The sequence below is a fragment of the Acidobacteriota bacterium genome, assembly GCA_016712445.1.
Classification (GTDB): domain Bacteria; phylum Pseudomonadota; class Alphaproteobacteria; order Caulobacterales; family Hyphomonadaceae; genus Hyphomonas.
Window position 1 is genome coordinate 1 of record JADJRB010000008.1, and the last position, 53,341, is coordinate 53,341.

The following is a 53,341-nucleotide window of genomic DNA, read 5'->3' on the forward strand; positions in this document are numbered from 1 at the left end:
CGGCGTTCCGTGCAAGTTCCTCGAAATCGAGCGGCGCGTCCGCTTTGGCGGCGGGGGCCGGGGCTGGCTCGTCGTCGTCCTCGTCCTCGTCGCCGTTCCCCTCGATCGCGTCGTCACCATCGAAGCCCGGCTCGTCGTCGGGGTCGCGGACGTAGGCGTTGCCGGCGAGCGCCGCGGCGTCGGCCAGCTTCTTCTTTTCGCCGTCGAAGTCGAACACCTCCTGGGCGTCCAGCTTGAGGTGAGCGCGCCCCGCGTCGAACGCGCGCAGAAACTCCGTACGCTTCGTGAGTTCCATGCGCTCGATGCGCAACAAGGCTTTCCAGGCGGCGGCGTTGGCGCCAGCGTCGTGCAGCTCCTTCCAGGCGGCCGCGTGCTCCATGTTCGTGTCGACCTGGATCTGTCGCCTTTCTCGAATAGCCGCGAGCAGGCGTGACAGGAGCGATACAGCAATGCCGTCGATCTGCTCTTCGGGCTTCGATGGTGCTTTCTTCGGTCGTGCCATGTGACTGTCCTGTGAGGTGGGGCCGTTGATTACGCCGAAGCCTGTGCGTCGGCGGCGCCGTTAGGCTTTGCTCGGGTGGTGCCGGCGTCCTTGCGTCGCTGCCGCCGCGGAGCGGGCGGCGCCGGTGGCGTCACGTCCGCGATCAGCGCCGCCAGGGCCGCGTCGATCTCCGCCACTCGCTTGACCAGCACCGCCCGCTCCTGGCGTACGGCACGTAGCACCGTCAGGACATCGACCGGCGGGGTGCTCTGCGGTGGTTGGGCTGTCGTCTCGTCCATCGATCTTTCCTTCTGCTGCCATTGCGACGATCTGCGCCGCGATCGCCTGGGCCGTGCCCTCTCGCATCGACAGCTCGCCGTTCTTCCACCGCGCGACTGTCGAGCGGTTGATGCCGGCCGCTTTGATCGCGTCGTCCATGCGGACGCCGTGCTCTGCGGCCAGGGCGAGAAGCTGTTCGTCGTACGAGACAATCATCACCGGCGAATGTATATGCGATCGACGTGTCGCGCAATCGCGACACCGCCACTTGACGCGAAAGCGCAACAGGACCATGATTATTCCCGTGGCCGCCGCGTGTCGTCTCTCCTCCCTGGTCGACGACAGGCAGCGCGGCAGCTGCCGGCGCTAACGTCCCGTAGCGCCGCACTTGGACCCGGAGCGCGCAATCGCGCCCCCCGCGACAGCGGCTCCGGGTCCGCTTTTTCAAGGAGATCACATGGAGAAAAGCGCAACCTTCGAGGTGACATACACCGGCGAAGAGGTACGGCGGATCATCGAGCAGCACGCGCTGTTGGAGGCGCGCGCATACATCCGCAACCCGATTTCGGTCGAGCCGCCCAGGTTTTCGGCGGCGTACTTCATCTCGCCGATCACCATGATCGTCACCGGCGCAGCGGTCGAGCAGACGGACGGGGACGAGGACGATGACGCGGTCGACCTGCTGTCCATCCTGCCTGCCGGCCCGGAGGACCCCATGACCCGCATGGATCACCCCATGACGCCGCTGCACGACACGTACATCGTGCCCGACGTGCCGGAAGGGCTGGACGGCGAGCCCGAGGTGCGTTTCTGATGGCGTGTCGCTTGCGCGTGGTGGAGGCGGTTGCCAATGCCAATGACGGTCATGGAAGCGGTCAGGCGGGCTCGGGAGAAAAGCCTCTCGACGATCGCCGAGGGCAAGCCGCGGCAGGTCTACGTCGTGTTCCGGGACCAGACGCGGGGCACGGTGCTGGTGGGGGTGTTCTACCTGCCGCGGCGACCGTCCCGCCTTTCACGTCTGTGGCGCCTGCGTCCAGCGAGTCCGGCGCGACGATTCCTCCGCGGTGCCGGCGCTCGATCGCTGTACCTGCAGCTGATCGCCAGCGAGGACCGGTTCAAGCAGCGCCGCCCCGTGATCTACGCCATCGCGTGGCTGGCGTGCGTCCTGTTGTGCGTCTCGTTGTTGGCGCTCGGGACTTACCTGGCGCCGTCATCGTGACCGGAGACGAGGGGGCGATGCGCGCGCTGCTGCAGATCACGAGCGCCTCCGCCTTCGTCTCGATGCTCCATGACGTCGTCGTCACCGCGGAGGAGCAGAGAGACCACGATCGTCGCCACGCCAAGTTCGTGGCCGACGCCACCGCCGAGCGGGATCGTCTCGTCGCGGCACAGCAAGAAAGGGAGCACATGACCGAAGCAACGCAGGAAATCATCGAGCCGTCGTCCGCGCCGCAGACCGCGCTCGTCGTCATCGAGACGCTGACGCCCGCGAAGGCGTTTGAGCCGGGCGGGCTGGAAAAGCTGCTCACTCGCCTCGAGGAGGAGGTGCTGGCGATCCCGGTCGACATCAGCACCGACCGCGGCCGGAAGGCCTGCGCGTCCCTGTCCCGCAAGGTGGCCAGCGCCTGCATCCGTCTCGACGAACTCGGCAAGAAGCTGAACGAGAGCAAGCGGAAGGAAATTGGCATCGTCGATGCCGAGCGGCGGACGATGCGCGCGCGGCTGGAGTCGCTGCGCGACCGGGTGCGCAAGCCGCTCGACGACTTCCTGGCGGCGGAGGCGAAGCGCGTCGACGCGCACGAAGGCGCCCTGGCGCTGATCGAGGGGCTGACCGTGTTCAGCGAGCAGCCGACAGCGGCCCAGGTCAAGGAGCGGATCGTTTCGCTGCGCCTCCTACCGCAGCGGGACTGGCAGGAATTTGCGGCCCGGGCCGAGCAGGCGATACAGCGCGCGTCGCTGTGCCTGAGCGACGAGTTGGGCCGGGCGGACGCTCGCGAGGCCGACGCTGCCGAGTTGGCCCGGCTGCGCGCCGAGGCGCTCGAGCGGGAGCGGCAGCAGGCGGAACAGGCGGCGGCCGAAGCGCAGCGAGTGCGCGAGGAGCAGATCGCGGAGCGTGCCCGGCAGCAGGCCGAGGAGGCGGCTGCGTTCGCCATTGCCGAGGCGGAGCGGGTGGCTGCCGAGGCGGAGCGCCGCGCCCGCGAAGCCGAGGAGGAGCTGGAAGCCGATCGCGCCCGCGCCCGCGAGATGGTCCGTCTTGCCGAGGAGGAGGCGAGCCGGCCGGCTCCGGCCGAGACGGCTGTTGCGCTGCCGATGACGTCCGGTTCGTACCCGGATCCGGTAGGCGCCTCCCTGGTATCGTTGTCGGTCGCCTTCACGCCGGCGGTGATGAAGCCCACGCCCGCTCTCGACGAGAAGCGCCTCGCCGCCGCCGCCGCCATCGTCAGGCTTTCAGGGGTCGACGGAATCACCGGCATCGACCTGCGTTCAGCGTGCTGCCTGATTGACGCGATCGAAGCCGGGCGGGTGCCGCATGTCCGGAGTCCACTACGATGACTGAGGCACCGGGCCCGGGCCTGTACCGCGACGTGCCCTACGAGACTTACGCGGCCTGGCCTGGCGTCCGCGCGTCGGCGCTGATCTACATGGAAAAGTCGCCGGCGCACGTCCGGCGGGCGGAGCGAGACATCGCCGCCAAGACCGAGGCGCTGATCGTCGGCAACGCCCTGCATACCGCCGTCCTGGAGCCGGACCTGTTCGACGCTCGCTACATCATCGTGCCCGACGACGCGCCGGCGAAACCGGGGAAGAACCTGCGGAACGCCAAGAAGCCGAGCGCAGACACCGTGGCGCGGATCGAGTGGTGGGATGCGTTCGAGGAGCGGGCGGGGAGTCGCGCCGTCCTGTCGGTGGCGGGAGCCGCCGCCGTGAAGGACATGGCGATCGCCGCGCGGGCGCACCCGTGGGTTGCTGCGGTGCTCGCGGCGCCTGGGGTCAACGAGCTGTCTATCGTCTGGATCGACGAGGAGACGCAGCTCACCTGCAAGGCGCGGATAGACCGCCTCGCCAGCATCGACGGCCGCACCGTCATCGTCGACCTGAAAACGTGCGAGGACGCGAGCCAAGATGCGTTCGCGCGCTCCGTCCTGAACTACGGCTACCACTGGCGGATGGCGTGGTATCGCGCCGGGCTGGCAGCGCTCGTTCCGGCCGAGCGGGACTGCACCCTGGTGGCGATCGAGAAGGACCGACCAGCTCCGGAGTTCGTGGCCATCTGGCCGCTGGCGGACGGCGCATTGAAGCAGGGGCACGAGGAGATGGCCAAGTTCCTGCGGCGCTATGCCGAGTGCAAGCGCACCGGGCGATGGACCGGCTACGGCGACGGCGGCGCCCTGGATCTGCCCAGGCACGCACAGCGGAAGGAATTTCGGGAATGATGATCAGGAACCTAGAGCCGCGCCTGCACGAGCGCGGGAAGATCAAGATCGGCATGAGGGGGGCCGTCCGCCGGTCGGCCAAGGGAAACGATTACCAGCTGCCGCAGAAGCTGGATCACTTCGTCGTGACGACGATGGACAAAGGCGATGACGGCAACTTCACGCCGGATCCGTACGCCGCCCAACTGTTCGGGGCCAAGCCGCGGTCGCTGCCGGTGATGCTGCGCTTCGACGATCCGGAGCGCAACTTCATGTCCTCCTATGCGTGCTACGTTGGCACGAAGCTGTGGTGCCGCGGCGACGGCCGCGAGGCGATGCGTGCGAACGGCACCAGCGGCAGCACCATTCCCGTGCCGTGCACCTGCGAGCGCATCCAGCCGAATTGGGGCGCGGAGGAGCGCAAGCAGCGCCGGCAGGGCTTCGACCCGTGCAAGTTCAACGGCAACCTGAGTGTCGTGCTGCGCGGGATGCCTGGAGTGGGCGGCATCTGGTCGTTCCGCACCACCTCCTACAACTCCGTCGTCTCGCTCATGTCGGCGCTCGCGGAGTTCAAGCTCATCACGGGCGGCCCGCTGGCCGGCATCCCGCTCGACCTGGTGCTCTACGACAAGAAGGTCGACTCGCCCGACGGCAGCGGCCAGCAGACGATCCACTACGTCACGCTCGAATTTCCGAGCACCACCGAAGATCTCGAGGCGCTCGGCGTGGCCCGGCTGCGGCGGCAGCTGGATCACGGCATCAACATCAAGATGCTGCAGGCCGAGTGCGCCAAGCTGCTGCTGCCGTCGCCGGACTCGTCGGTGTTCGACGGGGAGACGGACGAGGACATCGCCACCGAGTTCTACCCGGAGTCCGAAGTGGTCGACCCGGAGACGGGAGAGGTCACGGCGGCAGCCGCGGCGACGACAGACAAGGAGAAGGCGCCTGCCGATCCGGCGTTCGGCGCCATCCAGGCAGCGACCGCGACCGCGACCGCGGCGGCGCCTGCTGCCGCAACCAGCAACGACGTTGGCGAGCCGAGCGAGAAGCGGCCCGCCGATGGGACGGGGGGCGAAGGTGCCTCCGAGGCCGAAGGTGAGTCCGCCGTAAAGGATCAGCCCCCCGTCGCCGCCCAGGTCGAGCCGGAGCCGGCCAAGGTCGAGCCGGAGCCGGCGCAGGAAGCGGCTCCGCCAGGGCACTGGCGCCTCGGCGAGATGGTGAAGAGCAAGGGCCACCCGATCGGGCTCTACAATCCCGACACTGTAGAGACGCGGTATTTCGCCACCGGGGCCGCCTGGTGCGCGGCCATCTGTGAGATCGGCGGCACGACCGAGGACGCGCAGCGGGTCTGGACCACGAACCACAACGTCTTCGGCGTGATCGAGCAGCACCGCCCCGAAGACGCCGCGCACCTGAAAGCGACGAAGGCTTTCTTTTCCAGCATCGGCGTGCGGGTCTGACATCGGCGTGCGGGTCTGACATCCGGCCGGCGGCGCCCCCGCCGGCCACCTTACGGAGATTGACCATGAATGATTGGCCGGCCGGGGACGGCAACCCCAATGACTACGTTGCCGAATTGTGCGGCGACGATCTGTGGACGAAGCAGAAAGAGCAGATCGCCCGCGCGAAAAGATGGCAGGACAACAGGTTCCGCCAGTGGTGGATGCGGCACGAGGTCGAGCTGCAGGTGTGGGTCGTGCTGCCGGTTGGCTTTGTCCTGCTGGTCGCCGCTGCCTTTGCGCTCGCCGCCGTCGTCCGTGAAATCCGGTTCGCCGTCGGGTTCTGACGCAGCCACCCCTCTAAGGAGATCACAATGCCCCGCCGCCTGGAACAGTATCGCGTCAACCAGATCATCGAAGTCGGCCCAGGCACGTTCCTGGGCCAGCCGTCTGCCGAGGAGGCGTACCTCCTGGCGGTCGAGGTCGATTACCTGCGAAAGCGATGCACCGCCCTCGCCGCCGAGCGCGACGTCCTGAGCAATGCCTTTGAGGAAACGGCCGCCGCTCTCGGCGTGGACCCGGACAACGAGATCGTGCTGGAAGCCATCGACGACCTGAAACGCCGTGCGCGCGAGCCGCGCGGCCTGCTGCGGCAGAAGCAATGGGTCGAGAACCGCCTCGATGATCTTCTGAGGGCGGTCCGCCGCAGCCCGAGGAAGCACGGGGAATGGCTGCGGGAAATCACCGAGCACCAGCGGTGGCTCTCGTCATACGGCTCCGATGAGGCGGACAGCGCCGCGGACAGCGCCGCGGACACGGTCACGCCGAATAAGCAGAAGCAGTTGGTCGAGGAGGTGATTGCGCAAGTCATTTTCGAGGGCCGGCCGCATTTGCCATCGAACGATCTTACCGCCAACATCGTCGACGCGCTCACCGGCGCCGGCTACCGCATCGTGCCGCGTGAGGTGGGGTCCCCCGAGTTACAGTCCGGCCCGGGCAAGGAGCCGCTGCTGCGCCTGCTGTTCTCCGCAACGCGCCTGGACCGCGGCGAGCACGGCTACATCCCAGTGACAATCGCCAAGGCGGTGACGTGCTACCCGAGCACGCCTGCGTCCGAGCTGCTGGCGCTGATCGACCTGATGCTCAGCGGCCTGGAAAACGTGCACTGGCACGGCGCCGACACCAGCGGTCCCGCCGGCAGCGTGGAGGCGGAGTGATGGGCATCGACCTGGACGAGATGGAGCGGCGGGCGAGAGCCGCAGAGGCTGAGTACGATAAGCAGGCTGCAATCATCGGCGCCGCGTACGCTCAACGCGGTTGGATACGGCCAAGCTCTGTGCTTGCCCTCGTCGCCCGCGTGCGGGAGTTACAAGGGATGTACGAACACATTGTGAGTACCGCCGAATCAATCGGGAATGCGCGTGTCGCCGCCGAGCGGAAGCGGTGCGTGGCGATAGTCGAGTCGCTGAGCGAGAAACTGCACGATTGCAGCGCGCGATATCTTGTAGGCCGCATCTGTGAAGAAATCGAGCGAGGCGACGCATGATCGAGGCAGCGCGATCGGACCTTCACGAATGAGCGCCACCACCGGGATCCAGTGGTGCGACGCGACCTGGAACCCCATCCGCGGCTGCACGCGCGTCTCCGAGGGCTGCCGCCACTGCTACGCCGAGGCGATGGCGGCGCGCTTCAACAGGCCCGGCCAGTGGGGCCACGGCATTGCAGAGATGCGCGACGGCAAGCCACGCTGGACCGGCCGCGTCGATGTCGTCAAGGAGGCGCTGACCCTGCCGCTGCGGTGGAAGAAGCCGGGGAAGCGCATCTTTGTCAACTCGATCAGCGACCTGTTCCACGAAGCGGTGCCGGACGAGGCGATCGATCGCGTCTTCGCCGTCATGGCGCTGGCCCCGCAGCACACGTTCATCGTCCTCACGAAGCGGCCGGCGCGGATGCGAGCGTGGTTGACGTTCGACCGCATCGCGGCGGTTCACCGGGAAGCCGAAGACGCCATGACGCACCGCGAGGAGATCGAGCCCAACTGGCCTCTGCCCAACGTCCAGATGGGCGTGAGCGTCGAGGACCAGCCGACGGCCGACGAGCGCATCCCCGACTTGCTGGCGACGCCGGCGGCGGTGCGGATCGTGTCGGCCGAGCCGCTGCTCGGGCCGGTGGACTTCCTGCCGTGGCTGCACGGCATCGACCAGATCATCGTCGGCGGCGAGAGCGGGCCGGGCGCGCGGCCGATGCACCCGCAGTGGGTGCGCGACATCCGCGACCAGGTCAAGGCGGCCGGCCGGGCACTGTTCTTCAAGCAGTGGGGGCATGGAAGCCAGTTGGTCTGCTCGCCTCCACGGGCCGCCGCGCTTACGTGATGAACGATGGTTGCTTTCTGTCCACCGAGGACTTCGCCCGAGGGCTTCGCGATGAGGCGATGCCGTGGTGCATGGCCCGCGTCGGCACGAAGCACGCCGGCCGGGAGCTCGACGGCGCGGAATGGAACGAAATGCCGAGGATCGCAGCATGAACGTCGACGACGCAGCGCGGGCGACTCGGCGGCACACGACGGCCGAAGTCTGGCAGCGCACGCCGAACATGACGCCGGCCGAAGCAAGAGCCGCCGGCATGAGCGCCCCCAGGGAGCGGCCGGCTCCGTTCAAGCAGGACATGGTTTCCGCCATCCGGGCCGGCCGGAAGACGCAGACCCGGCGGGCGATCAAGCTGCGGGAGTTCGGCCCGAGCGATACGCCCGGTTACGACTGGCACTTCCGCGACAAGCAATTGCGCTGGCACGATTACGAGCGCGACCGGATTGCCGAAAGGTGCCCATACGGAAAGCCCGGCGACAGGCTGTGGGTCAGGGAAGCCTGGCGGGCGCCGTCGCTATTCGACCACCTGCCGCCGCGCGACATCCCGCCGGCGACGTACAGCCGCTATCGGCACGCCCGCTTCATGCCCAGGTGGGCGAGCCGGATCGACCTCGAGGTGACGGAGGTCCGCGCGCAGCGGCTGCAAGAGATCAGCGAAGAGGACGCGATCGCCGAGGGGGCGAGGTTTGGCCCCGATGAACGCCACCGAGACCACGATCCCAGGTGGATCATGGGTCGCTGCCGGGATTGCGCGCACTGGAACACGAACTTGCTGCCAAATGGCGGGCGCCACCGATCGTGTCCGTATCACTATTCCACCCAGTTAGACCCCCAACCGTCGTACGGGGACGCGGGCCAGGGGTGCTCAACATCGTTTGTGCTGGCAAACGGAAGCGATGAATCGTCACGCTTTCAGTTTGCGCATCTATGGGAGTCCATCAACGGCGCCGGCGCCTGGGAGGCGAACCCGTGGGTGTGGGCGATCAGCTTCGAACAACAGGAGGGAAGACGTGACGATAGATAATTTCAGCCTCGATAAGGCGATGAAGGCTGCTCTTTGGGAGGAAGCAAAAGGCAAGTTACGTGCGCTTGCCGCCGTTCAAGGGTGCTATTCGGCTCGGCTGCAGAAACATACGGAAGAAAGGTGGTTTGCGCTGAACTCGGCTATCGATGAGTTCATCGCTTCGGTGGAAGACCGCGCGCTGCACGAATAGGAAGGCTGGCGGCGCCGCGAGCCACCGACCGCGGCGCCGCCCCTCTCAGCCTCGGGGCCAGGGATCCGAGGCGAACAGCGCCATCTCCTCCGCCCGCCGGATGACCAGCCCGCGCACCGGCTTCTTGTCCTGGTGGATCCACCAAGAGAACCCCCGCCAGGCCGCAACCCAATCCCGCCGGCGAAGCGGCGCACCGACGGTGGCGCCCCCGAGCACGTCCTCGGTCTTGTTGTTGTAGCAGAGCGACACCAGCGCATCGAACATGGCCTGCGTCAGCGGCAGATGCAGAGCGTTGATGGACGCCTCGCGGTCGGCCACGTCTTCCGCGAACCACTGGTCGGCCTGCTCCTGGGTGCAGGTGTCGCCCTCCTTGACCCCCTTCGTGCGGCCCCAGGCGATCGTCCAGATGCCGCGAGCCCGCTCACTCTCGGTAGCCGCGTAGGCCTCGAGGCGGCACTTCTCGCGGCCCTGGATCAGCGCACGGCCGCGCCGGCCGAGCTTCACAGACCGCGCTCCCCGTTGATTATCTCCCAATTGAGGAGGTCTTCCTCGGTCGGCACGGTGCCCGGCGTGCCGCTGCCGGCGGCGAGGCAGTCGTCGAGGGTTCGCGGGACACCGCGCCGCGGCGGGTGCGCGCCGGCGTGCGTGAGCGGCGGGAGCGGTCCATCTGGCGCCGCGGGGCTCAGGTTCACCGGCCCCGCATCATTCTCCTTGGTCATCAACCAGTCCTCCGATGTGGCGACGGAGCGGCCTACAGCGGCCCGCCGACTTGCTCCCCCTTGGGAAATGCGGATCGGAACTCGGGCGCGTCCGGAGCATCGGAGTTGATGCGGGCGAGCAAGGCGTCCTCGATCTCTTTCAGCACGGCGAAGTCGGCATCGGTCGGCTCGCGCCCGCTCGTTGCCAGATCGCGGACGGTGGCGCCGTGGCGCTGCCAGACGTCGAGGGCGCCAAGCCCCAGGTCGAGCAGGCCGAGCAGCGCGGTTGCCAAGGTCAGCGGCATGTTCTGGTTCTCCTTGCTCACTTCGAGGCCCCCCGGACAAGCTCACCGCGGAGTGCGGCCAGCGCGGATCGCACGACGGTGAGCTGCTGGTCGGCCACGGCCGGCGGGATGCCGGGATCCATGATGATCACCTGCGCCGCATCGAGGGCGGCCCGGGTGCTGCCGGCGACGCGGCGTAGGGCCGTCACGACGCTCGGGTCGGAACAGTCGAGGACGAACGTCTCGGTGCAGCGCGGCCGCGCCTCATAGGTCGCGATCGACTGCAGGGCGGAGCCGTAGTCCGACCGGAGCACGAAGAGCTGCTGCTTGGGCGAGAGCGCCGGCGTGTCCGTCGTGGCGCACGCCGCCAGCCCGCTCAGGGCGATGACGAGAGCCAGGACCAGCGACACCACCCCCTTTCCGCGGTCCGATGGGGTTGCGGTGCCGGCCGGCTGGTCGGCAATGCCGGCCGCCTGCTTCAGCTCGGCGATCTCGGCAGCGTGCTTGTCCTGCAGCGTCCCGCTGGCGCCCTTGATGCCGATGCCCAAGGCGCCGGCGACCACCAGCAGGCCGCCGACCAGGACACCGATGATGGTGAGCTCGCTGGCCGCCAGGCCGAACGCGGTGAAGGTATCGGGGATGGCAAGTGCGGCGGTGATCAGCAGCCCGCCGATACTGCCGACGCCGAGTCCGTTCCAGGACGTCGGGTCCGAAAGCATTTTCGCGATCATGGAGTTGCCCTTTCTGTGAACCGCCGGGACCACGCCCACATGGCGCATCTACCGCACCACATGACCGCCCCGGCCACTCTCTTCACGGCCCCGCATTTCTGGCAGCGGCGACCGTTCTCGACGGTCGGCTTAGAGGATGTCGTCGTCGTCTTCGTCGTTTCGGCGCCGCTCGTATTCATCGATCCGCCGTCTCCCTCGAACCTGCAGCCACTCCATAAGCGCGGCGATGGCTATGCCCAAGGCGGCTGTGATGGCCCCCCTCACGATCTCCGGCGAGTCGACGTGGGAGATGAGGCGGGTGACGGTGTCCGGCATCCCGGTCAGGTTCGAAACCGCGATGATGAAAATGCCGTAAGCGGACACCTTGACCCAAGGCGCCTGGGCGGCCCTGGTCTTGTCGACGGAGTGTTGAAGATCAGACAATCGGCGATCTATGAGCCGATGGAACCGCGAGTTGTCTTTCACGCGCATTTCGACGGACTGTCTCAGGTCGTCGATCGTGCCCAATAGGGCAGCTCTGCACTCGTTTATCATTTCACTGACCTTGCACAGCGTTCTTTTCTGGCAGGCTTCCCAACCCGGGCACTCGTCGGGGATCATTGGCGTACCCCATACTTGGTATATTTCTATTGTGTCTACCCGAAGCGTGCCGCATTAGCAAATGACCATACCCGTAGAGTAGCAGCTATCCTGGCCAGACGATGCCGTCACGAACGGCGCGTAATTCCTCGCTGGTGGTGCAGGTGGCAATCTGCGCCTTGGCGATGAGGCGCGTCCGGTTGATCGGGCCGGCGATGGCGCCCCAGCCGCGGGCCGTGGCAAGGAGATACGGCGCCGCTTCGGGTAGCGTCGTCACGCCGGGCGCTATGCCGACCAGCGACGCGAGCAGCGGATACTCCGCCTCGGTCGGAGACGGGTCGGCCGAGAGCGTCAGCAGCAGCGCCTCGTAGAGCTGCCCGAGCATGATGTCATTGAGCGCGTGATGCTCGGTTGCGACCTTCGCCGCCCGCGTGTTTGCCTCGGCATCGACCTGCGCGCAAAAGCCCGCGATCCAGTCACCGCCGGCCGGCAGCAGCCACGCGGCCCCATCCCACGTCGCGTCATCGACCAGCGGGCGAGACGGGACTTCGGTTGCGCCCTCTGGAGCATCCGCGAAATAGCCGTAGTACCGGCCGGCAATTGTGTAGTGTTTCATCGCCCGCCTCTACGTCAGAAGGATACCGCGACCGGTCAGGCCTGTGATTTGATGAAGCGCCGGGGTTCCGTTAGTTGCCAGAATAGCCTTGAATTTGATCGTATTTTCTATGGTCCAATCCATTGGAGCGCCGATCGAAAGTAGCCCGCGAACAGCGCCCCCGACCGTCAAAGACCCGTATCTCGTGCCGAAGCCACTTACTGATGCGGACCCATCAAGAAGCGTCACCGTCACGCCCGCTGTGACGTTCGCCGTTGTGGACGACGTTCGATCAATCCGCACTCCGAGCAAAAACACGTACAGGTTTGCGTGTGTTGCAACAACCGTTTGCGCCGAGCCCATGTACCAGTTCGCAAGTAGGTTCCTGGATATGCCAAGCTGCGGGCTTTGGTTCGAACCGGTGTTGTTGAGGTACGCAGCCGCAAACGTAAGATCAATTGCATCCCCATCCACAGCCAGCGTGTTCGCCGGGATGACAATGCGGCCGACCGTCTTCTCGACGCCATCGCCGTTGGTCGTGGCCAGCAAACCAGTGGCAGAAGCAGACCAGCGCCTCGGCGACACCTTTCCTGGTGAAATGAACATCACGCGAGCCCTATCCAGAAATCGTCGCCGGACGTGTAGTGCCCGGTCTTCACTCCCGCCTGCACGTAGATCAGCCCGCCGGGCGAAATCGTGTGCGACCCTCCGTCGGCCACCGCGAGCTGCAGGTACTCGAAGCACTCTGCGACGGTCAGTTCCTGGAACCACCAGCGGACGGTCACCAGCGATCCCGTCCACGTCATCGATGGCCCGCCGATCCCAAGCATGAGAGGCCGCGGAATACGTGAAATGCGGACCGGATCGGTCCAGGTGTTCTGTGCCGTGATGCGTACCCGCTTTGCCAAAGTCGCGCCCTCCTTTTGGATGCTACGCCGAGTTTGCAGAAAACGCCCCGGTGAGCACAGCCATCAAAGCTGCGTTCCGGTTCGCGCTAAAGCTGCCGCCCTGATCGTTGATCGTGTGATGCGCCCATCGCCAGTTGCGCTCCTCGAAAAGCGAGATCAGGTCGGCATGATACGCCGGCAGTTCCTTTGCGTGCCATATCGATCCAGCCTCGCCAATGAAGACGTCTATAGGAGTGCCAGCGGTTGCCTGGTCGGCTTGCCACGCGGTCATCTTGGCGAGGTTCGCCGTCATCTGCACAAGAGTCGGCCGTACCGGCTGGATGTTGACGTGAACTGTCCTCGTGCCCGTTCCGGTGGCCGCCTTGTCCATGACGCCGCTCAGGACGATGTTCGGCGCGGCCCCCGTGCGCGACACGCTTACCAGCTTGGTGTCGAGCGGGATGTTCGTGGCTATCGGCTGGCCTGGGGTGGAGCCGCCGGTTGCCGCCGAGTCGAACTCGACAAGCCACATCCCGTCGTCGGCTTCGGGCACGTCGGCCGTGATCCATGTGATTGCCGTGCTTCCGCCGGTGACCGTCGCGCGCCCGCGCCACCCGCCGGAGACGTTGTACGTGTCCGGATCGTAGCAGTGCCAGGAGATCAGCCGGTTCACGTCGACCAAGTTGAACCAGTTGGCGTTGTCCTGCAGGCCTGACTGCGCCGGCCCCATGTCGATGTTCGTGCCGCTGACGTTCCTGCCGCCACGGAACGGCATCTCGTAGATGATCGCATCGCGAGTGTTCACCGAGCGGATCGCCGCTTGCATCAGCAGGACGCTTGCTCTCCAGCTCCGCGGGTCCCGTGCGCCGATCGCGAAATCCACGTCGCGCTGCGGGGGCAAGTCGGGGCAGTCCCACCCTTAGCCACCCACGCTGCGTGAAGGCCGTTCAGGTAAGCCTGCGTCGGCTGCGTCGCCGCCGTGACGAGCTCGGGGTAAGCAATGCCGTGTTGGCCGGCCGCGGAGCCTCTTCCGAGAGCAGCCCCATCATTCGACTGGCATGGCTGGTTCGGCTCGTTTTGTAGATCGAACCCATATTTTCGGTCCGTCCGGCCGATGCACCAGAGCGCCAGCTGCCGCCAATATTCGGCCTGCCCTACGGCGAACCCAAAGTACCAACTCAATGGATAGTCGGCGTGCGATGTTCCGCCAGCGCTGTTGAACGAGACCTCAGTCGGCGGCGTGGTGGTGTTGTCGTAAGTAATAATTTCTGTCGGGAACCCAGGGCAGTGATGTGGATCCCAAACTACGGTTACGCTCGGATCCAGCGAGTCAACCCAAGCCGTTATTCCTGGGAGCGCGTCACCGAAGTTCCCGGTCTTTCCGACGACCGGCGTGTTGTATGCCGTCTTCCGTCCAGACCCGTCCCTGTTGCGCGTCCACAGGACCGGGAAGTTCCGCCGATAGATGTTGACCCCAAGCTCGGCCATCCTGGCGCCGGTCAGGATCGCGCCTGTAGCGTTGACGCCGCGGGACATGGGGATGACCCCTACGGCAGGCGTAGGCTCGACCCGGTTGGTTGCGCTCGACACGACCCACGACGACACATTCCGCGCCGGGTGCACAGCCGGATATGACCCCCCCGGCACCTGCACGCCTTCCTTGGTGTTGGTGTTCACGTCTTCGTCTGGATAGGCGGTCGGGGTCGCCACCCACCGGAACAAGTTGACCGCATCCTGCGGGAGCGCCGCGCGGAAGGCTGCCGGCGTGGCGTAGACATCCGCCGGGCCGATGATCGTCGGCGCTGTAGCGTCCGGATACCAGACCTCGCGGATAGCCTGCAGAAACTTGAACCCGTTCTGAGCGACCGGCGCGAAGATTGACCCCTCGCCGTATTCATCGAGCGCGGTGCACAGGATTTCTCTCTGCGCGTTCGGGATCCCCTTGGCGACAAAGAACGCCTTCGCGGCGTTCATGTGATCTTTCAGACGATCGTAATCCCACCCGACGATGGTCCACGAAGTCATCCGCTTGGCTTGCTGCCATCGGTGATGATCGAACCCACCGCAAATGTATAGCTGCGGCCGAATGCCGTGAGCGATGTTCTCCTGGTCATCCCAGGCCGTATCCATCGCCGCTTGCGTCTTCGCTGCGTCCTCTACGTTGGCGACGCGGTTCACACCCAACAGCCCGTAGTAGGAGCACCGATCGAAGCCGAGGCCGGACCAGAAATCCGAGTTGCCGTTCGCGCGATCCTGTGGGGTGGCGCCCGGCAGTCCATCGGTGGACTTTCCGCCGGCCGTTTGCCCGGCGCCCCAGGACATGCCGTTGGTCACGCCGCCGACGATCGCTAGACGGTTCGCGCGCGCCAGGAGCGTCTGGACGAACAGGTCGTTGTCGTCCGTCTTGTTCCCGGCGTAGTCATCATCCCCCAACGGCGCCGTGATCTGGACGTAGAACCCGGTGTTGGCGTTGAAGAAGCTGTACCGCGCCTTTGGCGTCGGGCCGGGAGTGTAGAGGTACGCCGGATGCGTGAAGTACGGGACTTGCCGCCGAAACATTTCGAGGAAGTTGCACGCGGCGAAGCACTTCGCGCGGGTCGTGCCCGGCGGTGTCGTCACATAATATGCGGTGTTCCACGATCCGCCCGCCTTCGGCCCGTACAGCCGCTGGCCTACGCCGGCGGCGACGGTGGTGTCGAGGTAGTAGTCATTATCTTGCGATCCAGCCACCGTGCCCGGCGGGCCGTTCCCTGTATAGATTTCAATATCACTGTTCAGTTGATTTCGCGGAAGCGCCACATCGTCGTTTTGGCAGACGTAGTTTATCTCGAATTTTATTTTGCCAACAAAGCCAACAGCCTCCAACGCCGGGAGCAACCCGTTGTCTACGCAATCGCGCGCATAGTTCTTGTTGATGTCTTTGTTGAACCCGGTCTTCCGGATCCTCTCGATCCACTCGACCAAGAGATAGTCGACGCCGTGCTCGGCCAGCCACTTGATGTGCCACTTCCAGAACTCTTGGCGCTCATAACTTGCGTACCCGAGCTCCGGCCGCCGCTCAAACGTGTGCCCGATGGCCGCACCACGGCCGCGCCACGGCGGGAACAGCCACACGCCGATGAGCGGGCAGTCTGCGGGCTTGGTCGGCAGGGTGCCGGGAGGCGGAACCACGCCAGCGGTCAGCCCGGCTGGCTTGGCGCCGTAATACCAGCCGCGCGCGGCGATCGCCGTCACGCTGTCACCCTGGTCACAGGTGACCGTGACATCCAGCGAGAGGAACGACCCGTAAGCGGTCGACGTGACTTCAAAGAAGAACGTGCGATCCTCGTCCGGCGGGATGTCCTCGAACACGGTATTCGCCGCGCTCGCGGCCAGCCCGGTCGATAGGTTCGCGAACGACAGGCCGATGCCCGTTGCCTTGATCCCGCCGGAATTGCGGACGCGGATGCCCCATATCGTCGTAGTGCCGACGCGCAGCAGTGCCCGCGCCGGGCAGCACCAATCGACGATCAGCACCACCGGCCCCTCGGGCTGCGCCTGCAGCTTGATGAACTCGACGACGCCGGACGCGCCGGACGCGCAGCTCGGGAAGACGGTGATCGGATACCGGGACGAGGCGGCGACGCCGGTCGCGGACGTGGTGCAGTTCGCCGAACTGTTCAGCGTGATCTGCGCCGCTCCCGCGTTGTAGGAGGCGACCGTTGTGCCCGCCGGGAAGCCGGGGCACAGGAACGCATGGTTCGCCGAGACGCTATCGGTTCCGGCGCCGAGCGACACCGCGGTCAACGTCTTGTTTCCGGCGGTCGTGGTCACGGTCATCTGGCGCCCGTGGGGGATCAGCCGGGATGTGCCTTTGATCACGAGGTTCCGCCCGAAGAACTCACCGTTTGCCTCGGCATCGATCGCCGGGTCTTCCGGCGCTTCTGTATCAGCCTGCGAGCGCGGGATGTTGTAGACCGGCCCGAGCCAGACGTTATAGGTCCGCATCACGTTGCTGCCGTCGGTGCGGATGCGGAACCAGTACCGGCCCGTCTGGTCAGGGCGAAAGCACACGCCCGCCCAGGAGCCGCCGCTGGCCGACAGCCGGATGGTCAGCCACTGGCCCGGGACCGGATCCGGTGACCCGCGGATCGCTGATCTTGAACGTCGGCTGCAGTGGCGCGACGCTGGTGACGGACACGCCGGCGGCGCTCTTGGTCCCGCCGGTAAGCGTCACAGCAGCATCGAGCGTTCCCGTGAGGTCGTATGTCACAGGCATATCAGGTCGGAACTCCGGAAATCGAGATAATGAGCCCCGCCAGCGCGGTCGCTCCCGTCACCGTCATTGTCACCACCCCATATGCCGCCAGGGTCTGAGGGATGGTGGTCGACAGCATGATGACGCCGGATGTCGTGGTCAGCGCCGCGGAGATGACGTTGCCCGCGGAGTTCCGTATGTCGGTGCCGCCGCGCTTGAACGAGATGGTACAGGTCCCCGATACGGTGCGGGCGTAGATCTTGGTCAGCGTCACTGGCACGTCAGGGCCGACGACGATCGGAAGGTCGGTGACGTTGAAGGTGACGTCGAGGATCGACGGGAGCGCGATGCTGTTGACCACCGAGCCGCCGGCGCCACCGGAAGCGTTCTGCAGCGCCACTTCCGTATCGGCCACCCGCACCAAGCTGCCGAACGTCTTCGATGTGACCTGCAGCGGTCCGCCGGCCGGCGGCGTGACGGTCACCCCCGTTCCAGCCGCAACGATGGCGGCATCGGCAAAGCCCACGCGGCCTGCCGCGTAGATCCTGATCTCGTCTACCTCGGTCGTCATGGCGGCCACTACCGCCGACGGAACGGTCAGGGTGAAGGCCCCCTAAACGTGCAGCGTCTTACCGATGTCGGATGCCGCCAGGCGCGGCTCGCCGTCGCAAGACCTGCCCGCCGGCAACCCTCGCCGCGCCGCCGCCTGCTCCGTCGGCGCTGGTGATCAGCACCCGCTTGCCGCCGGCGTCGGAGCCGAGGCGACACGCGGTAAATGCCTTGGTCGCCGTGACCGAGGTCGCCGTCGAGCACCCGATGACGATGTTGTCGCTCTGCGTCAGGGTGATTGTGCCGCTGGTGACCCGGAACAGCACCTCTTGCCCGGGCCCCGACATGAGGTGCAGCGTATCGATCGTTGCCGTGCCGCTGATTTCGACGTACGAAAAGCTGTCTGTGAGCGTGACGACCGTCTGCGCGACGAGCGCCGGCGGCGTCATCAAGAAGTTGGCCTTGCCAGCGTTGGCCGATACAGCCGCGGCCGACCCCTCTACAGTGAAGTGCCCGTCGATCTGCAGCGCGCCCTCGCCGACGCAATCGGCGTAGCCCCGCTCCCCCCAGGAGAAATAGTTCTCGATTTCGAGGCTCGACGCTCGGCCGACAGCGGTCGACACGCCAGGCTTGGATCTGATCAGAACGTCGGTGAAGGACAGCGGGTTGGAGACAGACGGCGCCGTGGCGAAAGTGATCGTGCCGCCGAAGCGATTGCCGAGCCCCTGTATCGTGTAGAGGTTGGTGGCGACCAGCGCCTCCGCGCCTACCTTGCCCAGGTAGACGTCCAGGTCTGCGGCCGTGCGTGCGAGGAAGCCGAAGGACCAAACTGTTCGGCCTGCCGTGATCGGCCCCTTGTCCTGCTGCAGGTTGCCAGCGTTGCCGTGGTAGCCCGCGTAGGCGATCGACTCGTTCTGCTGCCCGACGACCAGGCCGAAGCGCGCCTGCTCACACCAACCGCCGCCAAGGTCGGACCCTCGCATGGCCTCGTTCTCGACGAGACATGCAATGGTGGTGTACCGGGTTTGTGTGCCAGTTGCCGTGACGCCGCTGGCGTGCCGCCCGTTTTGCGCCGATCCGTTCCACGCCACTCCCTGCACGCCGCGGAACCACCGGCCAACGTAGCGAGAGCCTGGATAGTCACCAACGCCCGCCACATAGCCCTTGATGTCCACGTTGTAGATCGTCGGCGAAGCCCAATCGCCGACCGTCTGGATGCCGTAGCAGAACGCCGTCGGGTGAGCGTTGTTGATGGCGTCGCCCATCTGCATCGAGACGTTTGCGATCTCCCACTTTTGCGACTGCGCGCCAGCTGAGAACCCTCCGACATTCTGGATGCCTTGGGCGAACGCCATGATCGCGCAGTCTTTGATCTTGGGGCCGAGCAACAGCGGCGTAGCCGAGGCTTCCGATAGCCCCTGTATGGCGAGCCCGTCGTAAAGCGCCTGGACACTTCCCGCAAACGGCCTTGCCGACAGCCCGTCGGCGGAGTTCGCGAACAGGATGCCCGTGATCATCGGATATTTGTAGGACTTGCCGGCCCATCGAACCATCGGTGGCGGCGCAACGCCGACCTGGATCTGGACGCTGGCGGACGATCGGGGGGTGAACGTCGTGACCGCCCCGTTGCCGCCGCCAGCGAGCGAGGCAAACGCTGTGAGCCCGGTGACGGTGCCGATCACCGCGGACTGGATCGCGGTGAACACCGTGCCGCCGAATGTCGTCCACGGCAGCCACACGACCGCCTGGCCGGCCGGGACGTACCAGACGGTGTTGGAGCCCGTGTTGGCCGTCGAGACGAACACCTGCGTCGCGCCGGCCGGAACCGCTGTCCCCTCGATCGGTTGGGCGGAGGAGACGAAGCCGCCCGGGACCGGCAGGTATTCGACCACCTGCGCGCCCCAATCCGGCGACGTGCCCTTGATCTGCAGCCACAGGGTTTCGCCGGCCGCCGCCCGCAGGTCTCGCGCATGGTGAACGTGATGCGGCGCGGGATGGTGAACGTCGTCTTGCTGGTCACGCCCATCAAGCCGTCGGCGCGGATCGTCACGACACCCGTCGAGTCGACCGCCTGCGCCAGGGCGATGCCGTCGACCATCGAGCCGTGGCGCGCCGCGCTGCCGTCGTCGGTGACGTAGGCCGGCAGGTAGGGTCTCGCCTCGGTCGCGTAGGGTCCGTCGCCGCTCAGGACGCCGCCCACATCCGAGATCCGGAGGGTGGTCCAGCGGTAGAGGCCTGCCCGCAGGTGAACGTGTCGGCCAGCGTCCAGGGCGGCCTGGATGGCGGCTGTGCTGTCTGCGGCGCCGGTGGCATCGGCGTTGTAGGGGGCAACGGTGGGATCGGTCCCGTAGCCGCTGCCAGGCGCCCCAGGCGCCCCTTGGATCCGCATCCGCGCGGCACCCCAACCGGCTGCCTCCTTGACGAACAGATCGCCGTTCTGCTCGTCGATGTAGGTGTCGCCAGTCGCGCCCAACGTGGATGAAGGCGCGCCGTCTCCGGAGTAGATGCGCGCGGCACCGCCGGTCGTGCTCGCGCCCGTGCCCGTGTCCGACACGATCCAGTTGAGGACCAGTCCGCTCCCGCTGTTCTCGACGTAGAAGGTCGCGGTGGCGCCGTTCTCCAGGCTGTAGGAGGCGCCACCGGCGATCGTGGCGAGCGGCACGGCAAGCGGTGGGTCAAGAGGGACCGCCGTCACGAGCGGCGTGAAGGCGCTTACGTCGGTCCAGACCTCGCCAGCCGACGGCGCGGCGTTCACATACTGGCTATCGGCTCTCGCCGCGGTGTTCAGGAAGATGGCGGGGGACAGGCTCGTCGCCGTCCCGTTGGCCCCCAGGTCGCGCGGGGAGTTGGTGCTCGAGGTATAGAGCTTGGCCAGCGTCGGGGCGTCATCCAGGTTGGTGAAGCTGTCGTCGAGCCAGAACTGTCCAAGCGCGCCGCGCCAGCCGTTCGCGCCCTTGCCGAAACGGTTGCCGACGGTAAGAAACGACCGGCCGGTTGGGTTGGTCCCGTCGGTGTTGCCCCAGGCGACCGTGTAAGAACCAGGCAAGGTGTTGGTCGGCGTGCGTGCGACGCCGTTGATCCGAAATCTGGCGGTCCCGGCCACGCCGTCGAAGCTGAAAGCGATGTGGTTCCACGTCGACGCGACCAGACCGGACGTCGTGATCGGGATGGCGACCCGGCCGACCTCAACGCCGGCTTGGTTGGTCGCGAAGAAACCAAGCTCGCCGCCATTTGCCGACCGCAGCCCGAACTCTATCCGTGCGCGCGTCGCGATGGCCGCGTCCGCCTCGCCCGAATAGGTCGAAAGGATGTACTGCGGAAGGGCTGTCGATAGCTCGGTCGGGTAGACCCACACCGAAATGGTGAGCGCCTGGACGCCTGTTTTCGGCAGCGTCGTCGGCCAGGCCGCCGGCGCGATCGCCGCGTTTGCATAGGTGCCGCCGAACACCACCGGGAGAAACTGCGGCGTGACGGTGCGTACGGCGCCCGAGTTGTTGATGACGGTCCAGACGGCCGCCCCCGTGGGTCCGGGGATCGTCACGTCGCCATCGCCCGACTGAAGTACCGTGACGCGCCGAGACAGCAGAGTGGCCTCGCGCTGGAAAGCGAAGTCCGGCGCGACCGCGGTGATGTAGAGGCCGCGGAAGTAGCCGAGGCGGGCCGCGGTGATCGTGCGCTCGGTGGTGTCGGTCAGCGCGTCGATGTGCGCGTTCGTCATCGCCGCCGGGTTAACCTGGGCGCCCTCTTCGACGCCATCCAGCTTCTCCTGGCTGGCTGCGGACATGAACCCGGCGGCTCCGCCGACGCCGGCTGCAGATGCGGTGGCGGCGTCGTGCGTGTGGCTGGTGGCGGCCTTGCCAGCCAGCGCAGTGACGGTGTCGCTTGGGAGGTTGGAGATGGGCGTCAGGCGGTCGGGGTGCACCGCCGCCCGGGTGGCGCTGTCCGGCACGTCGTCCAGGTCGGCAGGGTTGACTTCCGCCCCGACAGCAATGCCGTTCAGCTTCTCCTGGCTGGCTGGCGTGATGAACCCGGCGGCCCCGCCAGCGCCGTCGACCGACGCAACGGCGTTGGCGTGTGCGTCCCCGCCGGCGCCGACGTGATCCGCCTCGGAAACAGCGTCATCCGGGATGTCGTCGAGCTTGTCTCTCTGCGTCGGACTGAGAAAGACGCGGTCTGTCGTCTCGACGACCTGGTCGGCGATGACCGTCACGCCTTGCTCGACCCAGCCGCCCGTCGACCGGCGGAACTGCGCGTTCGAGTTTGCCGTCCCCCAATCCCTGACGTTGATGATCCACCCGGCGACCGATGTCGTGAACACCCACGCGCCGGCGGTTCGATCGACGATGTCGTTGTCGTGGCCAGCCCACGCGCCCGTGCTGCCCACGCCCGCGATGTATCGGTCCCCGTTGGTCGGAGACCCGGGCGGCGTCGTGAGGATGTTGATGGCGGGGTCTTTGAAGTTGGCGCCTGCGTCGAGCGCGGCGGCATAGGTCGCTTCGATCTGCGCCTTCACTGTGGCGCCCGGGACGCCCGCCGCGGTGCCGGCGACGACAGCGTCCGTCAGCTCGATCGCGCCGGCAACTCCACCAGACCGCTCGGCTTCGATGATGTAGTTCCCCGTGCCGCCCGACGCGGCTCCGGCTGCGGACGGGGGCTGAACGAGCCGGCGGGTAGTCTTTGGGACGGTCATGTGGGCCTCAGTAGAGAGCGGTCACGGAAACCAGCCCGGCAACGAGCTGGCTGGACACGGCGGTTTTCAGGCGGATTTGCGTGAGCGCCGCGCCTGGGTCGACGGACGCGGCGATGATCATGCCGAACGAGAACCCGGCGTTGTCCCTGCCGGTGAGGCCGGTCAGCACGAACGACGTGTCTCCGTTCAGCTTTTCGAGCATGAGGGTGCCCGAGAAGATCGCGCTTGAATTGCCGCCGGCGTCGACGATGAACGCGCTCTGCAGCCGGTTGACGGAGTTCCCGGGCACAGAAGAGCATCCGGTGTACCCCGTCTCCTTCCACACCGGGGTATCCGCGGTGCCGGTGCCGAGCTGCAGAAGCAGCTGCTCCGCGCCGTTCATCCGCAGGTTCCGCAGCAGGATGCGCAGGGCTCGCACGTTCGGCGAAATCCCATGCCACGCCCACTCGCCGGCATTCGACGATCCAAAGTTCGGCGTGGCGCCGATCGCCCGCACCGGCCCCTGCCACGTCGGATCGGCCACGCCGTTCGAGGTCAGCGCCAAGCCAGCCGAGGGCGCATCTGGCGTCAGCGCCCCCCACCCGCTTGCTCCGCGGGCCATCAACGCGCCGCGGCCGACGCCCGTGCCAACCAGCGTTGCAACCGGGATGGTATCTTCGGCCAGCTTCGCGCCCAGGTCGATCTCGTCGACAAGCGCTGCCGCCGGCACAACCGCAGTGCCAAACAGCCTTGTATCGTTCAGGGCCTCGTCGTCGAGCATGGCCCCGATGATGGTCTTCAAGCCGATTGCGGCGTCGCCGACGCTTGCCAACATGCAGCCGCTGATCGTCTGCCCTGCGGGCCACTCGTTCGTGCCGCCGGCGGTCGTCACGGAATCGCTCAGGACAATCTGCCGGCCGGCACCGTGCGTCGGGTCTGCGCCGATGGTGTAGTGCACCCCCGCGACCAGCCGGATCGGCCCGATCGAGACGATGACGCCAGCTCCATTGGGCGCCGCCTGTGCCGGCAGCAGGTAGCCCTGCTGTGCGTTCACGAGCGTGATGTTGATCGCCGTGATCGTCGACGGGCCAAGAGATCCCACCTGGGCTTGCAGCGTGGAAACCGTTGACGCCAAGTCGTCGATCGCCGCCGACGATAGGGAGAACCCGGTTTGCCCCACCACAACCGAGCGCCCGGCGGTCAAGGACGCCGCCTGTAGCGTGCCGGAGAAGCCGTCTGCCAGCGCCGCGGGCACCTGCAGCGCAATATCGAGGCGATCCGACAGGTCCTGGACGTGTTCGTAGAGCCGATCGAGCTCTTCATTGAAGCGCGACGCGAACGTCGGCTCGTGTCGACGGCGGTCCTCGGTCCGCACGACCGCCTTGCGACGGACGAGGCAGACCTTCGCTCCGCCGCCTGGCGGAGAAGAGAACACCACCTCCCCGCCGCCGGTCAGGCCAAGGCCGGACACGGTATACTGACCGACCGATACCACCGATCCGTTGACGTAGACGGTGATTTCGGAAGCGGCGCGGAGGAGGAAGGGAAACGGAAACGCTGTCCTGGCGCCGTCGCCAGAATGATATTTCCTGGTCGCTCCGAGCGGTGTGGTCATGTGGCTCGCCTATACCCAGGATGGCGACATGCCGATGATGTGCCATCTCATACCATCGAACACCAAATCTATGAACTGGTATTGCGCCTCCAGCGGGAACGATGCCTCTCCGTCGATCGTGCCGGGGCCAGAAACGACCACGGCATTCCCCGACGGGTCGATCTTCTTCACGCCGATCAGCGTGTTGGCCGGCGATGCCGCTGGCAGAGTGACCGATGACTGTGCGGTGAGGGCTGACGCGAGAATGAAGCCGTTCGCGTCCGCAAGAGACGCCGCGTAGTTCCCTGACACCTTGATGAGGTTCCGCCCCACCAACGGAGCGAAGATGATCCCGGTCTGAAACACCGGAGTGTTCGGGCTGGAAATAATGCAAATTACGGCCTGGTCGATGTAGACCGGCTGCACAAGCTTTCCCTGTGAATCAAGCCGCTGCGGGTTTGGCAGCGCATCACCGCCGAACTCCGATGAAAAGAGCGGGGCCAGATTGTCCGTTCTGTCGCCCGCTTGGTCTACGGTGTATGCCCATAGCTGCCCCGAAGACAGCGCCCGGTTTGGCAGCGTAAATCCTTGCAGTGATGCGCGCATATCAGCCTCTTATCCCAAGCATGGCAACCGGCGCCCGGCTTTCGTTTTCCGATCGCCGATCGGGCGCGATCTCGTAAGCCTTCTCGCGGAGTTGCCGCGGCGTCGTCTTGATTACCCGGTCTTCGCGGCCAAGCGTCGCGTTTTTCAGTGCTTCGCGGATTTGCTCGCGCGAGATGATGACGTTCTTGCTCGCCGCCTCTTCCAAGATCCGGTCGATCGCCACGCCGGCCATGTCCTCGTTGGCGAGGTTCGCCTTCCACGCGCGCACGATGCGGCCGAGATAGATGTCGGTCCTGCGGCGCAGCTTCTCTTTGTCCTTGTTCAGCAGCGCGATTCGGTCCTGCGCTTCGGACAGCCGCAACGGCGTCCCGCCCATCGCCATCGTGGCCAGGTCTTTCGTGGTGAGCTCTGACGTCTCGATGTCGGCGGCGTCGCGCCTGTACGGCGACGAGAACACGCCGGTCTGCAGGGCATCGTAGACCCGCAGCGGGCCGCCGATGCCCGGGCTCAGGTTGCGAATCTGGTCGGTGATGTCCGCCTGCATCTCGCCGAGACGGATGGCGTTCTGGATCTTCTGGAACCACGGACCCTTCAGGTCGCGGAGGTTCTTCGGCATGAAGTCGCCTTCGCCTACCCGGCGCGAGAGATCGTCGCCGGTGAAGGTCGGCAGGCCCCGCGCCATCGTCGACCAGAACGACGCGGTGAGCGACCCACTCGCCTGCGCCATCAACCCTTGCCGCTTCAACTCGTCCAGCGGGGACCAGCCGGTCAGCGCCTCGATCAGCGCGGCCAGCAGGTCGGCGCCAGGGAAGCCGAGGAGGCCGGCCAACAGGAACAGGGCCAGCAGGTGTCGCGCGAGCGGCATCGGGCTGCGGCGCGTGTGGCCGACCAGGCCGGCCGTGAACGCGATCTGCTGGAACATGAAGTTCTTGAACTGCGCCGGCAGCGCCAGGACGATCTGCCGCAGGATCGCCGGCTTGTTGGCCGGGCCGTAGTGGTGCTGCGTCCTGACGATCATCTCCCGTCCGGCCCTGAACGCGGCCCCTTCGGACGAACCGGCGGCGATCGCCCGCTCGTAGGCTCCGAGGAACGCGACGGCCCGGTTGAACCCCTCGGCGCCGTTGAAGGCCCACATCGAGACGGCCCGCCACGAAGACTCCTTGCGGAAGAAGTTTGGGGTCACCTCGGAATACTTCCACTGGCTCACGACGTCCGCGCGCTGCAGCAGCCGGTAGTACCGGTTCGGCCGGCCCGCCATCTTGGACCGAGTCGCGCCGATTGCCCTGGAAATGCCGGCCGTCGTCCACCTCTCGCCCAGGAGGGGATAGGTGTTGATGGCCGTCTGCGACAGGTTGGCGATGGCGCTGTAGAGGTTGAACACCATGCCGAGCGACAGGTGCGCCATGTCGCTGGTGAACGAGCCCATGAGCGCCCGCGTCGGGAAACTGCCGCGGCTGGATGCCGCCCGGTAGAAGCGGAACCCGACGTAGCTGCCGAGGATGCCGGCGATCATCGGGTTGCCGGCAATGCCGACGGTGCCGAGCGCGGTGAGCGCGCCGGCGGAGAGCCCCAGGCGCCACGCCTTCGCCCACGGCCGATCGAACAGACCCGAGTCGATCTGCTTCTCGATCGGCTGCTTCTGGCCGTTCACGTCGCGCAGGAACGCCTGCACCGCGTCCTGCAGCACCTGCGTCTGCAGGTTGGCGGAGCGGTTCGGCGACAGGCCCATCCGCTCCATCGTCGTCACGGCCTCGTATTTGAGCTTGTCGAGGATGACGTAGCGGACCGCCTGCGAGATGTGCGACCGGAGCACCGAGTCGAGGTCGCGCGAGTACCCTTGGATACCCTTCCGGTGCAGCGCGAACGCAGCGATCCGCCGGCGGAACGGCCGCCGCGCGACGCCCTTGACCGCGTCCAGCAGCTCTTGACCTTCAAGGCCCGTGATTTTTCCGACATCCCCAAGGAACCGAAAATACCCGGCGTCCGTGAGTGCCGTCGCTTCTGGCGACGGATACGAGAACTCGACGTACTGCACTCTCAATTGCGCGTCCGGCTCGTCCTTCAGGAGAGCCTTGGCTCCCTTGACCGCCGCGTCCTGCGACGGGAAGAACCCGTTCTTGCCGGCGACCAGCTGGCGCGTCGGCTCGGCTCCGTCCTCGCCAGGAACGATGCGGTACACCGCCCATGTGCCGAAGAAGCGGTGCGGCATGTAGCCCTCGATCCGCCGGACGCTGGTCGCCGCCAGCTTCGCCTCGATCGTGTCGAGTTCCTTCATCACCTCGAGGAGGCGATCGTCCATCTTCTCGCGCCGGCCGCGCCACTCGTCTTCGATCTTGTCGATGCGGTCGCCGATCTTCTCTGGATTGCCTTTGCCGTCGCGCAGCTGCTGGCGGAGCTTGGCGCGCTGGTTATACATCCGGTTGTAGTCTTCGGCTTTCCGGTTGGTCAGCTCGGCTGCTCGCCTGACCAACGCGAACTTCCTCGCTCTCAGTTGCGGCAGCATCGACCGGTTGTGGAAATCGACCAGCCGGCCGACGCGGGTGAGCAGCTTCCTGGTGTCGCCGTAGGCCTTGATGGTGGCCGCGTCGGCGCCGGCTTCCGCCATCTCCTCGCGGGTGAGGATGCGGGTTTCGGCGTCTCCCAGGAACAGCAGGTCCCCGAGCATGGTGAACTGGTCCTTGGAGAGCACCGCCTTGATCGCGTCCAGGTCCTTGTTCAGCCGGTTGGAGAACTCGCTCATCCGGAGTTCGAGCGAAACCGCGAGCCGCTGCAGCGCCGCCAGCTCCGGCCAGGGGGAGAACGCCGCCTGCGGCGTGTATGCCCACGCCTTGAAGAAGGCCATGTCGCGGGCATTCTGCTTCTCGATGATGGTGATGTTGCTCGGGACGCCGTTGCGCCGGAACAGGCCGGACATCCCCTCGCGCATCTGCCGGCCCAGGGTCCGCGCCGTGCCCGGGTGCTCGGCGAAACGGTCGACCTCTTCGGCTAGGCCAGCGAACGCCCTTCGAGCGCCCGGGCTGTCCTCCGGCCGCATCACCGACAGGCGGTCCTGCGCTTCCTTGATCGCCTGCAGCACGTCCGGCGTCTTCGGCTCGATCGCCTTGGCCGCGCGCAAGAAGTTCACCCACTCCTCGCGCGGAGCGAAAGGTGACGGCGGGTCGATCAGATGGCTTGGCGGCGACATCCTTGAAGTCCTTCCTCATCTTGGCGGTGGCCTTGGCGATCGCCTTGTTGAACGCCTCCGGCAGCTCGCGCGGCCAGCTGGTGACGTACTCGATGACGCCCAACTGCGCCAGCGCACGGTTGGTCGCCTCTCCGTAGAGGATGTTCGCGTCAACGCGGCTCACCTCGGCCCGGCCGATCGCGTCGTCGAGCGCCCGGAACATGGCGACGTTCGTCTCGGTGATGATCGAGCGAACCGCGTACGTGCTGCGCAAGAGGAGGCGGGCGGCCGACACCTTGCCGTCGGCGGCGTGCGCCACGATCCATTCGAGGCCGGGGGACCGTGCAAGCGCGGAGACGTCCGTGATGCTCAGAGCAGCGCCGGACGGGTGGTTGTGGTGCACGACGATGCGCTCGTCTGCGTCGCCCAGGCGCTCTATCAGCCCGATGCTGAACGCGACGAACGACTTCTCGCCCGTGGTCCCCGCCTCGATCGTCTCCCCGGTCCTGCCGTCGATCGCCACCAGCGCCTCGTTCCCGGTGGTCTTTTCGCGGGCCAGCAGGAACCGCCGGCTGTCGGCGTGCACGTTGGCCGTCCTCCGCGACGCGGCGAACTTGTCGTCGATGAAGGTGATGTTGCCTTCCTGCCGGCCGCCCCGCGCCGCCGGCGCCGGGCCCTCGGCCAGGCCTGCTGCAGAACCGCCGGACACTTCGACCACCGGCCGGAACTTGGTGATCGCCTCGATCACCTTTGCCGCGTCGGCGCCCGTGGGAACGAACCACCGGTTCTCATAGTTGATGCGCTCTGAGAACGCCCCGTCCTTGGCGGCGGCTTGGCCTTCGTTCCAGCTCTGAATGCCCTGGATCTCAATCCGGTCCTCGCCAGCGACCCGCCGCCGGACGAGCTTCCATCCGTTGGAGAGCGTCGCGCGCGCCCCCCCATCAAGGATCTGGCTCGCTATGTCGGCTGGCGTGAAGTTAGGGCGGTCCGCTTCTGCGCCGAGACGCTTCATCGTGTCGGCGACAAGGTCCGGCGGAACGACGCGGCCGAGAAGCCGTTCGCCGCCGTCGGTCTGGACGCGCATGATCCGCGGGGTGCCGGACAGCCTGTCCCATATCGGCAGGACGGCGCCGGTGATCAGGTGCAGATCGCGATCAACGAACTCCGGCGTTTTCTCGACGGCCTCGTCCCACAGACGCTTCGCCTCGTCCCTGTCTTCGACCTTCCGCCACTTCCCTTGATTTATGAGCCGGTCGAGTTGTGGCGCCGGCACAAGCTCCGAACCAAGCCTGTCGATCTGCCGGTAGCGCCGTTCGATGTTTCCTTCCGCCGTCGTCTTGTCCGGCGTCGCCGCGATGGCAAAAACCTTGCCGCCAGTGTTGACCGCGTAGAACAGCGGCTTGCGATCTCGGCTGAGTTCGACCTTTGAAAACTTTGCCGGCTTCGTCCGCGTCGACAGCGTCAGCTTCACGTATTTGGTTTCGGCCTCGCTTTTCGGGTCCGTGTAGACAATCCGCTCGCTGTCTTTCCGGACCTTGTCGGCCTTGACCGTTTCAATGCCAACATCAAGCGATCCGTCCGCCGTCTTCGCCTCAATGAGGTTGTCCAGTCGCCTGAGAACGCGCTGAACACCTTGGCCTGCATGTCGATCTTCAACGACAGAATGCGGTTTAGGAACTGCGTAATCTGCGGCAGATTGGCAGTTAGGTTTCCTTGGTCGTTCCTGAGTTTCAGCCCGGTCTGCTTCTCAAACTCGTCAATCTCTACGCCGTCTATGCGGTGGGTTTCGAGGTCCCGGAAGAACTGGACGAGCGCATCGGCGGCTTCCGTGCTTTCCAGGTTGTCGGCAGCAGAAAAGATGCCTTGGTCGCCGGTCTGCCTTTGCCCTTTCGTCAGAGCCCCAAGTTGCGACAGCCGCCGAGCGATCGAGGAGATGAACCGCTTCTGCCCCTGCAGGTCCGTGGTGACCAACTTGAAGATCGGCGCCGACTCCTGGTTGGTCCTGTGCGTGCGCCCGAACCCCTGGATTGCCTTGTCGGCCCTCCATCCAGCCTGCACAAGGTAGTGCACGCGCCGCGCGCCCCTGCTCGGTGATGCGTTGTCGGCGTGATAGCTGGCCCCGGTGCCGCCGGCGTCCGAGAAAACCAGAATGCGCTTCTTGCCGTCCTGAAAATCCTTGGACTCGGTGAGGTTCGCCGAGCCCGGCCGGATGTCTTCCATGCGCCGAAGCACGTTCGTTTTCTGGTCGCGCTTCATCACGAAGCGTCGCTTTCTGCCGGTGACCTCGGCGACGGCCTCGATGCCGAAGTGATCCAGCAGCATTTCGAGCGGGCCTTGCGGGACCTTGATCGACGCCACCCTATCGATCAGCGCTTCTTTCATCCGGACCGCCTTGGCGTTCTGGACCGGGTTGCCCTTGCTGTCGACCACCGGCGCCATCACAACGCCGCCGCCCTCCGTCGCGCGCTGCTCGTACTGCTGCGTCGGGAACGACCGCTCGATCATCTGGATGAGCTGGTCGCGCGGCGTGATGTCGAGGTCCTCGAAGTCCTCCTCCGACTCGGCCTTGGCCGCCGCTCGCTCCTGGCTCGCCTCGTTCGTGTTGACGAGCTGCAGGACGGCCTGCCTCCCCTCGGCAACATCGATCTCGACTGCTTTCAGGACGCTCGGCATTTGCATCGCTGTCACGACCTGATTGAAGAAACGCTGGTGCGCCCCCCAAAACGCCGAGAACGCGGCCATCTTGGCTTTGCCGTCGATCTTGCCGTCAGACGACTTTGCGGTGATCGCCAACGCCTCGTTGATGTTGTTCAGGACGGCCTGCCAAGCCTCCGCCAGCGTGTCGTAGATTTCGCGTTGCTGCGGCGACAGTTCGTGGAGCAGTCGCTGCTGTTCCACTCCGTCGTAGGACAGCCCGCGCGCCATGTACGAGCCGAGCGCCTTCATGTCGCGGGCAACCAGCTCCATCGCCGCGATGCCGCCGTTCGATACCTCGTTGATGAAGACGTCCCGATCTGCGAACGCCGTGCCCGTCCCCCACAGGCCGAGGCGCTCCGCGTAGGCAAGGTTCCAGACTTCGGTGGCGCCGGTGGCAGACACGTAGACGATGCGAGCGTTGGGCAGCTTCCGCTGCAGCTCGATGCCGGCAAGTGCCTTCGACGACGGGTCCTTCTGCCCGCGCGGCCCGCCGGTGGCGACGGCGTTGCCCATGTTGTGACTCTCGTCGAAGGCAATTACGCCGTCGAAGTCTTTTCCGACCCAACTGACGATCTGGTCAATGCGGCTGGACGGCTTCTGCAACTCGCCGATCGCCGAAATGTTGAAGCCCGGCACCTTGGTGACCGGCCCACGCTTCTCGTCGCCGAAGCGTACGGGGTAGACAAGAGCGCCACGAACCTTCTCGGCTTTCCCGGCGATCGTGCCGGGGAGCTTTTGCCAGGTGTTCGGGTCGAGCGCAGTCACCTTCTGCCCGCGAATGAACTGCCCGCGCGCGATCTTCTGCTGGTCTGCCAGGCCCTGCTTCAGGGTGTCGTAGCTGGTGAACAGGACGCCCATGCCGGACTGCAGCTCCGACTCCAGCTTCGTCCCGCCCTGATCGAACACCAGATCCGGGTTCTGCCCGAGGCCACTCCAATCCCGCTTGGCGTCCTTGATGAGGCGGCGCTTCTCGCTGACCCAAACCGCCTTCTTCCGGCCCGCGCCCCAATTGTCGAGGATGATGCCGGCGATCTCCCGGCCCTTGCCGACGCCGGTGCCGTCTCCGATGAAGAACCCGCGTCGCTGCGGCGTCTCTTTCTCAGCCGCCGGCAGCATTTCCTCGTGCGCTTGCCCGGCGTAGACCACAGCCTCCATCTGCGGAAGCGACAGGCCGCCAGTCTCGATGATGTCGCGCGGAATGTTCGGGCGGTACGTCGCCGGCGGCGGCGGAACGGACGCCATCGCCGCGGACTGCACGAGCGGGCCAGGGTGTGCCTTCGCGCCGGCGATCTTCAGCCGCTGCGGGGCGTAGCTTTCGTAGATGCTCTCGGTGAGTTCGCCAGCGTCGGGCGTAACCTCGGGGGTTACGCTCTCTACGTCAACTCGCTCGCCGCCGGCCGGTAGTGCGGGTTTATCGCGCCCAGCCGGCTCGCCAGCGCCTGCAATGCCCGTTGCGCCGCTTCCCGCGGGCTGGGGGCGCGCTGGATCTCGCTCACCAGTTCCTGCGCTTGCTCGGACATCGCCGCCGGCCCGTTCGGGTTCCTGACGAGCCACAGCATCACGCGCTTCGGATCCCACGACAGGAGCTGTCCTACCGCCAGCTCCAGATCTCCCCCGGCCTCCTCCTCCAGCGCCCACGACGCCAGCTGCAGGACGAACAGGTCGAGGTCCGGGTCTGTCGGCCGCCTGGCCCTCACCAGCTGCCGCCGCGCCGCCACGTTGATCGGGTGCTCGTTCGCCCTCCTGAACGCGGCCGGGCTGCTGAACGCGGGCATCTCTGACTCCTGCCAGTGTATCGATCAGGTCCTGGACCGTCTCGACTTCGGCGAGAACGATCGAATGTGGTGTCGGGGGTGGGCTCTTGTCGATGACGAGGACCCTCGTGCCGAACGTCGTCCCGAATTTCTTGTAGACATCGCCGCCGACGCCGACGTTGGCGCGGACCGTGTACTCCGCGGCGATCGTTGCCCACCAATCGCGAAAGCGCGGGGCGCCCATCGTCATGCCCTTGCCGACGATGGCAACGAGACGGCCCCCCGGCTGCAGGCGATCAAGTGCCGCCTGGATGTGGTTCGCGCCCACAGACAGGTCCTTCTTGTCGCCCATTCTCCCGGCCGTCTGCGAGAACGGGGGGTTCATCACCACCACCGTCGGCGCGACGCTCTCCGGCAGCACGTTGTCCAGCTGCTCGGCGTTCTCGGTGAACACCTTGGTCGGCTGGATCGCTTGGATCAGGTCTGCCCGCCGCTGCGACAGCTCGTTGACGTAGACCGCTTTCGGGTCGGCATTCATCGCCATCACGGCGATGTTGCCGGTGCCCGCGCTCGGTTCGAGCACGACGTCCCGCGGGCCGATGTTGGCTACCTGGGCAACAGCGTAGGCGTAGGCTGGTGGCGTCGAGAACTGCTGGAACCTGATCTGCTCCTCCGAGCGAACAGGCTGGCCGGGCACGAGGCCCTCGAGGTCGGACAGCGCCTTCGCGCGCACTCTCGCCGCCTCTCCGGTCGCCGCCGGCGTGAAGAATGCCCCGGAGGCGCGAATGTGCAGGTTGAGGCCCAACTCCAGCGAGTCGTACAGGTCCTTCCGGTCGTAGGCGCCGCCGGCAAGCGTCCCGCCGGTGGCTTGGTCGGCCATTCTCTGCAGCGACCTGGCGTCGATCTTCTGTCCGAGCCGCAGCGACTCGGCGACGCTGGCCGCCAAGGCAAGCATCTGCTGCGACTTGGTATCCGCCGGTGCCGGCGCGGCCCCGATCGCCGCCACGTCGACCTTGGCGACATCCTCGGAGGGCGTCATCCCCGTGGCGTCGAGGCCGGGATAGTCGCGGGCGAAACTGTAGAGGCTCTTGAGGAAGGGGCGGACGTTGTCGCCCAGGTCGTCGATCATCTTCGCGGCCCACTCCGCAAACGCCCGTGTGCCGCGTTCGATGTGGTAGCCGGCGATGATGGCGCCGTCGGTGAGGATTTCCGGATCGATGCCGCTGTTGAGCTGCGTTCCGTCGAGCTTCTTGCGCAGCCGCGCCTTCGCCGCCGCGTAGGCGTCCTCGGTGAAGATGCGGTTTTGCTCGCCTGAGCCGGTGGCGCGGGGCTTCTCTGCCTCGGGCGCGGCCTGGTCCGCGGCGGGCTGCTGCGTCTCGGGCGCCGGCGACGCCCGGTCGGTAATCTCGGGGAACTTCTCAAGAAGCGCCCTGCTCGCCGGACTGGTGCTGATCGCGCTGTTGATGCCGGTGTGCTGCACGAGCATCCGGACCATTTCGGTCGCGTGACCGAGGCGGCGGTGCTTCGATGCGACGTCGATATCGCCGAGAGTTTCCCCCATCACCCGCGCCGAGCCGACCGTCGATGTCCCCTTGGTGAACATGAAACGGCGGACGCCACCATCGCCGCGGGACTCGTGCATCGAGAGTACGCGCCCATGAACGACAGTCGGCTCGGCGTCAACGGCTTTCGGTGGTGAGATATCGGACGCGGCGGCCGGCGGCTTTTCCACCACGGCAGCACGCTTCCCCTTGGCGGCCGGCTCGGCGATCGGCCGGAGAATGCTTGGCGCGTTGCTGGCGTCGAGCGAGAACGGCGCCTCTTCGATGAACGCCTTGCCGGTGAACAGCGCCTTCGTGCCTTTGAGCGACGTCGGCAGCTTCACGCCGGTGATCCGCTCGAATACCCAACGGGTGATCTTGTTGTCGGGGTGCAGCGCCTCGTTGTAGCGACCGGAGCGGGCGGCGCTTATCGCCATGTGCGCAGACCTGACCGGCAGATTGCCGCCGACGGGATCGCGGAGAGGAATGCCGCGGCGCTCGCCCTCCTCCGCCATCGCCTCGGCCACGTCGGTGATCTGCTTTCCCCAGGTCGACAGCTTGCCCTCGCGGACGAACTGCTTCGTCGCCTCCAATGAGTTCTGCACGCCGGAGATGCCGATGCGCCGGCCCTGGTCGTCCGTCGCCGGCCCGAGGAGGCGAGCATCGTTGACCAGCCCGGCGTACTCGGTGTTTCGCCGGCGGGGCTCCGCGCTGTCGCGGGCGGCGATCGTCTCCCACTCTTCGTCGGTGAGGTCCTTGGCGTCCTTGTCGATCGGGATGCCCTTGTAGGTTCCGGACCGCTCCCACTCGGGCGTCATCGCGTCGATCGCCGCCTGGGAGAGCTGCTCGCCTTCGGGCGCGGTCATATCGACCGGCTGCGGAGGCTCAGGAACGGCGGGCAGCTCCGGCGGCACCGACGTGGCGGCCTGGGGCGTCTCGCTCACGGGCGGCGGCGCGCCGGTCGCGGCGGGGGCTTCCGGCGGCGAACCGTCCGGTGCCGGCAGTGCGAGCTGCGCCTTCGCCCAATACTCGTCCGCCTTGGCAACCTCGGCTGCGGGCGCGGTCCCTTTCAGGATCCGCCGCATCATCCCCGGGCCGCGGTTGTAGGCCTTCATCGCGTGCTCGACCACGCCGTCGAACTGGCCAAGCAGCAGCTTGTAGTAGCTCAGGCCGGTGTGCGTGTTGACCTTCGGCGTGTCGTTGCGCCGCATCGGGTCGACACCGACGTCCTTCGCCGCCGCGGCGTGGACCTGCAGCGGGCCCCACGCTCGGCCGCCGTCGCCCGGAGGGGCGTCGAGGTTGCCGCCGCTCTCGTTGGACAGCAGCGCGCGCGCCTGCTCGACCGGCACGCCGACCTCATTCGCCACCTCGGCGATCAGGCTCTCGGCCTCGGGCGGCATCGAAACGCCAGGGCCGGCCGCCGCGGCGCGCTTCGGCTTTTTCGGCGTGATGTTCGTCAGGGGCTTCGTCGTATCGCCGTTCGCCAGCCACTCTTTCAGCGCCGCCGGCGTCAGCGTCGTCCTCCCGCCGATCCTGCTGGCACCAGACCCATCCGAGAACGAGTCCATGTAGGCCCGCTGCGCCTCGAACCGGTTCGGGAACCCAACCATGATCTTGTGTTCGTCGAACTTCCCCGTCTCCGGGTCGATCTGGTCGATGACGAACACGCGCTTGCTGTCGACCTGCGAGCCGAGGAACACGTCGATCTTGTCGCCGTCCGCTCCCTTGGCCGTCTTCACGTAGCCGTAGTGGACCGGCATCGTCACCGACCACGGGCGGCCGTCCGGCCCGATCCCCGTGCGCTCGGCCCCGGCGGGCGTTTCGATGGCCACGTCGAGGCCGGCCACCTTGACGTGGCCCATTCTGTAATTCCCGGCCGCCTTCTGCGCCGGCGTCGGATCCGAGTTCGCCTGAGCGGCGGCGGCGTCGACGTGCGCGGCCGTGGTCGCCTGGACCGGAGCTGCTATGGAGCCGTCGCCGACGAGCATCTCCGCGCCGTACCTGCCGAGGATGATGTCCGTCTCGCTGCCGTCCGCCTCTCGGATGCGGGCGATCTGCGCCGGTTCGTTCTCGCCAAGCATCTCCTCCGCGACGTGCAGCAGCTGGCCGCTCACCATCTCGCCGTCGGGATACCGGGCGGTGACCGACTGGCCGATCGCCACGCCCATCGACTGCGCCAGGGCGGCGGCGCGCGCCGCTTCCTCGGCCTGGCCGGTCGCCACCAGGTCTTCGCCGGTCGCGAGGAAGTGCTCGAGGTCGCCGCGGCTTCCCGTCGACGGAGGGGTTGCCGGAGGCGGTGGCGGGGCGGCGGCGGGCGGTGGCGGGGCGGCGGCGGGCGGTGGCGGGGCGGCGCTCCATCCCGCCGGCGCCGGCAACTGCGGCACGCCCTGCCCTGGGGTAGCGTACGGGTCGAACCCGTCCGGCATCGGGGTGTACTCGGCATCGCCGACCCACAACCCGTCTGGCCGCCGCTGGCCGCCGGCGTCGCGCGCGCCAAGCGTCGTTTCGACGATGCCGCCCGGGATTTCGCCCAACGCTTCCGCCAGCACCGCTGGCGCGCTGATCTCGTCGCCGGCCGCGACGGAACCCGCCACTTCGCCGGCGGCGCCCATGCCCGGCTGCATGACGCCAGCCTCTACGGCGCCGCGCGCCAGACGGCCGCGCGCGGTCCTGGCCCCGGCCGTGAACTTGCCGGCGATGCCTCCCGACAGAGCGTCGATGATGGCGATCGGGACCGACCGGGCCGAAGCATGCTCCATCCATCGCTGTCTGGCCGCGGGATCGGCAAGCGCCGCCTCGATCGCCGCCGGGTCTGCAGTATCGATTCCCGCCTCTTGCATGGAGGAGACGATGTCGCCGCCGTACTCGTTGATGTACGAGCCAAGCCCGGCGCCGACCATGCGGCCGATCGGCCCGAAGAACGCGAGCGGAGCGAACGGCAGCTGGCCGCCGGCGCTCTCGGCCAGGATGCTGCCGATCACCTCGTTGGGCTGGTCGGCGACGGCCGCAAACGCATCTCCCAACGTCTTGGCGCCGTAGAACCGCTCCGCTTCCGGGCTGCGGGGGAGTCCGGACACTTTCCCGGCGAGTTCGGTCGACCTGCCGACCGCCGCGCCAATGCGCTCTTGATACGCCCAACGCATCTCGTCCCGCTGCTCCGGCGTCGACCGAGCATACTGGCGGGCAAGCGTCGCGGTTCGCGTTCCGGGACCGCGAGAGTCGGGGGTGAGGGTTCCGGCGTCGACCGCGTCGAACGCTGCCAGCGCTTCCGCATCGGCGATCGCCGTCCGGATGTTGTTGCCCTGCTGCATCGAGCGGAAGCCGCGCTCGGCGTCCGTGAAGCGGCGATCGAGGTACGTCGCCGGCCGCGGCGGTTGCTCTCCGCCCGGCGGCAGCGGCGGGGCGATGTCCATGCCGAAATCGCCAATGTCGGCGAACTCCGCAGGCACCGGTGGCGGGGCGTACTCCCGCGCCTGCTGCTCGTGCAGCCGCTGCGCGTAGGCGGTGGCGTTGTCCGGCGTGTCGAAGATGCCGAGGTGGCGTCCGGTGCGGCGGAAGATGTCGATCGCTTCCTGGTCGCCGACGACTCGGCCGTCATCCGAGACGGTCGGAATCAGCACCTCGCCGCGATCGGTGCCGATGCTCATCGAGCGCACCGTCGACACCGAGCCGTCGCCGTTGATGACCGTTGGCCGGGCGTGCAGGTCGATGTTCCCCGGCTCGATCTGGCCAGGGTCGACAACTGGCGCCGGCGTCGGCGCGGCGGCCGGGCGCTCTACCAAAGCGGGGGCGGGGGCGGGCGGAGTAGCCGTGTTGAGCGGCACACCTCCGAATCGTGACCGTTTGGGGGCGGGCGCCTCTTGCGATACCGCGGGCGCGGCCGGGGCGGTAGACCCGAAGAAGCTCTTCTTGAACGCGGGGTCCAGCGGCACCCCACCAAAGCGGCTCTCGGCCATTACGGCTTCCTGAAATAGTCGTTGGCTTCTGGGTCGAAGTAGATCGTGCCGGGCGGCAGCGCGTCGTACTGGCTCTGGTCCGTGATCGAGGGCGGCTCACCGGACGGCGGCCCGCCTGCTGGTCGCTGCATTGCGGGCGCCGCCGGCGCCGCGCCACCGCCGCGCCACCCCCGCACGATCTCGTCGGCGCGGTCCTTCACGTAGTTTCCCGACGGCGGGCGCAGCAGCGAGCGCGCCTCGTTCGTGGCGATCTGCGTCGCGGCCTTCATCTCGTCGGCGGGGCTCATGGTCTTTCGGCCGGCGGAATAGTCCAGCGCGCCCTGCTCGTCGCCCGGGTGCACCGCGAGCCACGCGGCCCGCTTCTGCTCGAACACCGATTGCCTGCCGCCACCATTCGGCCCCGCACCCGCTGCGCTGCCGCGCGGCGGCGGCACGAACGCAGGCACCTGCCCGGGAACCACCTGCCCGCTGCGCTGGTCGAAGCTGCCGACCATCGGCCGACCCTGTTCGTCCAACGTCTGGATCGGCTTGAAGCTAGGAGCCGGAGCGCGAGGCGGTTCCACGTAGCCCGCAGCCACCCCAGGCCGGAACTCTCCGGTTCGCCGGTTGAGGAGCCCGACCATCGGCCGGCCCTGTTCGTCGGCAGTCTCGACTTCCTGCCAGTCGTTTTGAACCCCGCCGGCCCGCGGCGGCACGAACCTGGGAACCGTCCCCTGCTGCACCTGGCCGGTCTGGCTGTTGAAGCTGCCCACCGTCGGGTTGCCGTTCGCGTCGGCCGTCGGCGCCTGCGTCCATGTGGATGTCGAGGGGCGGTACTTCTGGATGTCGGTGACGTGCATCTGCGGCGTCCCTCGAGAGTTGGCGTCGTAGAACGCCAGGACCTCGTTGCCGGCGCTCATCACCTGTTGGGTCGTCCAGTTCGGTTTCTCGCGCGGCGCGCCGGTGGCCCCGAGCGCGGACACGAACCGCTGCTGCGGCGAGCCGGCGGCGCCCATGAAGCTCTGGATGAACTTGTAGGCCTGCTCGTGATCGTTGCCGTAGATCTTGTCGGCCAGGTCGGTGCCCCGCGCAAACGCCTGCGCCTGTTCGGCGTTGTCGACGATCTCTGGCGGCAGCGCGAAGCCGGCCTTCTGCGAGTAGAGCTCGTAGCCGGCGATGTCGCCCGTGCCGAGCGCGCGGATCGCCAACTCGGCGTAGCGGTCGGCCTGCGCAGACTGCTGCTGCTGCATCGCCGCCGCCAGCCGGCCGCCGCCCGGCGCCTTCGCCAGCTCGCCCACGTAGTCAGGCTGTCGCCGGCCGACTGACGACAGCACACCCTGAGACGGTGCGGCCGCAGGGGCATTCGGCGCCTGGGAAGGGGCGGCCAGCGGCGCGGGCGACGGCATTGCCCCGCCCTGGCTCGGCTGCGCAGCCGGGGCAGACGGCATCTGCGGCGGCGCGCCGGCGTTCGTGATCGCCGCCCGCAGCGCCGTGTCGGCGTTCTTCTCGGCGGCGTTCTGGTTTTCCTGCTGCAGGATCTGTGCGCTGAACAGGGCGCTTCGATCCATCTCGCGTGCGACGGGGAAATATCCTTCGAGCGCCGGGTTCCCTGTGATGAACTGCAGCGGAGGCATGATCTTGTCCCCTCGGGCGTCAGATGGTTCGGACGGTGTAGTCCGCGTAGCGGCCGCTCTGGCGCATGTAGTCTTTCAGGCCCCCCGACGCCGCGCCACCGACGGCCCCGAGCGCCTGGCCCCACAACTGCGCGTTCGCGACAGTCTTCTGCGCGTCGACGCCGCCGATGTCGGCATACGTCTGGCCTTGCGCCAGGTCCATGCCCGCCACCTTGTCGCCGGCGTTGTAGTACTGCCCGGTCAGCGCGCCGGCGGCGACGTCGGATCGGCGCGCGTTCTCACTGGTGTATCGGGCAATGGCGTCGCCGCGGACCCGAGACAGGACGCCCGACTGTGCGCGGCCGGACCCGCGCAGGCCGGACATGCCGAGCATGTTGACCGCCTGCCGTGACTGGTCCCGCAGCGCGATCTTCTGCTCGGCGGTGAGCTGGTTCGGGTCCGACCCGGCCAGCTGCTGCATCCGTGCCCGGGCCGGTGCAGTCTCGACCTGCATCTGCTCAAATCGCTGTTGCGCGATCCGCTGCTGTTCCTGCTGCTGGCGTAACGCCTTCTTCTGCGTTTTCGCCGCCGCGGAGTTCGCCTGCGACCCCATGAACGCCCCGAGTAGTCCGGTGGCGGCGGGGATGGCGGCCATTGCCAGCATCGGGAGCATGTCAGCGTCCGATCATGCCGAGAGGGCGGCGGGGCGGCGGTTGCATTCCAGGCGGCATGGGCGGGGCGCCCATCGACATTTCACCGGACTGGCCAATCGGAGACGGCTGCTGCATTCCCGGCGGCGCGCCGGCCGGCTGTCCACCTGCGCTCGCTGTCTGCGGGGCGTCGTTGGCGATCAGGTACTGCAGCACCGGCGCCAGGGACGGCGCCACCTTGAGGAGGATCGCGGCGATCCGCGGCGTGATCGCCACGTCGAGTTCGTCAATCTCCTCCGGGCTGAGCATCTGCAGCCCCTGCGTCACTTCGTCGAGCATTGGCTTCCTCCAAGATTTTGATCAGCTTGATCGCATCGTCGGTGACGGCGCGAGCCTTGGTGACCACGGCATGAGCCTTCTGCAGCTCCAGCCACTGCCAGAAGCATAGCAGGGTCAGGGCGTTGATGTAGGCGATCATCGCTCCGACCCGCCGACGTAGCGTTGGCTGTACTCGCTCTCGGCGACGAACAGCCCGATCAGCCAGCACAGCGGCTCGAACACCCACCGCACCACCTTGCCGCGCCAGCACGGCCGCGCCCGAAGTCCCACCTGGAACGCCAACTCCTCGGCACGCCAGCGTGCGATCGGCAGCGCCGCCTTCGTGGCGAGCGGCGACCGCCGCATCAACCGGACATACGGGACCGCCCAGGCGTGATAGCCGCGAGCCGTGATGTGGCTGATGTGCTGGCGGGAGTACTCGGTGTCGATCGCGAGCGTCTGAGCGTCCAGAAGCCCCTGCGCGTGCAGTTCGCTGCAGATGACCCGCCCGACCTTGGCGATGCCGCCGAGCGCGCCGCCGATCGCGCCCAGCCCGCCTACAGCGCCCAAAACGGCGTTCTGCAGCAGCCCGCCCTTGTCTTCCTTCTGTTCCTTGACCGGCTCCAGCTTGGGAGCCAGAGGAGCCAGCGGGGCGGGGGATCGCTCCAACCCGGCGGTCGGCGCAACGGCATTGCCGGTGACGGGGTCGACGTCGCCCCCAACCGCGTTCGGGTATCGGCCGACGCTGTAAAGTGCGTCGCCGGCTCGCTTTTGCTCGAACGTGTCTTCGGCCATCGCTATCGCCTCACCAGCACCCACTGAAACGTCACACTCGAATCGAGCCCGGGCTCTTTGTTGGTCGTCAACGTGAACGAGTCGACCGCCTTCGTCACCGCTATAATCAGCGTCGCTTCCGGCGGCGGCAAGCCCGCTCCGCCACTCACGTAGCTGATCGGCGTCGCCAGGATCGCATATTCGTCGTCCGGCTGCGCCGTCTCAAACGTGAACGTCGCAGCGCGGCTCGCTGCGCCCTCGATCATCAGTTCGCCTACCATGTCGCCGGCAAGCCGTGTCGCCAGCACGTAGGCGTTGTTCGCCGTGTTCTGCGCCTGATAGAGCGTGGTCCGCGCCGGGTCCGGCAGCTTGGCCGCGTCGAACACGGCGGCATCGTACTGCGCCGTGGTCTTCAGGTAGACGTTGCTCAGTTCGAGCGCCCGGTATAGCTCCCACGCCCAATCGTTCGATGACTTCGCATCCGTCGTCGGATCGCCGGTGTACCGCGGAGGCTTCGGGACCGACAGGAACGTCTTCTTGCCCGTCGGGCTCGTCGGCTCCGCGGCGTCTACCTTGGTTGTCGGCGCTACAGCCATCTGGCGGCTACTTGCACGGCTTCGGACCCTTCTTCTTCGCCATCGAAACCACCTCCCCTCACCTGTCCAGCTGCGTCACGAGCACCTCGAGGCGAACCAGCTCGATCGGCGCCTCGTCAGTGACCTCGTACTCGAACTGCCACGACTCGGCCATGCCGAAGCCGCCGAAGTGGAGCACGGTCGCGTTCTCCCCCGCGTTACCGAGCGACCGCCTCACCCAAGGACCGAAGCTGCCCGAGTCGCGGCGGGCACGGATCCGGAACTCGGCGGCCGTCGTGTACGTCCCGGTGCCGCGGCGCAGCCGGGCGCGCATGTCGTCGATCCGGACCACGCCCCAATCGGTGATGTCGGCGGTGCGAGCGGACATGCGCTGCGGGTCGCTGCCGATGCGATACCGATCGCGGGACATGCGGTAGACCTTGCCGGCGCCGCCGACGAACGTGTCGCTCCAGCAGTCGTAGACGCTCCATCCAGGCCAGCGGCCGGGCGCGCTGGCGAGTGCGTTCCAGCCGAGCAATGAGCACCACCGCTTGCCGCGCACGTCGTAGGCGAGGGTGATTCCCTTGGTCCCGTACCGCGGCAGCGATGCGTTCGGCATCGACAGGATGATGAAGTTCTGGCCGAACGGCGCGCACTCGGCCGCCCAGGCGTCCGTCCAGTCGTCGATGCCGCGCAGCGTCAACCCGATGTCCCCGGACACCACCTGCGACAGCTGGCCGGAGAACCGGACGAACTCCTGGTCCATCGTGAGGCCCCAGGTCGAACTGTCGGCGAAGATCAGTGTGCCGGGCGCGGAGATGCCCTCGCCAAGCGCCCACCGACGGAAGAACGGCACGTCGCCGGAGGACAGGCGCTCGTACTGTTCCAGGGATTTCTGACCGCTGAATATCAGCTCGCGGAACGGCGTCACGAGCATCGCCCCGATGTCGTCCGGCATCGAGTCTGCGGTGAACACGTCGGTGTCCAGCCACTGCGTCGGCGCGCCGGGCTCGCAGTGCCAGAACCTGCCGCTGTCCGGCTCGACCGCCATGACGTAGCCGTCGATGTAGCCGAGGTGCGATGCCTGCGGGGCGTTGTCGGCGAGTGGCGTGATCCGGAAGCCGTCGTACTTGCAGATGGTCCCGCCGGCGGCGACCAATAGGAAATCGTCCGTCTCGGCGAACGAGTGCCGCCGGCCGCCGTCGATGATCGTGCCGGGGATGTCGCCCACCTTGCCCGAGCTGTCGATCCGGTGCGCGGTGCCGCCGCTGGTGGTCGCGATCAGATCGCCGCGCCAATCGTGCAGGCCGTAGACGAGGTAGGGCGTGCCGAAGTCGGCGAACACGTCGAGGCCGAAAAAGCGACTGTGCCCCTCCGCCTCGTTGATGAAGGCGTTCTCGATCGAAGCGTTCGCACGGGTGAGCGCAGACTCGTCGATGTTCGTGAACATCTTCGTGCCGATCGGCACCTGCTGCCAGCCGCCCCCCTGGCGCGCGCGGGCCATGTCTACGCGGCCCCGGGCGGCAGCAGCGGGAACGTCTGCACGTCGGCGCACCTGCAACACCGAACGAACGTCGGCGTCAGCGTGAAAATTTCGCAGCCGCACGAGCAGTGCCAGATGAGCTCTTCCTCCTCCCCATACACCGCATTCACGAACGCCGCCTTGTCCAGCCCGCAGGCCGGACACGTCATCCATACCGATCCAAGCGGAGCGCGGGCCTCGTGCTCGTGCCCGCACTGCAGGCAACGAGCGTGCCCGATGAGGCGCATCTCGGTTTCCGGCGGGCGCTGGCGCAGGGCGACGACGTCTCCACGGCGGCTAGACCTGCTGACGTGAACGTCGGCCATCCACCGATGTCCTTGTTGGCCGCGCCCGTGACCCGAACCTCGATCTGTTGCCCGTTCACCGCGATCGTGGCGTCCCAGGAGCTGTCGGTTTCGTAGACGGTGCGCTGCGTCGTTACGCCGGTCGAGTCGAGCGCGGCCGCCTGCGCGGTGAGCGTGCCGTTCGCGAAGGCGATGCCGGTGAGCGCATCCTTGATCTGCTCGTCGTTCACGAACTCGCCGACGATGCCTCGGAGCGTGAGCGTTCCGGACGTGCCGCTGTCGGAGTCGGCGGTGATGACCGCCTGCGCGTCCGACGTTTGGCCGGTGAGCACCTGCCCGAGCGTGAAGTTCGCCGTCTGCCCGTCGTAGGCGAGCGTGTCTCCCGGCCGGTAGGCGCCGGTCTGCAGCACGTAGACGGCGCGGCCGACGCCGTTGCGCTGGTTGCCGATGACGCGCGCAAGGACGTACGCCACCTCCCCGGCCGCGAGAAGGTGCGTCCAGACCGCCAGCGGCGACGCGCCCGTTGTGATCGCGGTCACGGTGCCATCCAGCGACGACTGCACCCGCAGCCACCGGCGGCCGTCGCCAGTCGCATCGAGCGAGAACGCCCCGGTCTCCATGCAGTCGCGGACGACCACGGCGTTCTCGATCGGGATTTCCAACTTGACCGCGGCGTCGTTGAACAGGCTCTGCCGGAACTCGACCAGTTCGGCCTTGCCGGTGATGTTGATCGTGCCCGCGTCGACCCGGCATGACGTGAACAGGAGCTGCGCCGTCGTGTTGACGGTCACGTTGTCGGTGTCGTCGTCGAGGATGTCCAGGTGCAGGCCGTCGCCAGACCACTCGCAGTTGTTGAAGGCGAGGCGCCTCGCCCCCTTGATCCGTACGTCGGTCTGCAGGTTGTCGAACCGCACGCCGTCGAACCGGATGCCGCGGCACTCCGCGTCCTCGTACGCCAGCTCGATCCCCTGGTCGCGGCATAGACCCACCCGGCCGCCAGACCACAGGATATTCTGGCTTACGCCCCCGACGTCGCCGGTGCCGGTCGCCAGGTCGCCGTGGATGCGCGCCCCCTTTGCGCAGTCGGTGATCGAGAGGCCGCGCCACTCGCAGTTCGTCAACCCCTGCGCCAACAAGCCCCCCTCGAACCGCGTGATGACCGCGCCATTGAGGACAAGGCCCTGACGACCGACGACCTTGATGCCGATCGATCCCGAGCTGAGCTGTGCGCCGTCGAGGGTGAGGTGCTCGAAGCCGGCGTGGTCGCCGCTGATGGTGACGGCCACGTCCGCGACGTAGGACCGCAGCGTGGTTACGCCTTCGCCGCCGCCCCGGAACCGGACGTTGGCGGGCAGGTCGATCTGGTTGAACTCGATCACCCGAGGGGGGAGGTAGATCACGCCGCCGCCGATCTGGACGCAGCGCCCGATCGCCGCGATGAGAAGCGCCGTGTTGTTGGCAGCGGACGAGGAGGAGAACGACCCCAGGTCCTCGGCGAAGACGACCCGCCCGACAATCTCGCGAAGGGGGCGCGCCGGCGTCGTGGTCAGCACCGACACGACGGCTTCGGACGCGTCTTCGCCGACCAAGGAGCGTAGGGCGGGGCGCTGGATGCCGGTGTTGCCGATCGTCGGCTCGTTCAGCTGGTAGGCGTCGAGGGTGTAGAGCGACTGCGCGAACTTGCCGTAGCTGCGCCCGTCGGCGTCGAGCCTGGACACCAGCACCTGCGGGTTCGTCGCCGGCTGCGTCAGCGCCTCGTCGTAGAAGATCGCGGCGTGCGCGTTGCTGTTCGGCCGATAGACGTGCACGACCGCGCCCGGGAACCCCTCGCGCCAGATGTCGAACTCTTCGACGAGCTGCACCGTCGGCATGTCAAATCCCCCACGGGCGGGTGAAGCCGGTCGAAGCGTGCTCCCGTGAGTGCACGGCCACCAGCTGCCGTTTCAGGTCTTCTGCGTATCTGGCCAACCGCACGATTTCCACCTCCGGCAGCTTCCGGACCGGGCCGGCGCCAATCTCGGCGGCGAGCGCCATGATGGCCCACCGGTTCCAGGCGCGCGGGAGCTGCGTCAGCACGCGCCCCTGCTCGTCGGACGGATCGAGCGCGTACGTCGAGGCGGTCAGCCGCAGCACCGCGTCGCGGGCCGGCGTCGGATGCAGGTACATCGTCGACGGTTCTAGGCGATCGACGTAGATGATGGACGGATCGCCGATCTGAGGATCGTTGATCGCCAACTCCCACGCCGATCGCCTCACCAGGGTCATGGTGTTGCCGCGGCCCGTCGGGGCGGTGCCGACGATCAGGCTCGCGCTCTTCGGGTACTGGACGCCGTCGACCGGCAGCAGGTGCACGAAGTCGTCCGGCAGCAGGTACGAGGCCTTGCCGATGGTGAGCGGCAGCAGGTAATCCCGCTGCGTCATCCACGGTGGGGTGTATTTCTCGAGCAGGCTGTCGATGACGACGTCCAGCCATTCCAGCGCGCGATCGATCTCGACCTTCTGCGCGGCGGTGTCGTTGATGGAAAAGGCGCCGATCCGTTGCAGCGCCTTTTCCGCGATCGTGCTGGCCGGGAGCGGGTTCGTCATTTCCCGCGGCGGCGCCTTGCCGTCTCCGGCTCGGCGTCCGGCTCGGGCTCGTCGCCGGCCGTCTCCGGCTCGTCCTCTACCCATACGCCGGCCAGGTCCGGCTCGGGATCCGGCTCGGGATCCGGCTCGGCGTCCGGCTCGGCGTCCGGCTCCAACTCGACGTGGTCGGGGGCCACCTCCACGATGAAGTCTGGTAGCCCGTCGAACAGCAGAGCCGTCTCCGGCTCCATTTCGAGAGGCACGCCGGGCTGGAACGTGATCTCGATGATGCTGCCGTCGAGGGAGCGGAAGTGGTGCTTCCGCTCCCCGGTGACCGCAGCCTTGTCAGTCACCCGCGCGCGCACGGGTCAGAACCGGTACTGGTAGAGCCAGACCAACACCCGGATGTCGGCCGCCGCGGCGATGGCGCCACCAGCGATCAGCAGGTTGAGCGTGTGCGAGCCGTCGGACGTCGTGAACGGCAGGTTGTTCGCTCGCAGGAAGTTCGCCGCCGCCGCTGTGCTGGCTGCGGTGAGCGCCGTGGTCCCCTGGCGGAGCTGCAGCGTGCAGTCGGCCCCCAGGGTGCCGCCGATTTTCAGCACCGCGTCGGTGACCATGTACCCGTCCGGAATTTCCGACAGGGTGATGGAGTCGGCCGCGGCGACGTTGGTGTCGCCCGATGCGAGCGTGGTGAAGGGGAAAATCCAAAGCGTCTCTGCCGGCTCCAGCAGCGGCAGTTTCGAGGGCGGGATGCGGACCCGCGTGTTGATGGCCATGTTTCAGTCTCCGGCGGAAGGCGTTGATGAAAGCGACGGGCGGCGCGGCGGCGATTAGGACGGCGCCGCCGCGGAGTAGATCGACATCATCGCGAAGTCCTGGTCGGTCTCGTCCTCCCACTGCGACTTTGCGACCGGCTTGAGCATCCCGAGCATGGTGCTGTTCTTGTACACGATCTGCTCGCCGCGGTTCTCCTCGCCCTCGTACCAGATGTCCTCACCGACCTTGGCGAAGGCCAGCGCCTTCGTGCCGAACATGAGCGCCTGGGCGCCGTCGACGAGCCCGCCGGACCCGTACTTGACGGTGGTGCCGAGGGTGTTCGGCACCTTCGGGTGCTGGAAGAGCATCAGCCCGTCCACGTCCGCGAACATGCCGGTGAAGGCGGGGTTGGTCGGCCCGCGCAGCCCGGCGTTCTGGATGGCGGCCTGATAGTCCGAGTCCTGCCGCAGGTCGCGACCCTGTTCCAGGCTCATGACGACGGACCACTTCGTCCCGCCCTTGTAGCGCACGCCCGGCATCCGCGCCCGCTCGGCCTTGGTGCGCGCGGTGACGAGCACATCCCAGGACATCTTGTCGCCGACGGCCAGGCCGCTGGTTGCCGTCACGGCACCAGGGAACACCTTGCGCTTGGACGACGGGGCGGTGATGTCGGCCCCGAACGCGAGCCGCTTGATGCCGCCGTTCGGCCGGGCGCGACCGTCGTAGCGGTAATCGAAGGAGATGCCGGCGCCGGTGAGCATCATCAGCTCCTCGATCGTCTGCCCCTTCCAGCGGCCGATCGCCTCCTTGGCGTAGGAGCGGAACTTCATGACCGTGCGCCGCTCGCTCATGCGGCCCCGGTTCTTCACGGACTTCTTGAACTGGTCGAGGGTGATCTCGAAGTAATCGAACAGGATCGCCTCGTCGCGACCCTCGGTCTGGTCATCACCGGACTCGCCGTCGCCGGTCAGGTCCAGGATCAGCGTGATGACGCACTTGTCGCCGCTGTCCGTCTTCGTGAATTCATCGACAAAGTGCACTGGCTTGCCGTTGTCGCCGTTCGACGTGCCCATCATGCCGGACGCGGAGAAGAAGTTCTCGTCGAGTTGGTATTGCCACGCCTGAACGCTCCACAGTTTCTTGCGGAGCGCAGAGATAGCAGCCGGATCGGTCTCAGCCATTTCCGTATCTTTCATTGATCTTGTCGAGCACGCCTTTCGGAAGCCTCGCCAACTCGGTCGTTCCCATCCGCAGGATCTGCTTTTCGCTAAACCCGCCGATGTTGTCGAGGGCGGCGCCACCATCTCGGGTGCCGACGTCATGGGGGGAGGGTGGAAACATGGAGCGCGGCGGCTTCGGCGCTTTCGGCGCCTGTCCGCCTGGGGTCGGTGCGCCGGCGGGACTGTCGCCCCACTGCCGCTGTGCGAGCCGAGCTACATCCTGGCGCAGTGCCAGCAGGCCGGCTGGGGTCAAGCTGCCGTTCTGGCGGGTCGGGTACTGAGTGCCCGATCGCGCCTTCTCGACGTAGGCGAGCTGCTCGAGGATCCGCGCTTCCTGGTCGCTGATGCTGGCGACCGCGGGGAATTCCTCATAGAGCTTCGCCGTCTCGGTTTCCAGGAGCAGGTCCTCCTGGTCCGGGGCCTGTTGGCGGGCCGGGCTCCGCTTGGCGAGTTGCGCGTCGAGGAGCTGTTCGTTCAGCCCGATCTGCGCCTCGGTCCACTCGGCGGCAGTCAGCTCGCCGTCGTCGTACCGCGCCGCCTGCTCTCGGAGCTGCGCCTTGATCGCCTCTACCGGATCGACCGCCGGGGTGGCTGGTGCCGATGCCGGCGTGCCTCGTTCGGCGACGGCTTTGAGGGTGTCGAGTTGCCCTCGCAGGTAGGCGGCCTCTTGCTCCGCCTTGCGGCGCTGCTCGATCACCTCGTCGAGCCGTTCCTTGGGGATCATGTACCCCTTGGTCGGCTCGGGTTCCGCCGGTGCGGATGCGTCCTGGGCCGCGGGCTCGGCGTCCGCGTCCTCATCGTCGGCCAGGTCGACCTCGTCGGCTTCGTCGATGTCGCCATCGGGATCGATGCCGGCCGCCTCTACCTCCTTCAGCAGCTCGTCGACCCTCGCGTCCTCCGGTCGCCGTGCCCGAGCGAACCCGCCCGTGCCGTACTGATTCGGGAGATCGATCTGCTTCTTGTCGCCCTGGTCGTCGCTCATACTCGGCTCCTATCGCTTTGCCATGCGCAGCAACGCCCGTTGCCCGGCGGCGGCAGGTAGAATTATCGGGTCTACCTTCCCGGAAGTCGGATGCGCGTCGCAGAAGCGTTGCCCCTGCGCCAGCTTGCGCATGTGCTGCGGCTTGATGTCGAGGTTCGCCAGGTCCGCCCAATACTGGCGGTAGGCCATCTCGCATTGCGTCAGCAGGTGGTTCATGTCGCACGCGATCAGCGCGTCGATGCGATCATCGAAGGCTATGTGGAACGGCGCGTCGCCGTCCTGGTCCTTCCAGACGCAGAACAGGTTCACCGGGATCATCGTGTCGGGCGATGGGTTCGCCCAGGCGCAGAACCACGCGCCGTCGAACGCCGCCTCGGCGTTGAGCCGGTGCGCCAGCGTCATCGCAAGCACCTTGTGCGGCTCGCTCAGGTTCAGGCGGCCGTGCCGGCGAATGATCGATCTGCCCGAGGTCAGGATCATCACGCACCAGAACGACGGATCGTCACCCTCCACGGCGATCGCCTGCGCCAGCTGCTCGCGCGACGCGAGGAGGAGGTAATCGTCCTCGATCTGCCTGCCGAGATTGATGTTGCTCACAGCGGCCCTCGATCTGGTGGCAGCGCAGGCCCGGCACCGGTGCCTTCGGGCGCCGCCGGCCCGCCGTCCTCGCCCGGCGGCATTCCTGCAGCTTGGCCCGCGGCCTGCATGTCGGCGACCTGCATCTGCATCATGGCGTCGATCCGGCGCTTGATCTCGTCTTTGCGCGGCATAGACGACGCATCGACGATGATGTCCGCTATTAGTGCCCCCGGAACGATGCCTTTGTCCACAATATCGAGCAGATCGCCCATCTGCGCTTCGGCGAACGTATCAGCCATTGGCCGCTCGTCGACCGTCACGTCGTACGTGCTTCCGGTGATGTCGTTGGCGATCGTGCCGTTGGCGAGCCGCTGGTTGATCATCGTCGGGTGCAAGGAGCCGGTATCGCCTTCCAACATCATCAGCCGCTGCTCGGTGTAGTGATCCTGGAACAGTTCGAGCTTTAGCCTGCCGCACAAGTACCGGGACCGCGAGAAGTTGTCGAAGACGTACTCGTTGCCGATTATGGAGGTCCGTTGCCGGGCTATGATCGCGCGGCCGCTCTGCACCCGGTCGAGCTGGCCCAAGGCACTGTCGTTGATGTTCGCGATCTCCTTGATGTCCTCCTTGCCCGCCAGCTCCAGCCGCTCCAACGCCTGCGCCGGCGCGCCCGGCTGGATCTTCGTCGGCGGCTGATACCCCCGCTCGTATACGACGTTGAGGCCGGGGCGCGCGCCCTCGTTCTCCATGCGCGATTCCATCTCGTCGGTGAGGGAGCCGCGCTCCCACTGCCACCCGCTGTTGGCGGTCGACGAGGCCATGTGCAGGTAGACCGACCGGCGCTTGTTCACCTCGTCCTGCGGGTCGAGGAGGTCGTTGACGATGCCCCGCGTCAGCCCCTTCCGGAAGTAGGCGAAGTACGGGACGACCGTGAGGCTCCGGTACGGGGACCACTCGTCGTGCAGGACGACGTCGCCCGCGCTGACCGTCATCCGCACCAGCTTGATCTTCTCGGCGCGGATCGTGATCGGCAGGCCCCGGAGCTGCGACCATTGCAACACCGCGTCGATGTGCTCGCGGTCCCACCACACCGGGCATGGGCGCTTGGCGCCGGACTGCTGGTCGATGAAGACGTTGGCCCCCGTCCAGACGCGATGCTGCGTCTCGATGGTGCGCAGCAGCCTGCGGGTGCGGTTGATGTGATCCCAGGGAGCGGACGCCAGGACGCCGTTCCACGTCGAGTTCAGGTCATCGGCGGCGAGGTAGCCCTCCAGCTGCTTGAAGCCGCGCGGCGGCTGAAACTGGTCGAGGCCGACCCTGCCGCCGGTGCTGTTCATCGTCCGCGCCGGGCCGCCCATCGAGCTCATGTCGACGAGGTCGCAGGCGAGCTGGCCGTACGTCGCGGCGATGTCCTCGAGGGAGAGCCAGGAGTCTATCTGCACGTAGTTCCAGGTCGCCGGATCATAGTCGTCTGCGTCCGGGTCGGGCCGGACGTGGAACGGGTCGAGTACCGTTTCCTTGATCTCGCCCAGGTCGTTCTGGAGAAATCGATCCGGTAATCCGAAATAGCCGCGGCCGGTCGATACGCCGTCGTTGAAGACTTCCGCCGCGTGCCACTTGCCCTGGTTGGCGGTCGATACCGCCTTTTCCAGCTTGGTCAGCGTCGTCGCGACATCGTCCGTTCCGGGCGACAGGCCGCCCGGCTTGTAGATGATGTCGTAGCGGTTCTGCCGGAAATACCCGTCGATCATGTTCACCAGCGGCGCGACCCGGTTGATCGTGAGCGACGGGCGGTCCTCGGCCTTCTCGCTGTCGAGCCACTGCTCTCCATGCCGGTAGTTCAGGCAGCGGATCGCCGTCTCCGACCATCGGTGCAGCGCCTCGGTGGACCGGACGTAGCGGTCCATCTGCATCGCCATGACGTGCGCGTCCTGCCGCGGCTCGTCCGGCGGGGGCGTCGGGCCGTACAGGGCGTTGCGCATCAGAGCCTCTTCCAGTTGTCGCCGGAGATCGGCCCGCGGGCCACCTTCCGCGCCTCGGCCTGGTGCGCGCGGATCAGCCGGGTCTGCCGGTCCTCGGTCCCCGGCAGGCTTTCGTCGCCCTGGCCCATCGCGCAGACCCGGCCGGCGTCGGCGCCGTCAGACGCCCAATTGTGATACGGCACGTCGAGGAAGATCTTGCGGCTGTCGTCCCACTCGCGGTGGTACTCGATGAGGCACTCGATGCCGCGCTCGCAGGCCTCCTTGTCGAACCGCGAGCGGGGGATCAGCCGCCTCAGGGCATCGATCCCGTCGCGCCGGTAGCCCGCCTGGGACAGCGGGACGGCGCCCTGGGCGACCATCTGGATGCCGAGCTTGGCCAACACCTCGATCCTCGGCACGGCGCCCGCGCCCCAATCGCGCACCCTGGCATCGTGCGGGCCGGTGTGGCGGCCGTAGATGTAGCCCTTCTCGCGCGCCCGGTCGTGCAGCACCTGGGCGTAGTGGTCGGCGCCGGCCGACTTGTGCTCGTAGTAATCGATCCAGTGCAGCCACGGGCCGCAGCGTTGCGTGAACCAGATCGCGGTGCCGTCGCGGACGCCGATGTCCCACCAAGTGTCGACCGTGGTCGCTCGATCGTACGGCAGCTTGCAGATGCGCCCCTCGTCCTCGGCGTCCTGCATGAGCCGGGCGTAGTAGGCGCCGGGGACGCTGGCCAGGAAGTCGCTCAGATAGTCCTGGCGGTAGATCGCGTCGCCTTCGTCCGGCCCGTTGAGCCGGATCAACTCGTTCCGGATCCGCGCCAGCTGCTCCGGCGAGAACACGCCGGCATGCTCCGCGCTGATCTTGTCGACGCACCAGCTCGGGTCGTCGCGGCCCAACCTGTTCAGCTCGTAGAACCAGTTGCGCCCGAACACCGTCGAGATGAACAGCGCCCACCCGCCGTTCTCTTCGAGCATCGGCTGCAGGTAGGACCATGCGCCAGGATCGGCGCGGGCGGCCTCCGACATGACGATGCCGGCCGGCTGCGACGACAGCAGCGAGCGGTAGTTGTCGGAGCCGACCACCTGCCATGTCGAGCCGTTCCTGAACTCGATTCGCATGTCGGTGTCGCGCCTGGACGCAATCAGCTCTCGTGGGAACGCCTCATCCAGGCGGCGCATGCCGGTGTGAGGGTTCATCCCCTCCCAAATCGCCTTCCGTGCCTGATTGGCCTCGGGGAGCATGTGCCAGTAGTTCGCCGGCCTCATTTGCGACGCCGCAGCCCCGAACTGCAGCCCCATCTCGTCCTTTCCGTGGCGCCGCGGCCACGTCAGAACGCAGCGTTTTCCGCCTCTTACGAGATAGTTCCAGGGGCGGACCTGGTACTTCCGCGGTCGCCATCCACCCGTCGGGATGCGGATCGCGGCGGCGGCCATCAGGCGGGCTCGCCCTCGCCTTCCTGGTCGTTGGCGTCCTCGCCGTCCTCCGGCTCCTCGCCGTCCTCCGGGAACGTGCCGATGAGCACGGTGACCTGCGACTTGATCGGACCGCCGTCCTCGCCGGTAATCGCAAGTTGCTGCGCCGCCTTGCCGTCGAGCCGGTTCGAGACTTCCTTGATCGCGTCGAGGTCGCCGCCCATTGCCAACTCCACGAGCTTATCGGCGATCACTGCGAGCTTTCGCCTTCCTGCATGGTCGCCGGCTTTGACTTCCATGCAAACCGCCCGCACCGCGTCGGCAAACGGTTTATGCAGCTGACGATTGGTTCCAGACCGCCCAGGCTTACCCGACATTTTCAAAAACCCGATTCT

The 53,341-nt window shown here is 67.0% G+C and carries 49 protein-coding genes; 13 read left to right on the forward strand and 36 right to left on the reverse strand.

The features are described 5' to 3' along the window. Both IPK75_18775 and IPK75_18780 read right to left on the reverse strand, forming a co-directional pair. Positions 1-502: hypothetical protein (locus IPK75_18775; protein MBK8200397.1), on the reverse strand; the 502-nt coding region annotated here is incomplete at its 3' end. Positions 503-531: 29 nt separating this feature from the next. Continuing rightward, the gene (locus IPK75_18780) at positions 532-780 is read right to left on the reverse strand and encodes a hypothetical protein (GenBank protein ID MBK8200398.1); all 249 of its coding nucleotides are present in this window, start codon (positions 778-780) and stop codon (positions 532-534) included. A gap of 437 nt (positions 781-1,217) precedes the next feature. Between IPK75_18780 and IPK75_18785 the strand changes: the two genes are divergently transcribed. The 11 genes from IPK75_18785 to IPK75_18835 all read left to right on the forward strand — a co-directional run bounded on the left by IPK75_18785 (position 1,218) and on the right by IPK75_18835 (position 9,192). Further along, positions 1,218-1,574 carry a hypothetical protein gene (locus IPK75_18785; GenBank protein MBK8200399.1) on the forward strand — a complete coding sequence of 119 codons (357 nt, stop codon included), beginning with the start codon at positions 1,218-1,220 and terminating at the stop codon, positions 1,572-1,574. Positions 1,575-1,616: 42 nt separating this feature from the next. After that, positions 1,617-1,979 carry a hypothetical protein gene (locus IPK75_18790; protein MBK8200400.1) on the forward strand — a complete coding sequence of 121 codons (363 nt, stop codon included), beginning with the start codon at positions 1,617-1,619 and terminating at the stop codon, positions 1,977-1,979. Positions 1,980-1,996: 17 nt separating this feature from the next. After that, entirely contained in the window at positions 1,997-3,313 is a 1,317-nt protein-coding gene (locus tag IPK75_18795; GenBank protein MBK8200401.1) for a hypothetical protein, read from the forward strand. After that, positions 3,310-4,194, forward strand: coding sequence for a PD-(D/E)XK nuclease-like domain-containing protein (locus tag IPK75_18800; protein MBK8200402.1), 885 nt, complete (start codon positions 3,310-3,312; stop codon positions 4,192-4,194). Before IPK75_18795 ends, IPK75_18800 begins: the two co-directional genes overlap by 4 nt. Beyond that, entirely contained in the window at positions 4,191-5,633 is a 1,443-nt protein-coding gene (locus IPK75_18805; protein MBK8200403.1) for a hypothetical protein, read from the forward strand. Before IPK75_18800 ends, IPK75_18805 begins: the two co-directional genes overlap by 4 nt. A 65-nt stretch (positions 5,634-5,698) precedes the next feature. Next, complete coding sequence (locus tag IPK75_18810) at positions 5,699-5,959, forward strand: hypothetical protein (GenBank protein MBK8200404.1); 261 nt, start codon at positions 5,699-5,701, stop codon at positions 5,957-5,959. A 27-nt stretch (positions 5,960-5,986) separates the two neighbouring features. Further along, positions 5,987-6,829 (forward strand): hypothetical protein, encoded by an 843-nt coding sequence (locus tag IPK75_18815; GenBank protein ID MBK8200405.1) that lies wholly within the window; start codon positions 5,987-5,989, stop codon positions 6,827-6,829. Continuing rightward, positions 6,829-7,158 carry a hypothetical protein gene (locus IPK75_18820; GenBank protein ID MBK8200406.1) on the forward strand — a complete coding sequence of 110 codons (330 nt, stop codon included), beginning with the start codon at positions 6,829-6,831 and terminating at the stop codon, positions 7,156-7,158. Before IPK75_18815 ends, IPK75_18820 begins: the two co-directional genes overlap by 1 nt. Positions 7,159-7,186: 28 nt before the next feature. Beyond that, positions 7,187-7,984 (forward strand): phage Gp37/Gp68 family protein, encoded by a 798-nt coding sequence (locus IPK75_18825; protein MBK8200407.1) that lies wholly within the window; start codon positions 7,187-7,189, stop codon positions 7,982-7,984. A 148-nt stretch (positions 7,985-8,132) separates the two neighbouring features. Next, positions 8,133-9,002 (forward strand): hypothetical protein, encoded by an 870-nt coding sequence (locus IPK75_18830; GenBank protein MBK8200408.1) that lies wholly within the window; start codon positions 8,133-8,135, stop codon positions 9,000-9,002. Then, positions 8,989-9,192, forward strand: a complete 204-nt coding sequence (locus IPK75_18835) for a hypothetical protein (GenBank protein ID MBK8200409.1) — start codon at positions 8,989-8,991, stop codon at positions 9,190-9,192. Before IPK75_18830 ends, IPK75_18835 begins: the two co-directional genes overlap by 14 nt. A gap of 45 nt (positions 9,193-9,237) precedes the next feature. Here IPK75_18835 and IPK75_18840 read toward each other — a convergent pair whose 3' ends face one another. From IPK75_18840 to IPK75_18915, 16 genes are all read right to left on the reverse strand, one after another. Continuing rightward, positions 9,238-9,696 carry a lysozyme gene (locus IPK75_18840; GenBank protein MBK8200410.1) on the reverse strand — a complete coding sequence of 153 codons (459 nt, stop codon included), beginning with the start codon at positions 9,694-9,696 and terminating at the stop codon, positions 9,238-9,240. Then, positions 9,693-9,911, reverse strand: a complete 219-nt coding sequence (locus IPK75_18845; protein MBK8200411.1) for a hypothetical protein — start codon at positions 9,909-9,911, stop codon at positions 9,693-9,695. Before IPK75_18845 ends, IPK75_18840 begins: the two co-directional genes overlap by 4 nt. 32 nt (positions 9,912-9,943) lie before the next feature. Further along, complete coding sequence (locus tag IPK75_18850; protein ID MBK8200412.1) at positions 9,944-10,195, reverse strand: hypothetical protein; 252 nt, start codon at positions 10,193-10,195, stop codon at positions 9,944-9,946. Between the two features lie 17 nt (positions 10,196-10,212). Further along, positions 10,213-10,905, reverse strand: a complete 693-nt coding sequence (locus IPK75_18855; GenBank protein ID MBK8200413.1) for a hypothetical protein — start codon at positions 10,903-10,905, stop codon at positions 10,213-10,215. A 129-nt stretch (positions 10,906-11,034) separates the two neighbouring features. After that, on the reverse strand, positions 11,035-11,505 hold the full coding sequence (locus IPK75_18860) for a hypothetical protein (GenBank protein ID MBK8200414.1): 471 nt from the start codon (positions 11,503-11,505) through the stop codon (positions 11,035-11,037). 85 nt (positions 11,506-11,590) lie between these two features. Continuing rightward, positions 11,591-12,100 (reverse strand): hypothetical protein, encoded by a 510-nt coding sequence (locus IPK75_18865; protein ID MBK8200415.1) that lies wholly within the window; start codon positions 12,098-12,100, stop codon positions 11,591-11,593. A 9-nt stretch (positions 12,101-12,109) separates the two neighbouring features. After that, on the reverse strand, positions 12,110-12,685 hold the full coding sequence (locus IPK75_18870) for a hypothetical protein (GenBank protein ID MBK8200416.1): 576 nt from the start codon (positions 12,683-12,685) through the stop codon (positions 12,110-12,112). Continuing rightward, complete coding sequence (locus IPK75_18875) at positions 12,685-12,885, reverse strand: hypothetical protein (GenBank protein MBK8200417.1); 201 nt, start codon at positions 12,883-12,885, stop codon at positions 12,685-12,687. The genes IPK75_18870 and IPK75_18875 overlap by 1 nt, the downstream gene beginning before the upstream one ends. A 124-nt stretch (positions 12,886-13,009) precedes the next feature. Further along, complete coding sequence (locus tag IPK75_18880; protein ID MBK8200418.1) at positions 13,010-13,792, reverse strand: hypothetical protein; 783 nt, start codon at positions 13,790-13,792, stop codon at positions 13,010-13,012. Further along, positions 13,792-16,953, reverse strand: coding sequence for a hypothetical protein (locus tag IPK75_18885; GenBank protein ID MBK8200419.1), 3,162 nt, complete (start codon positions 16,951-16,953; stop codon positions 13,792-13,794). Before IPK75_18885 ends, IPK75_18880 begins: the two co-directional genes overlap by 1 nt. Before the next feature lie 49 nt (positions 16,954-17,002). Then, positions 17,003-17,224, reverse strand: a complete 222-nt coding sequence (locus IPK75_18890) for a hypothetical protein (GenBank protein MBK8200420.1) — start codon at positions 17,222-17,224, stop codon at positions 17,003-17,005. A 1-nt stretch (position 17,225) separates the two neighbouring features. Beyond that, positions 17,226-17,774, reverse strand: coding sequence for a hypothetical protein (locus IPK75_18895; protein MBK8200421.1), 549 nt, complete (start codon positions 17,772-17,774; stop codon positions 17,226-17,228). A 1,656-nt stretch (positions 17,775-19,430) separates the two neighbouring features. Continuing rightward, positions 19,431-22,442, reverse strand: a complete 3,012-nt coding sequence (locus IPK75_18900; protein ID MBK8200422.1) for a DUF2793 domain-containing protein — start codon at positions 22,440-22,442, stop codon at positions 19,431-19,433. A 7-nt stretch (positions 22,443-22,449) separates the two neighbouring features. Beyond that, a complete protein-coding gene (locus IPK75_18905; GenBank protein MBK8200423.1) occupies positions 22,450-24,036 on the reverse strand; it encodes a hypothetical protein in 1,587 nt (528 codons plus the stop codon). A gap of 9 nt (positions 24,037-24,045) precedes the next feature. Further along, positions 24,046-24,621 carry a hypothetical protein gene (locus IPK75_18910; GenBank protein ID MBK8200424.1) on the reverse strand — a complete coding sequence of 192 codons (576 nt, stop codon included), beginning with the start codon at positions 24,619-24,621 and terminating at the stop codon, positions 24,046-24,048. Between the two features lies 1 nt (position 24,622). Next, a complete protein-coding gene (locus IPK75_18915; protein ID MBK8200425.1) occupies positions 24,623-27,736 on the reverse strand; it encodes a hypothetical protein in 3,114 nt (1,037 codons plus the stop codon). Between IPK75_18915 and IPK75_18920 the strand changes: the two genes are divergently transcribed. Next, entirely contained in the window at positions 27,723-28,592 is an 870-nt protein-coding gene (locus IPK75_18920; GenBank protein MBK8200426.1) for a hypothetical protein, read from the forward strand. The genes IPK75_18915 and IPK75_18920 overlap by 14 nt on opposite strands. A 24-nt stretch (positions 28,593-28,616) precedes the next feature. Next, a complete protein-coding gene (locus tag IPK75_18925) occupies positions 28,617-29,213 on the forward strand; it encodes a hypothetical protein (GenBank protein ID MBK8200427.1) in 597 nt (198 codons plus the stop codon). 38 nt (positions 29,214-29,251) lie between these two features. Here IPK75_18925 and IPK75_18930 read toward each other — a convergent pair whose 3' ends face one another. The 18 genes from IPK75_18930 to IPK75_19015 form a co-directional block, all read right to left on the reverse strand. Then, positions 29,252-37,732, reverse strand: coding sequence for a strawberry notch family protein (locus tag IPK75_18930; GenBank protein ID MBK8200428.1), 8,481 nt, complete (start codon positions 37,730-37,732; stop codon positions 29,252-29,254). Next, complete coding sequence (locus IPK75_18935) at positions 37,732-39,345, reverse strand: hypothetical protein (protein MBK8200429.1); 1,614 nt, start codon at positions 39,343-39,345, stop codon at positions 37,732-37,734. The genes IPK75_18930 and IPK75_18935 overlap by 1 nt, the downstream gene beginning before the upstream one ends. 19 nt (positions 39,346-39,364) lie before the next feature. Then, a complete protein-coding gene (locus IPK75_18940; GenBank protein MBK8200430.1) occupies positions 39,365-39,997 on the reverse strand; it encodes a hypothetical protein in 633 nt (210 codons plus the stop codon). A gap of 1 nt (position 39,998) precedes the next feature. Then, entirely contained in the window at positions 39,999-40,313 is a 315-nt protein-coding gene (locus IPK75_18945; GenBank protein MBK8200431.1) for a hypothetical protein, read from the reverse strand. Further along, positions 40,261-40,452 carry a hypothetical protein gene (locus IPK75_18950; protein ID MBK8200432.1) on the reverse strand — a complete coding sequence of 64 codons (192 nt, stop codon included), beginning with the start codon at positions 40,450-40,452 and terminating at the stop codon, positions 40,261-40,263. Before IPK75_18950 ends, IPK75_18945 begins: the two co-directional genes overlap by 53 nt. After that, positions 40,449-41,087, reverse strand: coding sequence for a hypothetical protein (locus IPK75_18955; protein ID MBK8200433.1), 639 nt, complete (start codon positions 41,085-41,087; stop codon positions 40,449-40,451). The genes IPK75_18950 and IPK75_18955 overlap by 4 nt, the downstream gene beginning before the upstream one ends. A gap of 2 nt (positions 41,088-41,089) precedes the next feature. Next, the gene (locus IPK75_18960) at positions 41,090-41,662 is read right to left on the reverse strand and encodes a hypothetical protein (GenBank protein MBK8200434.1); all 573 of its coding nucleotides are present in this window, start codon (positions 41,660-41,662) and stop codon (positions 41,090-41,092) included. A 58-nt stretch (positions 41,663-41,720) separates the two neighbouring features. Further along, positions 41,721-43,145 carry a hypothetical protein gene (locus tag IPK75_18965; GenBank protein ID MBK8200435.1) on the reverse strand — a complete coding sequence of 475 codons (1,425 nt, stop codon included), beginning with the start codon at positions 43,143-43,145 and terminating at the stop codon, positions 41,721-41,723. 184 nt (positions 43,146-43,329) lie between these two features. Then, positions 43,330-45,339, reverse strand: a complete 2,010-nt coding sequence (locus IPK75_18970; protein MBK8200436.1) for a hypothetical protein — start codon at positions 45,337-45,339, stop codon at positions 43,330-43,332. Between the two features lies 1 nt (position 45,340). Then, positions 45,341-46,054 carry a hypothetical protein gene (locus IPK75_18975; GenBank protein MBK8200437.1) on the reverse strand — a complete coding sequence of 238 codons (714 nt, stop codon included), beginning with the start codon at positions 46,052-46,054 and terminating at the stop codon, positions 45,341-45,343. Then, complete coding sequence (locus tag IPK75_18980; protein MBK8200438.1) at positions 46,051-46,386, reverse strand: hypothetical protein; 336 nt, start codon at positions 46,384-46,386, stop codon at positions 46,051-46,053. The genes IPK75_18975 and IPK75_18980 overlap by 4 nt, the downstream gene beginning before the upstream one ends. A gap of 15 nt (positions 46,387-46,401) precedes the next feature. Beyond that, positions 46,402-46,809 carry a hypothetical protein gene (locus IPK75_18985; protein ID MBK8200439.1) on the reverse strand — a complete coding sequence of 136 codons (408 nt, stop codon included), beginning with the start codon at positions 46,807-46,809 and terminating at the stop codon, positions 46,402-46,404. 54 nt (positions 46,810-46,863) lie between these two features. Further along, positions 46,864-47,970, reverse strand: a complete 1,107-nt coding sequence (locus IPK75_18990; GenBank protein ID MBK8200440.1) for a DUF4043 family protein — start codon at positions 47,968-47,970, stop codon at positions 46,864-46,866. Then, a complete protein-coding gene (locus IPK75_18995) occupies positions 47,963-48,991 on the reverse strand; it encodes a hypothetical protein (GenBank protein ID MBK8200441.1) in 1,029 nt (342 codons plus the stop codon). Before IPK75_18995 ends, IPK75_18990 begins: the two co-directional genes overlap by 8 nt. Positions 48,992-49,000: 9 nt before the next feature. Then, a complete protein-coding gene (locus IPK75_19000) occupies positions 49,001-49,588 on the reverse strand; it encodes a hypothetical protein (protein ID MBK8200442.1) in 588 nt (195 codons plus the stop codon). After that, a complete protein-coding gene (locus IPK75_19005) occupies positions 49,585-51,552 on the reverse strand; it encodes a hypothetical protein (GenBank protein MBK8200443.1) in 1,968 nt (655 codons plus the stop codon). Before IPK75_19005 ends, IPK75_19000 begins: the two co-directional genes overlap by 4 nt. Next, positions 51,552-52,832: a hypothetical protein gene (locus IPK75_19010; protein ID MBK8200444.1), complete on the reverse strand. Its 1,281-nt coding sequence runs from the start codon at positions 52,830-52,832 to the stop codon at positions 51,552-51,554. Before IPK75_19010 ends, IPK75_19005 begins: the two co-directional genes overlap by 1 nt. Positions 52,833-52,966: 134 nt before the next feature. After that, positions 52,967-53,245, reverse strand: a complete 279-nt coding sequence (locus IPK75_19015; GenBank protein ID MBK8200445.1) for a hypothetical protein — start codon at positions 53,243-53,245, stop codon at positions 52,967-52,969. Positions 53,246-53,341: the final 96 nt, after the last annotated feature.

Bases quoted from the DNA above. Each gene is read 5' to 3' on its own strand.
- IPK75_18780 (MBK8200398.1), bottom strand. From the start codon at position 780: ATGGACGAGACGACAGCCCAACCACCGCAGAGCACCCCGCCGGTCGAT.
- IPK75_18785 (MBK8200399.1), top strand. From the start codon at position 1,218: ATGGAGAAAAGCGCAACCTTCGAGGTGACATACACCGGCGAAGAGGTA.
- IPK75_18790 (MBK8200400.1), top strand. From the start codon at position 1,617: ATGACGGTCATGGAAGCGGTCAGGCGGGCTCGGGAGAAAAGCCTCTCG.
- IPK75_18795 (MBK8200401.1), top strand. From the start codon at position 1,997: ATGCGCGCGCTGCTGCAGATCACGAGCGCCTCCGCCTTCGTCTCGATG.
- IPK75_18800 (MBK8200402.1), top strand. From the start codon at position 3,310: ATGACTGAGGCACCGGGCCCGGGCCTGTACCGCGACGTGCCCTACGAG.
- IPK75_18805 (MBK8200403.1), top strand. From the start codon at position 4,191: ATGATGATCAGGAACCTAGAGCCGCGCCTGCACGAGCGCGGGAAGATC.
- IPK75_18810 (MBK8200404.1), top strand. From the start codon at position 5,699: ATGAATGATTGGCCGGCCGGGGACGGCAACCCCAATGACTACGTTGCC.
- IPK75_18815 (MBK8200405.1), top strand. From the start codon at position 5,987: ATGCCCCGCCGCCTGGAACAGTATCGCGTCAACCAGATCATCGAAGTC.
- IPK75_18820 (MBK8200406.1), top strand. From the start codon at position 6,829: ATGGGCATCGACCTGGACGAGATGGAGCGGCGGGCGAGAGCCGCAGAG.
- IPK75_18825 (MBK8200407.1), top strand. From the start codon at position 7,187: ATGAGCGCCACCACCGGGATCCAGTGGTGCGACGCGACCTGGAACCCC.
- IPK75_18830 (MBK8200408.1), top strand. From the start codon at position 8,133: ATGAACGTCGACGACGCAGCGCGGGCGACTCGGCGGCACACGACGGCC.
- IPK75_18845 (MBK8200411.1), bottom strand. From the start codon at position 9,911: ATGACCAAGGAGAATGATGCGGGGCCGGTGAACCTGAGCCCCGCGGCG.
- IPK75_18850 (MBK8200412.1), bottom strand. From the start codon at position 10,195: ATGCCGCTGACCTTGGCAACCGCGCTGCTCGGCCTGCTCGACCTGGGG.
- IPK75_18855 (MBK8200413.1), bottom strand. From the start codon at position 10,905: ATGATCGCGAAAATGCTTTCGGACCCGACGTCCTGGAACGGACTCGGC.
- IPK75_18860 (MBK8200414.1), bottom strand. From the start codon at position 11,505: ATGATCCCCGACGAGTGCCCGGGTTGGGAAGCCTGCCAGAAAAGAACG.
- IPK75_18865 (MBK8200415.1), bottom strand. From the start codon at position 12,100: ATGAAACACTACACAATTGCCGGCCGGTACTACGGCTATTTCGCGGAT.
- IPK75_18870 (MBK8200416.1), bottom strand. From the start codon at position 12,685: ATGTTCATTTCACCAGGAAAGGTGTCGCCGAGGCGCTGGTCTGCTTCT.
- IPK75_18875 (MBK8200417.1), bottom strand. From the start codon at position 12,885: ATGACGTGGACGGGATCGCTGGTGACCGTCCGCTGGTGGTTCCAGGAA.
- IPK75_18880 (MBK8200418.1), bottom strand. From the start codon at position 13,792: ATGCAAGCGGCGATCCGCTCGGTGAACACTCGCGATGCGATCATCTAC.
- IPK75_18885 (MBK8200419.1), bottom strand. From the start codon at position 16,953: ATGCGGACCTATAACGTCTGGCTCGGGCCGGTCTACAACATCCCGCGC.
- IPK75_18890 (MBK8200420.1), bottom strand. From the start codon at position 17,224: ATGCCTGTGACATACGACCTCACGGGAACGCTCGATGCTGCTGTGACG.
- IPK75_18895 (MBK8200421.1), bottom strand. From the start codon at position 17,774: ATGACGACCGAGGTAGACGAGATCAGGATCTACGCGGCAGGCCGCGTG.
- IPK75_18900 (MBK8200422.1), bottom strand. From the start codon at position 22,442: ATGACCGTCCCAAAGACTACCCGCCGGCTCGTTCAGCCCCCGTCCGCA.
- IPK75_18905 (MBK8200423.1), bottom strand. From the start codon at position 24,036: ATGACCACACCGCTCGGAGCGACCAGGAAATATCATTCTGGCGACGGC.
- IPK75_18910 (MBK8200424.1), bottom strand. From the start codon at position 24,621: ATGCGCGCATCACTGCAAGGATTTACGCTGCCAAACCGGGCGCTGTCT.
- IPK75_18930 (MBK8200428.1), bottom strand. From the start codon at position 37,732: ATGGCCGAGAGCCGCTTTGGTGGGGTGCCGCTGGACCCCGCGTTCAAG.
- IPK75_18935 (MBK8200429.1), bottom strand. From the start codon at position 39,345: ATGCCTCCGCTGCAGTTCATCACAGGGAACCCGGCGCTCGAAGGATAT.
- IPK75_18940 (MBK8200430.1), bottom strand. From the start codon at position 39,997: ATGCTCCCGATGCTGGCAATGGCCGCCATCCCCGCCGCCACCGGACTA.
- IPK75_18945 (MBK8200431.1), bottom strand. From the start codon at position 40,313: ATGCTCGACGAAGTGACGCAGGGGCTGCAGATGCTCAGCCCGGAGGAG.
- IPK75_18950 (MBK8200432.1), bottom strand. From the start codon at position 40,452: ATGATCGCCTACATCAACGCCCTGACCCTGCTATGCTTCTGGCAGTGG.
- IPK75_18955 (MBK8200433.1), bottom strand. From the start codon at position 41,087: ATGGCCGAAGACACGTTCGAGCAAAAGCGAGCCGGCGACGCACTTTAC.
- IPK75_18960 (MBK8200434.1), bottom strand. From the start codon at position 41,662: ATGGCTGTAGCGCCGACAACCAAGGTAGACGCCGCGGAGCCGACGAGC.
- IPK75_18965 (MBK8200435.1), bottom strand. From the start codon at position 43,145: ATGGCCCGCGCGCGCCAGGGGGGCGGCTGGCAGCAGGTGCCGATCGGC.
- IPK75_18970 (MBK8200436.1), bottom strand. From the start codon at position 45,339: ATGCCGACGGTGCAGCTCGTCGAAGAGTTCGACATCTGGCGCGAGGGG.
- IPK75_18975 (MBK8200437.1), bottom strand. From the start codon at position 46,054: ATGACGAACCCGCTCCCGGCCAGCACGATCGCGGAAAAGGCGCTGCAA.
- IPK75_18985 (MBK8200439.1), bottom strand. From the start codon at position 46,809: ATGGCCATCAACACGCGGGTCCGCATCCCGCCCTCGAAACTGCCGCTG.
- IPK75_18990 (MBK8200440.1), bottom strand. From the start codon at position 47,970: ATGGCTGAGACCGATCCGGCTGCTATCTCTGCGCTCCGCAAGAAACTG.
- IPK75_18995 (MBK8200441.1), bottom strand. From the start codon at position 48,991: ATGAGCGACGACCAGGGCGACAAGAAGCAGATCGATCTCCCGAATCAG.
- IPK75_19005 (MBK8200443.1), bottom strand. From the start codon at position 51,552: ATGCGCAACGCCCTGTACGGCCCGACGCCCCCGCCGGACGAGCCGCGG.
- IPK75_19010 (MBK8200444.1), bottom strand. From the start codon at position 52,832: ATGGGGCTGCAGTTCGGGGCTGCGGCGTCGCAAATGAGGCCGGCGAAC.
- IPK75_19015 (MBK8200445.1), bottom strand. From the start codon at position 53,245: ATGGAAGTCAAAGCCGGCGACCATGCAGGAAGGCGAAAGCTCGCAGTG.